The 57,671-nt window shown below is 59.4% G+C and carries 46 protein-coding genes and 2 pseudogenes (1 of these 48 cut by a window edge); 16 read left to right on the top strand and 32 right to left on the bottom strand.

Annotation, left to right across the window (positions count from 1 at the left end; genetic code table 11):
* Window positions 1–95: 95 nt before the first annotated feature.
* Window positions 96–2,198: a methyl-accepting chemotaxis protein gene (locus BN1117_RS06630; RefSeq protein ID WP_040095887.1), complete on the bottom strand. Its 2,103-nt coding sequence runs from the start codon at window positions 2,196–2,198 to the stop codon at window positions 96–98.
* Between the two features lie 276 nt (window positions 2,199–2,474).
* Between BN1117_RS06630 and gltX the strand changes: the two genes are divergently transcribed.
* The 3 genes and pseudogenes from gltX to BN1117_RS20020 form a co-directional block, all read left to right on the top strand.
* Window positions 2,475–3,890, top strand: coding sequence for a glutamate--tRNA ligase (gene gltX / locus BN1117_RS06625; protein WP_040095885.1), 1,416 nt, complete (start codon window positions 2,475–2,477; stop codon window positions 3,888–3,890).
* A 14-nt stretch (window positions 3,891–3,904) separates the two neighbouring features.
* Window positions 3,905–4,035 (top strand): annotated as a pseudogene (locus BN1117_RS20050) (glutamyl-tRNA synthetase); the annotation flags it as partial.
* Window positions 4,036–4,176: 141 nt separating this feature from the next.
* Window positions 4,177–4,325 (top strand): annotated as a pseudogene (locus BN1117_RS20020) (glutamate--tRNA ligase); the annotation flags it as partial.
* Window positions 4,326–4,494: 169 nt separating this feature from the next.
* Here BN1117_RS20020 and BN1117_RS06605 read toward each other — a convergent pair.
* The 5 genes from BN1117_RS06605 to BN1117_RS06585 all read right to left on the bottom strand — a co-directional run bounded on the left by BN1117_RS06605 (window position 4,495) and on the right by BN1117_RS06585 (window position 9,665).
* On the bottom strand, window positions 4,495–5,832 hold the full coding sequence (locus BN1117_RS06605; protein WP_040095881.1) for an NCS2 family permease: 1,338 nt from the start codon (window positions 5,830–5,832) through the stop codon (window positions 4,495–4,497).
* Between the two features lie 263 nt (window positions 5,833–6,095).
* Window positions 6,096–6,425 (bottom strand): hypothetical protein, encoded by a 330-nt coding sequence (locus BN1117_RS06600; protein WP_040095879.1) that lies wholly within the window; start codon window positions 6,423–6,425, stop codon window positions 6,096–6,098.
* A 159-nt stretch (window positions 6,426–6,584) separates the two neighbouring features.
* Window positions 6,585–8,252, bottom strand: coding sequence for an energy-dependent translational throttle protein EttA (ettA, locus tag BN1117_RS06595; RefSeq protein WP_040095878.1), 1,668 nt, complete (start codon window positions 8,250–8,252; stop codon window positions 6,585–6,587).
* A 420-nt stretch (window positions 8,253–8,672) separates the two neighbouring features.
* Window positions 8,673–8,861, bottom strand: coding sequence for a hypothetical protein (locus BN1117_RS06590; protein WP_040095876.1), 189 nt, complete (start codon window positions 8,859–8,861; stop codon window positions 8,673–8,675).
* A 204-nt stretch (window positions 8,862–9,065) separates the two neighbouring features.
* Complete coding sequence (locus tag BN1117_RS06585; RefSeq protein WP_040095874.1) at window positions 9,066–9,665, bottom strand: DUF2076 domain-containing protein; 600 nt, start codon at window positions 9,663–9,665, stop codon at window positions 9,066–9,068.
* Window positions 9,666–10,092: 427 nt separating this feature from the next.
* On the opposite strand from BN1117_RS06585, the gene BN1117_RS06580 reads away from it, so the two are divergent.
* Complete coding sequence (locus BN1117_RS06580) at window positions 10,093–10,704, top strand: DUF6198 family protein (protein WP_040095872.1); 612 nt, start codon at window positions 10,093–10,095, stop codon at window positions 10,702–10,704.
* A gap of 101 nt (window positions 10,705–10,805) precedes the next feature.
* Here BN1117_RS06580 and BN1117_RS06575 read toward each other — a convergent pair whose 3' ends face one another.
* The 5 genes from BN1117_RS06575 to BN1117_RS06555 form a co-directional block, all read right to left on the bottom strand.
* The gene (locus tag BN1117_RS06575; RefSeq protein WP_040095870.1) at window positions 10,806–11,837 is read right to left on the bottom strand and encodes an ABC transporter ATP-binding protein; all 1,032 of its coding nucleotides are present in this window, start codon (window positions 11,835–11,837) and stop codon (window positions 10,806–10,808) included.
* Window positions 11,834–12,955: an ABC transporter ATP-binding protein gene (locus BN1117_RS06570; RefSeq protein WP_040095869.1), complete on the bottom strand. Its 1,122-nt coding sequence runs from the start codon at window positions 12,953–12,955 to the stop codon at window positions 11,834–11,836. The genes BN1117_RS06575 and BN1117_RS06570 overlap by 4 nt, the downstream gene beginning before the upstream one ends.
* 31 nt (window positions 12,956–12,986) lie before the next feature.
* On the bottom strand, window positions 12,987–14,804 hold the full coding sequence (locus BN1117_RS06565; RefSeq protein WP_040095867.1) for an extracellular solute-binding protein: 1,818 nt from the start codon (window positions 14,802–14,804) through the stop codon (window positions 12,987–12,989).
* Window positions 14,805–14,952: 148 nt separating this feature from the next.
* The gene (locus BN1117_RS06560) at window positions 14,953–15,996 is read right to left on the bottom strand and encodes an ABC transporter permease (RefSeq protein WP_209435231.1); all 1,044 of its coding nucleotides are present in this window, start codon (window positions 15,994–15,996) and stop codon (window positions 14,953–14,955) included.
* A 115-nt stretch (window positions 15,997–16,111) separates the two neighbouring features.
* Complete coding sequence (locus BN1117_RS06555) at window positions 16,112–17,137, bottom strand: ABC transporter permease subunit (protein ID WP_040095864.1); 1,026 nt, start codon at window positions 17,135–17,137, stop codon at window positions 16,112–16,114.
* Between the two features lie 739 nt (window positions 17,138–17,876).
* Between BN1117_RS06555 and BN1117_RS06550 the strand changes: the two genes are divergently transcribed.
* The 8 genes from BN1117_RS06550 to BN1117_RS06515 all read left to right on the top strand — a co-directional run bounded on the left by BN1117_RS06550 (window position 17,877) and on the right by BN1117_RS06515 (window position 26,819).
* A complete protein-coding gene (locus tag BN1117_RS06550) occupies window positions 17,877–20,402 on the top strand; it encodes a TonB-dependent receptor plug domain-containing protein (protein ID WP_040095862.1) in 2,526 nt (841 codons plus the stop codon).
* Between the two features lie 108 nt (window positions 20,403–20,510).
* Window positions 20,511–21,275 (top strand): DUF3450 domain-containing protein, encoded by a 765-nt coding sequence (locus tag BN1117_RS06545; RefSeq protein WP_040095860.1) that lies wholly within the window; start codon window positions 20,511–20,513, stop codon window positions 21,273–21,275.
* Entirely contained in the window at window positions 21,272–22,645 is a 1,374-nt protein-coding gene (locus BN1117_RS06540) for a MotA/TolQ/ExbB proton channel family protein (protein ID WP_040095858.1), read from the top strand. Before BN1117_RS06545 ends, BN1117_RS06540 begins: the two co-directional genes overlap by 4 nt.
* 10 nt (window positions 22,646–22,655) lie before the next feature.
* Entirely contained in the window at window positions 22,656–23,183 is a 528-nt protein-coding gene (locus BN1117_RS06535; RefSeq protein ID WP_040095856.1) for a MotA/TolQ/ExbB proton channel family protein, read from the top strand.
* A gap of 62 nt (window positions 23,184–23,245) precedes the next feature.
* The gene (locus BN1117_RS06530; protein WP_040095854.1) at window positions 23,246–23,653 is read left to right on the top strand and encodes an ExbD/TolR family protein; all 408 of its coding nucleotides are present in this window, start codon (window positions 23,246–23,248) and stop codon (window positions 23,651–23,653) included.
* A 15-nt stretch (window positions 23,654–23,668) separates the two neighbouring features.
* Entirely contained in the window at window positions 23,669–24,304 is a 636-nt protein-coding gene (locus BN1117_RS06525; RefSeq protein ID WP_040095852.1) for an energy transducer TonB, read from the top strand.
* An 11-nt stretch (window positions 24,305–24,315) separates the two neighbouring features.
* Window positions 24,316–25,557, top strand: a complete 1,242-nt coding sequence (locus BN1117_RS06520; protein WP_040095850.1) for a tetratricopeptide repeat protein — start codon at window positions 24,316–24,318, stop codon at window positions 25,555–25,557.
* A gap of 341 nt (window positions 25,558–25,898) precedes the next feature.
* Complete coding sequence (locus tag BN1117_RS06515) at window positions 25,899–26,819, top strand: L,D-transpeptidase family protein (protein ID WP_040095848.1); 921 nt, start codon at window positions 25,899–25,901, stop codon at window positions 26,817–26,819.
* Between the two features lie 92 nt (window positions 26,820–26,911).
* Here BN1117_RS06515 and sppA read toward each other — a convergent pair whose 3' ends face one another.
* On the bottom strand, window positions 26,912–28,756 hold the full coding sequence (gene sppA, locus BN1117_RS06510; protein ID WP_040095846.1) for a signal peptide peptidase SppA: 1,845 nt from the start codon (window positions 28,754–28,756) through the stop codon (window positions 26,912–26,914).
* 318 nt (window positions 28,757–29,074) lie between these two features.
* On the opposite strand from sppA, the gene BN1117_RS06505 reads away from it, so the two are divergent.
* Together BN1117_RS06505 and BN1117_RS06500 are read left to right on the top strand one after the other, a co-directional pair.
* Window positions 29,075–31,102 carry an NADPH-dependent 2,4-dienoyl-CoA reductase gene (locus tag BN1117_RS06505; protein WP_040095845.1) on the top strand — a complete coding sequence of 676 codons (2,028 nt, stop codon included), beginning with the start codon at window positions 29,075–29,077 and terminating at the stop codon, window positions 31,100–31,102.
* 114 nt (window positions 31,103–31,216) lie between these two features.
* Entirely contained in the window at window positions 31,217–31,765 is a 549-nt protein-coding gene (locus BN1117_RS06500) for an NAD(P)H nitroreductase (RefSeq protein WP_040095843.1), read from the top strand.
* A gap of 382 nt (window positions 31,766–32,147) precedes the next feature.
* Here BN1117_RS06500 and BN1117_RS06495 read toward each other — a convergent pair whose 3' ends face one another.
* The 18 genes from BN1117_RS06495 to torC form a co-directional block, all read right to left on the bottom strand.
* Window positions 32,148–32,702 (bottom strand): sugar O-acetyltransferase, encoded by a 555-nt coding sequence (locus BN1117_RS06495; protein WP_040095841.1) that lies wholly within the window; start codon window positions 32,700–32,702, stop codon window positions 32,148–32,150.
* A 66-nt stretch (window positions 32,703–32,768) separates the two neighbouring features.
* Entirely contained in the window at window positions 32,769–33,746 is a 978-nt protein-coding gene (locus tag BN1117_RS06490; RefSeq protein WP_040095840.1) for a D-2-hydroxyacid dehydrogenase family protein, read from the bottom strand.
* Window positions 33,747–33,904: 158 nt separating this feature from the next.
* Window positions 33,905–34,741: an ethanolamine ammonia-lyase subunit EutC gene (gene eutC, locus BN1117_RS06485; RefSeq protein WP_244463520.1), complete on the bottom strand. Its 837-nt coding sequence runs from the start codon at window positions 34,739–34,741 to the stop codon at window positions 33,905–33,907.
* A gap of 17 nt (window positions 34,742–34,758) precedes the next feature.
* The gene (locus tag BN1117_RS06480; protein ID WP_040095837.1) at window positions 34,759–36,153 is read right to left on the bottom strand and encodes an ethanolamine ammonia-lyase subunit EutB; all 1,395 of its coding nucleotides are present in this window, start codon (window positions 36,151–36,153) and stop codon (window positions 34,759–34,761) included.
* Window positions 36,154–36,231: 78 nt separating this feature from the next.
* A complete protein-coding gene (eat, locus tag BN1117_RS06475; protein ID WP_040095835.1) occupies window positions 36,232–37,617 on the bottom strand; it encodes an ethanolamine permease in 1,386 nt (461 codons plus the stop codon).
* 291 nt (window positions 37,618–37,908) lie between these two features.
* Window positions 37,909–38,787, bottom strand: coding sequence for a 50S ribosomal protein L11 methyltransferase (gene prmA / locus BN1117_RS06470; RefSeq protein ID WP_040095833.1), 879 nt, complete (start codon window positions 38,785–38,787; stop codon window positions 37,909–37,911).
* A 509-nt stretch (window positions 38,788–39,296) separates the two neighbouring features.
* Window positions 39,297–39,437 (bottom strand): hypothetical protein, encoded by a 141-nt coding sequence (locus tag BN1117_RS19385; protein WP_156129893.1) that lies wholly within the window; start codon window positions 39,435–39,437, stop codon window positions 39,297–39,299.
* 59 nt (window positions 39,438–39,496) lie between these two features.
* Entirely contained in the window at window positions 39,497–40,924 is a 1,428-nt protein-coding gene (locus BN1117_RS06465; RefSeq protein ID WP_040095831.1) for a PTS transporter subunit EIIC, read from the bottom strand.
* Between the two features lie 89 nt (window positions 40,925–41,013).
* Window positions 41,014–42,471: a sodium/pantothenate symporter gene (gene panF / locus BN1117_RS06460; RefSeq protein ID WP_040095830.1), complete on the bottom strand. Its 1,458-nt coding sequence runs from the start codon at window positions 42,469–42,471 to the stop codon at window positions 41,014–41,016.
* On the bottom strand, window positions 42,461–42,724 hold the full coding sequence (locus tag BN1117_RS06455) for a YhdT family protein (RefSeq protein ID WP_040095828.1): 264 nt from the start codon (window positions 42,722–42,724) through the stop codon (window positions 42,461–42,463). The genes panF and BN1117_RS06455 overlap by 11 nt, the downstream gene beginning before the upstream one ends.
* A 243-nt stretch (window positions 42,725–42,967) precedes the next feature.
* Complete coding sequence (accC, locus tag BN1117_RS06450) at window positions 42,968–44,308, bottom strand: acetyl-CoA carboxylase biotin carboxylase subunit (RefSeq protein ID WP_040095826.1); 1,341 nt, start codon at window positions 44,306–44,308, stop codon at window positions 42,968–42,970.
* 15 nt (window positions 44,309–44,323) lie between these two features.
* Window positions 44,324–44,779, bottom strand: coding sequence for an acetyl-CoA carboxylase biotin carboxyl carrier protein (gene accB, locus BN1117_RS06445; protein ID WP_040095825.1), 456 nt, complete (start codon window positions 44,777–44,779; stop codon window positions 44,324–44,326).
* A 36-nt stretch (window positions 44,780–44,815) separates the two neighbouring features.
* Window positions 44,816–45,265 (bottom strand): type II 3-dehydroquinate dehydratase, encoded by a 450-nt coding sequence (aroQ, locus tag BN1117_RS06440; RefSeq protein WP_040095823.1) that lies wholly within the window; start codon window positions 45,263–45,265, stop codon window positions 44,816–44,818.
* 288 nt (window positions 45,266–45,553) lie between these two features.
* Window positions 45,554–47,500 (bottom strand): acetate--CoA ligase, encoded by a 1,947-nt coding sequence (gene acs / locus BN1117_RS06435; protein WP_040095822.1) that lies wholly within the window; start codon window positions 47,498–47,500, stop codon window positions 45,554–45,556.
* 237 nt (window positions 47,501–47,737) lie between these two features.
* Window positions 47,738–48,106, bottom strand: a complete 369-nt coding sequence (locus tag BN1117_RS06430; protein WP_040095821.1) for a hypothetical protein — start codon at window positions 48,104–48,106, stop codon at window positions 47,738–47,740.
* Window positions 48,107–48,113: 7 nt separating this feature from the next.
* Complete coding sequence (gene torD / locus BN1117_RS06425) at window positions 48,114–48,782, bottom strand: molecular chaperone TorD (protein WP_040095819.1); 669 nt, start codon at window positions 48,780–48,782, stop codon at window positions 48,114–48,116.
* Between the two features lie 99 nt (window positions 48,783–48,881).
* Window positions 48,882–51,374, bottom strand: a complete 2,493-nt coding sequence (torA, locus tag BN1117_RS06420) for a trimethylamine-N-oxide reductase TorA (protein WP_040095817.1) — start codon at window positions 51,372–51,374, stop codon at window positions 48,882–48,884.
* A 40-nt stretch (window positions 51,375–51,414) separates the two neighbouring features.
* Window positions 51,415–52,581 (bottom strand): pentaheme c-type cytochrome TorC, encoded by a 1,167-nt coding sequence (torC, locus tag BN1117_RS06415; protein ID WP_080771394.1) that lies wholly within the window; start codon window positions 52,579–52,581, stop codon window positions 51,415–51,417.
* Window positions 52,582–52,726: 145 nt separating this feature from the next.
* Between torC and torR the strand changes: the two genes are divergently transcribed.
* Window positions 52,727–53,440, top strand: a complete 714-nt coding sequence (torR, locus tag BN1117_RS06410; protein ID WP_040095813.1) for a two-component system response regulator TorR — start codon at window positions 52,727–52,729, stop codon at window positions 53,438–53,440.
* A 36-nt stretch (window positions 53,441–53,476) separates the two neighbouring features.
* Here the strand turns inward: torR and BN1117_RS06405 are convergent, their stop codons facing one another.
* Entirely contained in the window at window positions 53,477–53,881 is a 405-nt protein-coding gene (locus tag BN1117_RS06405; protein ID WP_040095811.1) for a GFA family protein, read from the bottom strand.
* 37 nt (window positions 53,882–53,918) lie between these two features.
* Complete coding sequence (gene torT / locus BN1117_RS06400; protein WP_040095810.1) at window positions 53,919–54,965, bottom strand: TMAO reductase system periplasmic protein TorT; 1,047 nt, start codon at window positions 54,963–54,965, stop codon at window positions 53,919–53,921.
* Window positions 54,966–55,035: 70 nt separating this feature from the next.
* Here torT and torS point away from each other — a divergent pair, with 70 nt between their 5' ends.
* Window positions 55,036–57,671, top strand: the 5' portion of a protein-coding gene (gene torS, locus BN1117_RS06395) for a TMAO reductase system sensor histidine kinase/response regulator TorS (protein WP_040095808.1). It continues 187 nt past the right edge of the window; the window shows 2,636 of its 2,823 coding nt (coding positions 1–2,636); it begins with the start codon at window positions 55,036–55,038; its stop codon lies beyond the right edge, outside the window.

The following is a 57,671-nucleotide window of genomic DNA, read 5'->3' as shown; positions in this document are numbered from 1 at the left end:
TTTACCTCTCACTACATTGCCTGCCATCAGGCAAATTCGTCTCCTATGGTAAACGGACTCGCCCCCGAGGGGGAGAGTCCTGATGCGGAAAATTATCAGCGGAGACGGAATTGACCCAATAATTGCTGCAATTTGTCAGCAGCCTGACGCAATGCCTGACTGGCGTTGGCCGTTTCGGTCGCATCCTGAGCAATGTCGTTGGCCAGTGTATTGGTTTTTGACAGATTGCCGGAGACGGTTTCGGAGACCGAGCTCTGCTCTTCGGCGGCGGAGGCGATCTGGTAGGTCATGTCATTGATGGTGGAGATAGCCTGATAGATGCTACCAAGCGCCTCTTCCGCCAAGTCGGCTTCGCCTACCGCCTGATGGGTCAACTGCTGGCTCTGGGTGATGGCATTGACCGCATTGGTCGAGCTCAGGCGGATCTTCTCGATCAGCTCCTGGGTGTTCTGTACCGCCTGTTGGGTATTGCCCGCCAGTTTGCGCACCTCATCGGCCACCACCGCAAAGCCACGTCCCTGCTCACCGGCCCGTGCTGCCTCGATGGCGGCGTTGAGGGCCAGCAGGTTGGTCTGATCGGCAATGCCCTGGATCACGGTGAGAATGCTGGTGATCTGCTCGCTGTCATGGGCCAGCCCTTCGACCACTTCGGCCCCTTTACCGGCTTCAGCTGCCACCTTGTGCATCGACTGGATCACTCGCTGGAAGCGCTCCTTGCCCTGGTCTGCGGCGCTCTGCGCCTGCTTGGCCGAGTCGGCGGTGTTGTTGGCATGGGTGGCGACCTCCTGGCTGACGTAGGACATCTCCTGTACTGCGGTCAGCATCTGTTCCATCTCCGCCTGATGGTGCTGCAGGTTGTTGTCGGTCTGGCCGGCGATGCGGTCGGTATCCCCCGCGTGGCGGTTCACCTCGCTGGCTGTTTTCAACACATCCCCGAGCAAGCCCTGCAGTTTGTCGATAAAGCGGTTGATCCCCTTGGCCAGATCCCCCAGTTCATCCACCGAGCGGGTATTGAGGCGTTTGGTGAGATCCCCTTCGCCATCGGCGATGTCATCCACCAGGCTGACCATCTGACGGATCGGGCCTGTGATGCTGCGGGCAATCACCAGCATGGTCGCCAGCGCCAGCACCAGCACGATAAAGGCACCGACCAGCTGTTGGGTCACCGCGGCCCGGTTCATCTCATTGAGCTGGCTTTCCAGCTGATCAGCCCCCGCCAGTACCACCTTGTAGGGCAGGGTGACGATGATGGCCCAGTTGCGGCTCATTCCCGGCACTATGATAGGGACGGAAATACGGAACGATTCGTCAAGTTCCTGACGTTGAACTTCCGGTTTCAGGTACTGTTGCCACTGGTTACCCAGCACCTTCACCGCGCTGCTGCCAAGCAGGCTGGCATCCCCACTGGTGCCGGTGATGACGCCGGCAGCGCTGACGATCAGGGTCTCCCCCTGGCCATCATAGATATTGCTGTTGAGGCTCTTGGCCTGACGACTGATGGAGTCCACTGCCAGATCGAGTGCTGCAATTCCCCGAAACTGGCCATTAACCATGATGGGGGTGGTGATAGTGCTGACCAGTACCTGCTGGCCGTTGATATCCACCTTGAAGGGGTCGATGAGACAAGAGCGACCTTCCTGTTTCGGGCAGGCGTAGTAGTCGTTGGCGGGATTACCGAATTCATCCGGGTTGGTTTTCTCGATGGAGAGCAGCAGGTCGGTGCCGATCTGATCCTGGTCGCGATAAAAATAGGGGACGAAGCGCCCTTGATCGTCACTGCCCAGCGCACTTTGGCCAGCGAAAGTGGCATCCTCACCGTCGAAACCGTTGGGCTCGAAGCCAGCGAAGGCGCCATAGAGCTGGGATTCCAGCGCGAGCTGTGCCTTGAGCAGGTCGGTCGCCTGTTGGCGATCCAACGGCAGCTTACCCTGTTGCTGTTGAGCAAACATACTGGCCATCTGCTGGGTGTAGGAGAGCCCCTTTTGCAGCAGCTGGGTGATGGTGGCCGCTTCGGCGCGGGCGTTGGCACTGACCTTCTGCCATGCCTCCTGCTGCAGGGCGGCGCGGCTGGAGCTGATGGTCAGCTTCTGGGTCTGTTGACCCGAGTATTGGTTGAGCAGGATCAGGATAACCAGGGCTGTCGTCATGGCGATCCCGGCCATGACCAGTATTCGGGTCTGGATTGAACGGAACTGCATCGTCTCTTCCTTGTTCTTGTTGCGTGGAGCGTTGAGAGTTGTTTGGATATCGGCAGGAGGAGGCAGCTCTCCAGCGCTGTGCATAGCAAATCGGAAATGCGATAACGGTTTTGCGATCCTCTTCAAATATCGGGTGGCAAGTCGTTTTGCTCTGAATTTAATCCCCGACTTTAGCCCGCAATGACGTCATGGTTTTCCCATCCGTGAGAGTCGGTGCTAAAATGCGTCGGTTTTTTAACGTATTGGCCCAAGGCCCTCTCTACACAAGGCTTAAAGATGAAAGTCAAAACCCGTTTTGCTCCCAGCCCGACCGGCTTTTTGCATGTCGGCGGTGCCCGTACCGCACTCTATTCCTGGTTGTTTGCAAAGAACCAGGGCGGTGAGTTCGTGCTGCGTATCGAGGATACCGATCTGGAACGTTCCACCCAGGAGGCCATCGATGCCATCATTGAGGGCATGGAATGGCTGGAGCTTAATTGGGATGAGGGCCCCTACTACCAGACCAAGCGCTTCGATCGCTACAACGGGCTGATCGACGAGATGCTGGCCGATGGCCGTGCCTACAAGTGCTACTGCTCCAAGGAGCGTCTGGAAGCGCTGCGTGAAGGTCAGATGGCCAATGGCGAGAAGCCCCGTTATGACGGCAAGTGCCGCGACCACGCCCACGATCACCCGGCCGATGCGCCGCACGTGATTCGCTTCCGCAACCCGACCGAAGGTTCTGTGGTGTTCGATGACCACGTTCGTGGCCGCATCGAGTTCGCCAACACTGAGCTCGACGATCTGATTATCCGCCGTACCGACGGCGCGCCGACCTACAACTTCTGCGTCGTGGTCGATGACTGGGATATGGAGATCACCCATGTGGTGCGTGGTGAAGACCACATCAACAACACCCCGCGCCAGATCAACATCTACAAGGCGCTGAACGCGCCGGTGCCGGAGTTTGCCCACGTCTCCATGATCCTGGGTGACGACGGCGCCAAGCTCTCCAAGCGCCACGGTGCCGTTTCCGTGATGCAGTACCGCGACGACGGCTACCTGCCGGAAGCGCTGCTGAACTATCTGGTACGTCTGGGCTGGTCCCACGGCGATCAGGAGATCTTCACCCTGGACGAGATGATCAAGCTGTTCAGTCTGGATGCCATCTCCAAGTCTGCCTCTGCCTTCAACACCGACAAGCTGCTGTGGCTGAACAACCACTATATGCGCAGCCTGGATCCGACTTACGTTGCCAAGCATCTGGCATGGCACATGGAAAACCAGCAGATCGACACCAGCAAGGGTCCGGCCCTGGCCGACGTGGTCACCCTGCTGGCCGAGCGCTGCAACACCCTGGTCGAGATGGCTGCCCAGAGCCGCTACCTGTTCGAAGAGTACGAAGCGATTGACGAGGCGGCCGCCAAGAAGCACCTGCGTGGCGTCGCTGCCGAGCCGCTGGCTCTGGCCAAAACCAAGCTGGCAGCCCTGGATAGCTGGACCACTGAAGCGTTGCACGAGCTGATTGAAGCCACTGCCGCCGAGCTGGGCCAGGGCATGGGCAAGGTGGGTATGCCGCTTCGCGTAGCCGTGACAGGTCTGGGTCAGTCCCCTGCCATCGACGCCGTGATGGCATTGGTGGGCAAGGAGCGGGTACTGGCCCGTATCGACCGCGCACTGGCTTATATCGAAGCCCGTATGGCTGCCGAGTAAGCCTGACGTTGTCGGTCGTCATCACCGCTCTGGGTTAATCCCCCCTGCCATTGACGCCGTGATGGCATTGGTGGGCAAGGAGCGGGTACTGGCCCGTATTGACCGCGCACTGGCTTATATCGAAGCCCGTATGGCTGCGGAGTAAGCCTGACGTTGTCGGTCGTCATCACCGCTCTGGGTTAATCCCCCCTGCCATTGACGCCGTGATGGCATTGGTGGGCAAAGAGCGTGTACTGGCGCGTATCGACCGCGCACTGGCTTATATCGAAGCCCGCATGGCTGCGGAGTAAGTCTGACGTTGTCGGTCGTCATCACCGCTCTGGGTTAATCCCCCCTGCCATTGACGCCGTGATGGCATTGGTGGGCAAGGAGCGGGTACTGGTGCGTATCGACCGCGCACTGGCTTATATCGAAGCCCACATGGCTGCCGAGTAAGTTCTGCCGATGAGGCAGGCGAGGGGATAACCCTGCTCTGCCACATGCTTAATAGAAAAAATCCGAAACCACTGGTTTCGGATTTTTTATGGCCAGCGCACAGGCCGAAAAACTTTGGATAAAAAAATGCCAGTCAGTTGACTGGCATTTTTGTTGGCAAAAGTCGGAGTTAGTGGCTATCGACCCAGACGAACTTGAGCATAAACAGCAGGGCCACCACCAGTACGCAGGGGTTGATTTCACGCCAGCGGCCGGTGCCCGCCTTCATCACGCAGTAGGAGATAAAGCCCACGGCGATCCCTTCGGTGATGGAGAAACTGAACGGCATCATCACCGCGGTCATAAAGGCCGGAACCGCTTCGCTCAGGTCTTCCCACTTCACCCGGGTCAGCTCGGAGCACATCAGCACGCCCACATAGATAAGGGCGCCAGCAGCGGCATAGGCCGGTACCATGGCGGCCACCGGGGAGAAGAAGATCGCCAGCAGGAACAGCAGGCCGACCACGATGGCGGTCAGGCCGGTACGGCCGCCAACGGCGACGCCTGAGCTGCTTTCGATATAAGCCGTCACGGACGAGGTCCCCATAAAGGCACCGCCGACCGAGCTGACGCTGTCAACCACCAGGGCCTGCTTCATGCGGGGGAAGTGGCCGCGATCATCGGCCAGTTTGGCGCGGTTGGTGACGCCAATCAGGGTGCCGGAAGAGTCGAACAGGTTGACCAGCATAAAGGAGAAGATGATCCCGGCCAGGCTGATATCGAGCGATCCCATCAGATCCAGCTGGCCAAACACCGGCTCGATGCTGGGGGGCATCGAGACGAAGCCCTTGAAGGTGACATCGCCAAACAGCCAGCCCAGCGTGGTAGTGACCACGATGGCGATCAGCACGGCGGAGTGGACGCCGCGGGCAGAGAAGATGCAGATCAGGAAGAAGCCGAGCAGCCCCAGCAGGCAGGGCAGGGAGGTGAGGTTGCCCACGGTCACCATAGTCGCAGGGCTGGCCACCACGATGCCGGCGTTGTGCAGACCCAGCAGGGCGATCAGCAGGCCGATACCGGCAGTGATCCCAACCCGCAGGGTGAGCGGAATGTTGGCGATGAGCCAGTAGCGCACTCGCAGCAGGGTGAGGATTAACAGACCCATGGCGCCCCAGAAGATGGTGCCCATGCCCACTTGCCAGGAGTAACCCATGCCCGCGACGACCACGAAGGCGAAGAAGGCGTTGAGGCCCATGGCGGGGGCCAGGGCGATCGGCAGGTTGGCCAACAGGCCCATCAGGATGCTGCCGATACCGGCAATGAGGCAGGTGGTGACGAACACGGCCTGGGTGTCCATACCGGCCGCAGAGAGGATCTGCGGGTTGACGAACACGATATAGACCATGGTCAGGAAGGTGGTGATGCCGGCGATCACTTCGGTGCGGGCATTGGTGCCATGGTCTTGCAGGGCAAACAGGCGCTCAAGCAATCCCTGCCCGGCGGCCGATGCCTGGTGTGGTTGATTCATGTTGGATTCCAATAGGTGACGTGAAATAGGCAGCAGGGGAGAAGGTGACTCCATCCATGCAGAGGCTGCGCCCTGTTTTTGATGGTTAAGTGACCAGCTCCTCCCCGATACCGTGACAGCGCGCACATTTTTACACAGGCGGCGCCGTTTACAAACCCCGGATCTGCGAAGCAGATCAATCAATAGAGTAAAAATTCAAACGTTTGCTTTTTGAGCGCAAAAAAAGGTTCTCAGCAGAGAACCGTTTATCGAAAATTGGGGGCTTACAGGGTTTTGAAATAGCGCTCGACCAGCTGGGCCAGCACCGAATCGAGCCGGTCTTGCACTTCACCCAGCTCGTGGCCGAAGCGGCGCAGAAACAGGCTGGCCTGCTCTTCGGTCAGTTTGCGTCCCTCGATAAAGAACTCCTGCTCCGGCAACTGTTTGTCGTAGCGGGGGATCAGCACCCAGCTCACCAGCTCGGGCTCTACGGCGGCAAACATTTTGGCGGCGGCGGCACAGAAGGTCTCTATGTGCTCCTTGCCATCCGGCCCAAGGCAACCCGGTTCCACCCGGACTTGAAAGGTGAGTTTTTTCTCTATTGGGGTCGTCATCGTGCTACATCCATGCAAAGGGATCTGTCTTGAATTGTAAGCCCAAAGGCAAGAGAAAGGGGAGCAGAAGCTCCCCTCGATATGCAGTCGGCCTTATTTGGCGATGCGCTTATATTTGGCGTGGTGCGGTTGGATGGCCACTCGCCCCGAACTAACAAGTTATTTGGTGATGCGCTTGTACTTGGCACGATGGGGCTGGATAGCCTCGGCGCCGTAGGTCTTCTTCTTCCACTCTTCGTACTCGGTAAAGTTACCCTCGAAGAACTCGATCTTGCCCTCGTCCTGATAGTCCAGGATGTGAGTGGCGATACGGTCGAGGAACCAGCGGTCGTGGGAGATGACCATAGCACAACCCGGGAACTCCAGCAGGGCGTTTTCGAGGGCGCGCAGGGTTTCGATATCCAGATCGTTGGTCGGTTCATCCAGCAGCAGCACGTTGCCGCCGGTCTGCAGCAGCTTGGCCAGGTGCAGACGACCACGCTCACCACCGGAGAGTTCGCCAACCCGCTTCTGCTGGTCGGAACCCTTGAAGTTGAAGCGGCCGATATAGGCGCGGCTCGGGAACTCGTAGTTACCGATGCGCAGGATATCCTGACCGTCAGCGACTTCCTCGAATACCGTCTTCTTGTCATCCATGCTGTCGCGGAACTGATCGACAGAGGCCAGCACCACGGTTTCACCGAGCGTGATGGCACCGGAATCCGGCTGCTCCTGACCCGACATCATGCGGAACAGGGTCGATTTACCGGCACCGTTCGGGCCGATGATGCCGACGATAGCCCCCTTCGGAATGGCAAACGACAGATCGTCGATCAGCACCCGATCACCGTAGGATTTGCGCAGGTTGGCCACTTCCACCACCTTGTCGCCGAGGCGCGGTCCGGGCGGAATGAACAGCTCGTTGGTCTCGTTGCGCTTCTGGTAGTCGTTGGTATTGAGCTCTTCGAAGCGAGCCATACGGGCCTTTGACTTGGCCTGACGGCCTTTCGGGTTTTGGCGAACCCACTCCAGCTCTTTCTCGATGGACTTGCGACGGGCCGCTTCGGAACTGGCTTCCTGGGCCAGACGGGCGTCCTTCTGCTCCAGCCAGGAGGAGTAGTTGCCTTCCCATGGGATACCTTCGCCGCGGTCCAGCTCCAGGATCCAACCTGCCACGTTGTCGAGGAAGTAACGGTCGTGGGTGATGGCCACAACAGTGCCTTCGTAGTCGTGCAGGAAGCGCTCCAGCCAGGCCACGGATTCTGCATCCAGGTGGTTGGTCGGTTCGTCCAGCAGCAGCATGTCCGGCTTTTCCAGCAGCAGACGGCAGAGCGCCACGCGGCGGCGCTCACCACCGGAGAGGTGCTTGATCTTGGCATCCCAGGCCGGCAGGCGCAGGGCATCGGCCGCGCGCTCCAGCTGGTTTTCCATGTTGTGGCCGCCCTGGGCCTGGATGATGGCTTCCAGCTCACCCTGTTCGCGGGCCAGCTTGTCAAAGTCGGCATCCGGGTCGGCGTAGGCCGCATAGACCTCGTCCAGACGGGCCATGGCGCGCTTCACCTCGCCAACGGCCTCTTCGACCGCTTCGCGTACGGTCTGCTCCGGATCCAGCTTCGGCTCCTGGGGCAGGTAGCCGATCTTGATGCCGGGCTGCGGACGGGCTTCCCCTTCGATCTCGGTATCTAGCCCAGCCATGATGCGCAGCAGGGTCGATTTACCGGCGCCGTTCAGACCCAGCACGCCGATCTTGGCGCCCGGGAAGAAGGAGAGGGAGATGTTCTTGAGAATATGACGCTTGGGCGGCACAACCTTGCCGACCCGGTTCATGGTGTAAATAAATTGAGCCATTGGCTAATTCTCTTCCTTTTCAGCAGGTTAATGTCATTGCATTAACAAACTGAGGCCGTGGTGGGGCCGGGTTGAGATAGCTCAACCCGGTTCCAAAAAAACGTTCCGATTGTAAACCAATGGGTAGGGGGGGGCAAAGGCGCGACTGCCTTCCCAGTTACGTCTGTTGACCCGCGGTATTTATCCGTTGCTGCCGTTGCTGCCGTTGCCGCCGTTGCCATCGTTGCTACCCAGAACAGAGACAGGTTGGTTGTTACTAAGTGTTGAGCAGTCATCCCCAGTTGGGCATGGGGATTGTGCCCACAGCGAGGCGCTTTGCAGGCAAGCAAGCAGTATCAGGTTTGAACCAAAAGGGGGAGTGGAGTGCATGATATCGACCTTGTGAGATGAAGAAGCGTTGGCATAAGGATCTTTAAACACTCAGACATCCAAGTGGTAGGTAGATTTGTCTGGTTGGGCGGCTGGTAACTGGCGATATATAAGTCCAATTTCGCTGACAACCCAGAGCGAAAGCAGGGCCAGCAGGCTGAGCAGGGGCAGCAGAGAGTGGCTCTGGGTCAGGGCATAGGCCGCGATGGCGGCGCCAATCAGGAGAAGGGTTCGGATCATGAGGTGGCTCCTTGTCGTCATGGGGGTGTTGCGTGGCCACGGACAGAGCGCCTGGGGTCGGGAGTTGTTCCCGGGTGGCACGAAGCGAGGTGAGTATATCCCGTCATGCCGCTGCCGATCCCTGGTGTCATCACACTTTCCATAGTCATGTGGTTCGTATCGAGTTGGGCCCCGCCAGGTGCGGGGCCAGTAATGGTTTGACGGTCAGAAGAAACCGCCGTTGTTATCGTCACTGTCGGTCCAGCTACCACTCTGGCTATCATCGTCGAGAAAACTGCCGCCATCATCGGGGGGCGAATCCCAATCGTTCCAGCGCACCGGTTCCGCATCGACCGGATTGGCAATGGCCGCTGGCTCTATGATGTCGATGATCTCCTCGGACCGGTTGTTGTGAAACAGCCCGCCGATTATATCGGCCAGCATGACGCCACCGGCCACCCCGGCGGCGGTTTGCAGGGCGCCGCCCAAAAAGGAGCTGGTACGGGATGCTGGCTGGGCAGGAGTAGTTGCCGGTGGCGGCGTAAGGCGCGGGCTGCTTTCGCTACCAAACAGGCCGGAGAGAAAACTGCCGCCACTTGGGACGCTCTGGTTGGCTTCCAGCTCCTTGACCCGTTCATTGAGGCGTGTAAGGGCAGCCTGCTGGATCAGCAGCGCCTGGATCATGTAGTAGGGGGCATCGGGCTGCTGTGCCAGATGTTGCCGGATCAGTTGATCCGCTTGTTGGTCTCGCTGGTTATCTCTGGCTTGCGCTTGCTTGAGGCGGTCGAACAGCCCATCGATCAGACCCTGTTCCTGTGGTTGCATCTCAAATCCTCGCTATGGTGCGCAGACAGTGCGTTCAGCCATCCTAAAACCCATAGCAAGCCAGTGGTACCTGATTAACTCATCGGTGACCGAGGCATGACCTTTAACCCTTTCCTCTGGTTTGCGCCTGGCACCGGGATGGCGCTAGACCAACTCGAGGCGACGCAGCTATCTGATTATTATCAGGTCGCCAGATGCGGTAATGGCGGCTATTGAGGCGCGCGGAATGACCGTATGCCGCATCTTGGTGCAGCGAGTGTCAATGCAAGATGACAGGCACCAGAATGGGGCGTTCAGCCGGGCTGTTGTGATCCTTTTCACAAAAAATAGACTGGGCCCCATAACGAAGCCCTGTAGACAGGGCTCGCAGCCCGCCCGTAACGGCGGGCGACAGACACTCTCTCTTTACTTCGCTTGGATACAGGTTATGGACAACACCTCGATTCGCACTGCCCATCCTATTTATGAGGATGTGCTGGCCCTGCTGACGGCGGCCGGCTTTGTTTCCCTCGGCATCTTTCTGTTTCATCAGGTTGGCCTGCTCACCGGCGGTACCGCCGGGCTGGCGCTGCTGCTGCAACAGCTGACCGGCATCAGCTTCGGCCTGCTGTTTTTCGGCATCAATCTGCCTTTCTATGCGTTGGCATGGCTGCGGATGGGGCCACGTTTTACCTTCAACACCTTTGTCTCGGTGGCAGCGGTCTCCTACATGACCGATCACCTCAACGGGGTGTTGCAGATCGGCAAGATAGAGCCCCTCTATGCGGCGCTGATCGGCGGTACCCTGATTGGTATGGGCCTGCTCATTATGTTTCGCCACAAGTCGAGTCTGGGGGGCTTCAACATTCTGGCGCTCTTTATTCAGGATCGCTTTGGCATCCGGGCGGGCAAGCTGCAGATGGGGCTCGATTGCGCCATTGTTGTCGCCTCGTTTTTCGTGGTGCAGCCCTGGATCCTGGCGCTCTCCATCGTGGCGGCGGTTATCTGTAATCTGGTGTTGACACTCAACCACAAGCCGGGCCGCTACCAGATTGCCTGACGAGCGGCAACCGTGACACGATAAGACAAGCGTGACCCGATAGCACGAGGCGGCCTGATGGCCGCCTCGTCTGTTTTTATCCTGATGCTTGAACGCTTCGCCTAGCTCGCCTGCTCCAGCCTGCTGTCGCCGCTTATAGGGTTGCCGCTGATAGCGTGACCACCGACGGCGAGCGGAGTGTGGCAGGCCACCTGATGCTGGGCCCCATCGCACGCCTCAAGCCTTGGCGCCTTGCTTTTGCACAACTCGGTCGCATGGGGGCAGCGCTGGTGGAAGTGGCAGCCGCTTGGCGGCGAGATGGGGGAGGGCACATCGCCGGTCAGCAAAATGCGCTGGCTGCGCCTGCGCGGGTCCGGCACCGGAATGGCGGAGATCAGCGCCTGGGTGTAAGGGTGGCGCGGCGCCAGATAGAGCGACTGGGCATCCGCCAGTTCGACGATCCGTCCCAGATACATCACCGCAATGCGATCCGAGATGTGTTTGACCACCGACAGATCGTGGGCGATGAAGATGATGGAGAGGTTCATCTCTCGCTGCAGGCTGAGCAGCAGGTTGACGATCTGCGACTGCACCGAGACATCGAGGGCCGAGACCGCCTCGTCGCACACCAGCAGCTTGGGCTTGAGGGCGATGGCGCGGGCGATGCCGATGCGCTGGCGCTGACCGCCGGAAAACTCGTGGGGGTAGCGATCCACCGCGCTGCCCGGCAGGCCCACTTTTGCCAGCAACTCCTGCACCCAGCCGCGCCGCTGCTCAGTGTTGCCTTTACCGTGGATGATAAAGGGCTCCTCCAAAATCTGGCCCACGGTGTGGCGGCTGTTGAGGGATTCTGCAGGGTCCTGAAACACCATCTGCATCTCCTGGCGCAGGGATCGCATCTCCTTCGGGCTGAGGGCGGTGATATCGCGCCCCTCGAAGGTGATGGTGCCCGCGGTCGGCTCGAACAGCTTGAGCAGACTGCGCCCAAGGGTGGACTTGCCACAGCCCGACTCACCCACCAGCCCCAGCGTCTCCCCCTGTTTCAGGTCGAAGCTGATGCCATCCACCGCGTGAACCGTATATTTTTTGCGCAATAACCCGCCTCCCAGCCGGAAGTGCTGTTTCAGATCCCTGACCGATAACAGAGTGCTCATGGGGTCAACTCCTTCCAGTAGTGACAGGCGACATGGTGGCGCGAGTTTAGTGGCTCCACCGCCGGAATGGCGCTGACACAGAGATCGGTCGCGTGGGGGCAGCGGTTGGAGAAGCGGCAGCCAGCGGGCATCTCGTGCAGGGCTGGCACCTGTCCCTTGATGGTCTTGAGCAGGCTCTTGGGCTCATCCTCCAGGCGCGGGATCGAGCTCATCAAGCCGTGGGTATAGGGGTGACGGGGGTGGTCAAACAGCTCGAACACATCGGCCTGCTCTACCGCCCGCCCGGCATACATTACCACCACTTCGTCGCACAGCTCAGCCACGACCCCGAGATCGTGGGTGATAAAGATGATGGCCATGCCGGTCTGGGCCTGCAGCTCTTTCATCAGTTCGAGGATCTGGGCCTGAATGGTGACATCCAGCGCCGTGGTCGGCTCGTCGCAGATGAGCAGGTCTGGCTCGCAGGAGAGGGCCATGGCGATCATCACCCGCTGGCGCATGCCGCCGGAGAGGTTGTGGGGATAGACCGCAAAGCGCTGGGCCGGTTCCGGGATACCCACCTTCTGCAGCATGGCGATGGCCGCGGCTTTACGCTGGGCCTTGTCATACTCGGGGCGATGGAGGCGAAACACCTCCATCAGCTGCTCCCCCACCGTCTGCACCGGGTTGAGGGCCGTCATCGGCTCCTGAAAGATCATCGAGATGCGGTTGCCGCGCACCTTGTACATCTGATCCGGCGCAAGCGACAACAGCTCCTCCCCCTGAAAGCGGATGGAACCGGCGACTACCTGACCATGGGGCTTGGGCAATAGCCCCATGATGGCGAGCGAGGTAACGCTCTTGCCACAGCCGGACTCGCCGACGATCCCCAGCGTCTGGCCCGGGGCCACCTTGAAGCTGACCCCGTCGAGCACCTTGATCTTGCCGTCATCGACGGCGAACTCCACCTCAAGATCGCGCACTTCGAGGATTGGTGCTGGATGCTGGCCGTTATCAACGGCGAACTCCACTCCGTTATCCGCTACGTCGAGGATCGAGGCTGGGTGCTGGCCGTTATCAGCGGCGAACTCCACTCCGTTATCCGCTACGTCAAGAATGGGGGCCTGAGTGTTGGGCATAACGGCTGCTCCCTTCGCAATGGCCTGAATATCAATGACGTGCATAGGTCTTGTCGAGCAGGTTGATGGGCGCCAGCGCCTCCCCTGCCTCCTTGGCGTTGCGGGTCTCTTCCTTCACCTTGGGATCGAGCCAGAGCAGACCGCCGCTACTGTGAGGATAACCGTCCATCGGCCAGTAGAGCAGATCCGGCGTGTTCTTGGTGGCGGGTACGTCCGGCAGCATCACATAACGCCAGCCGCTGGCCCGCACATAGTTGAGCTGCACCCCGGGCACGAAGATGGCGAGGTCATAGATGCGCTGCTGGATCTGCTGGGAGAGCTTGGCCCGTTTGGCCATGTCGAATTCGACGTTGTAGGCGTCGATCAGCGCGTCCAGCTCCTTGTCAGCCACGTTGAACAGGTTGTTGGTCTGCGGTTTGTTGGCGTTGGCGGAGTGGAAAAACTCCCAATATTGCGGATAGAGACCGCCGCCGCCCCAACCGAGCCAGGCCGCCTCGTGTTTCTTCTCCAGCATCACCTTGAAGCCGGTGGCGCCATCCACCAGATTGAGCTCCAGATCCAGACCCGCTTTCTTGGCCTCTTCTTTCAGCACGGTCAGTCGCTTGGAGTGCTCCTGACTGGTGTAGGTGAGCGCCAGCGTCAGCCGCTCACCCTTCTCATTTTGCAGGATGCCGTCCGGCCCCGGCTTGTTATAGCCACCCTTGGCAAAGTACTCCCGCGCCTTGCCAATGTCATAAGCCCGCTCCGGCAGCGTGATGTCAGTGAACTCGCCAAAGCCCGAGTCAAAGGTGGTGGCTCTGTCATAGTCGCCGCGCAGCACGGTCTCGATCATCTTGTCGATGTTGAAGGCGTGCTGGATGCCGAGGCGCACGTTTACGTCCGCCAGCTTGGGGTTGGCCACATTGAGGTGCACCCCCTGACCGCCCTGTTTGGTGTCGGTCATGGCCATCACCTTCTGCACGTACCCCTTCTTGTACTCCGGGGTGACCGCTTTTTCATGCCACCAGTTGGGCAGGATCATCTCGAAGGTATCGATCTCCCCTTTCAGGAAGTGGCGGAAGGCGATGTTGTGGTCGCGGATCACCTGCACCTTGATGGTGTCGATGTTGAATCTGTGCTGGTTGTAGCGATCGTCTTTTGCCCACCAATCCTTCTGCTTGCTGAAGGTGACCGACTTGCCCTTCTTGACGTCGCTGATCACGTAGGGACCTGTGGTGGGCACCACGGCCCAGTTGTACTGCTTCACCCAGTTAGGGGTCAGCTTATAGTAGTGCTTGGGCTGGGGCCACAGCTCGGTGGTGTTGAGCAGGTCCATCTTGGCCTTGCGGTTGCCCGCTTTGACCATAATGGTGTGATCATCGATCTTCTCTACCGCTACCACTTCAGTGGTGTAGTAGTTGTTGAACCAGGGCCCCTTGATGTGTTTGGAGCGCATCATCTCGTAGCCGAAGGTGTAGTCATCGGCATTGACCGGCTTGCCATCCGACCATTTGGCTCGCGGATCCAGCTTGAAGTAGACGGTCTGGCTGTCTGGCGCGATGGCCCAGTGGGTAGCCAGCGAGGGGATGGGGTTGCCGGTATTGGGGTGGAAGCTGATGAGTCGCAACTGGTTATCGAGAATAAAGGAGCGGAACGATCCGTTGGAGTCAGGCCCCACGGTGCGAAACGTCAGCGGAAAGCTCTCCACAAACATATTGAGGCTGCCGCCCGACAGCGCCTTGGGGGAGGCGAACACAGGATCCGTGTCGTTGGTCTCCCATTTGAGATCCGCGGGCAGGCTGGCCGCCCAGACCCAGGATCCGTTTACCAGCACAAAGAGAGCACCTATCCATTTGATTTTATTTTTCATGTTTGACTTCCAAGTCTGGCCCCTGCACTGGGGGTCTTGATTGATAACGGGATTATCCCTTGCTCCCGGGACCGCCGATGGCGGCGGCCCGTCCTCATTAATTACTGTTCGTTACCCGGCGCCTGCCGATGCGCTGTCATCGGCTGGCTTATTGGTAACGGGTAAATTTGCGCGGATCGAATGCCTCGCGGATCGCCTCACCGATAAAGGAGACCATGATCAGCACCAGACTCACCGCTGCCACCACCGAGCTGACGATCCAGATGGCATCCAGATTGTTGATGCCCTGGGAGAGCAGCTCCCCCCAGCTCGGGGTCGGCGGTGCCAGCCCGAAGCCCAGATAGTCGAGTGCCGTCAGGGTCGAGATATTGCCCACCACGGCGAATGGCGCCAGGGTGACGATCATCATCAGGGTGTTGGGCAGGATGTGGTTGAAGATGATCCGCCCGGTGGTCGCCCCTTGTGCCCGCGCCGCCATCACATAGTCCCGCGCCCGCTCCTTGTAGGTGAGGGTGCGCATATACCAGGTGATCCCCATCCAGCCGAACAACACGTTGATGGCGACAAACAGGCCAAAGTTGGGCTTGGCCAGCGACACCAGGATCATGATGACGTAGAGAAACGGCACCTGAGACCAGATCTCGATAAAGCGTTGCAAGATGAGATCAAAGCGGCCGCCGAGAAAGCCCATCATGCAGCCAACGGTGACCCCGATGGCGTAACTGGCCGCCAGCGCGATAAAGGCAAAGCCGATGGCGATGCGAAAGCCGTAGACCAGCCTGGCCAGCACGTCACGACCACTGATGTCGGTACCGAGGAAGTGGCGTTCAGCCACGCTGGGGGCGTAAGGGGGGTAGGCATCCTCCTTGAAATCCTGCTCATAGGGGTTCCAGGGCACCAGCGGCAGCAGCACCCAGTCGCCCTGGCCTTCTGTGGCAAACTTGGCCTTGAGCTGGCGGTAGTTGGTCTCGTACTCGTAATCGAGCCCGAACTGCTGACCGGGGATCACATCACCATAGGTGGGAAAGTAGAGTTGGCCCTGGTAGCTCACCATCAGCGCCCGGCTGTTGACCAGGAGCTCCGCCAGCAGAGAGAGCACAACCAGGGAGGTGAAAATAACAAAGGAGTAGTAGCCACGCTTGATCGACTTGAAGCGCTTGAGTTTTTTCAGCGTTACCGGATTCAGGTTCAGGTTCATACTCACTCTCCAAACCGCACGCGGGGATCAACAGAGGGTGCAACGCAGATATCGGAGACGATATGGCGTGATATCAGCATCGGCATGGCAATAGAGGTCTGGTTCATGGTCACTCTCCAAACCGTACGCGCGGGTCAACGAGGGCAACGCAGATATCGGAGACGATATTGCCAATCAGCATCAACATGGAGGTGATGGCCAGAATGCCCATGACGGTGGGGTAATCCCGCTCGACGATCGCCTCGTAACCGAGCAGGCCGATGCCGTCGATGTTGAAGATGGTCTCGATGAGAAAGGAGCCGCCAAAGAAGACGGTGAGCACAGACCCCAAGTGACTGGCGATGGGGATCAGGCTGTTGCGCATGGCGTGGTCGGTGACTGCCTTGCGAAACGGCAGCCCCTTGGCCACGGCGGTACGCACATAATCGGCCGACAGGTTCTCCATCAGGCTGTTTTTCATGGTCATGGTGAGGATGGCGAAATCACCGATGGCGTAGGCGATAAGCGGCAGCAGGGCGTGGGCAAAGACAGTGCGGATCTGCTCCCAGCGGTTCTCCATGTACTCAAAATCATCCCCCGGAAAACCGCCCATTGGCAGCCACTCCAGATGGAAGGCAAAGACGGTGATGAGGAAGATCCCCACCACATAGGCCGGCAGGGCGTAGGCCATGTAGATGGCCATGGAACTCAACGAATCGAAACGGCTGTTGTGCTTGAGCGCCTTGGCCACCCCGAGCGGGATGGAGACCAGATAGCTTAGCACAAAGGTGGCTAGCCCGAAAAAGGCAGTGACGGGCAGCTTGTCTTTGATCAGCTCCCACACCGGTTCGTAGTAGCGGGTCGACTCGCCCAGATCCAGTACCACCAATTTTTGCAACCACTCCCAATAGGCGACCAGCATCGGCTTGTCGAGGCCATAGAAGGCCTTGAGCTCCTCGATCTGTTCATCGGAGAGGGCCTGCGCCCCCTTGCTGCCGCTGGAGCGGCCAGCGTCATTCTGGGACACCTGGGCCTGCAGTAGCATGCGTTCGACCGGTCCACCCGGTACAAAACGGGTGATGGTGAAGACGAGCAGGGTGATACCGAGAAACGTCGGGATGATCAGAAGCATCCGGCGTAGGAAATACGACAGCATGGTGGAACCTCGTCCTTGTTGTTCTTTTTTGCGGCCAGTCAAATCCGATGACGGGCCTATCCTTCCTGGCATTACGCGCTGGATTGGTTGCTAAACAGCAGACAATTCGCTTGGCCACTGTAAAAGCTCTGCAACAAAAATCAAGTACAAGGAGATGGAAAACTGGGATAAATGACCCACTGAGATAAAAAGCATCCCAAAATGATGTTTTTTATCTGAAAAGTGAAAATCAAAACAAAATGCCGCCACTCAACATAATTTTATAAAATATAAAAATCAGTTTTTTAAAAACCCGGCAAGCTCGTATGTTGTTGAGTTTTATGGTTTTTTATTGCACTCCCTAACGATAGGAAAACGATATCACCTCGACGGCGCTATCTATGAAACCGAACAGTTAGGTCAGGGGTAACCCCCATTATTTTAGTATTTTATTCTTTTTGGAGAGGGTAGGTTGAAATAATATATAGTCAGACAGCGCGCTGGCTAATAAGTTCATTAAATTTCAATTCAGCGCTCATTACAGTGCTTAACAAAATATTTACATGGAGTTGTCGGGTTTTTGTAGAACTATTCACTAAATCTTCCGCTGTAAATCAATACACTCCGCTTATTCTTCGTCCGACCTTGCCACAGCCCTGCGCCATTGACGCCACTAGCAAAAGATTGATAAGCCTTACACATCGCTCCAAAGTGGGCGGTATCAGGAAGCAAACAATAAACAACCAGGAAGGAATAAGCGATGCTTAGGAAGAGCAGAATTTCTGCTGCGATTGCGTTCGCCTTGGCGAGCCTTGCAGTGGCCCCATCCGTATCTGCCGAAGAAGGGCAGAATGTCGAAAAACTGCAGAAAATCAAGGTAACTGGTTCCCGCATCTCCCGTGTTGACGTGGAGGGGGCTACCCCGGTTGTCTCCATCAGCAAAGCCCAGATTGAACAGTCTGGTCAGCAGACTGTGGCGGATTATCTGAAACAGGCCTCTTATAACTCCTTTGGTGGTTTCTCCCCATCTTCCGGCAGTTCAGCACAATCGCAGGCTACCGTCGGTCTGCGTGGTTTGGGCTCTGCTCGAACACTGGTGCTGCTCAATGGCAAGCGCATTGCAGGCTCTCCCTCGATGGGCGGGACTTCCATCAACCTCAACACCATCCCTATGGCGGCCGTTGAGCGAGTAGAGGTGAACCTGGACGGTGGTTCTGCGCTTTATGGTTCTGATGCCATTGGCGGTGTTATCAACGTGGTCCTCAAAGAGGGTTTCGAAGGGCTGACATTCCAGGGCCGTATGGGCTCACCAACCGAAGAGGGCGGTGATGAGAAGAGCGGCTCTGTGGTTGCGGGTGTCAACGGGGAGAAAGGCTCCCTGATGATGGTTTACGAGCACGATAAGAAGGACGTGATCTATTATCGTGACCGTGACTATCTGGCTCTGCAAGGGGCAAAATCCCCCAGTCTGGCCGGGCGCAATATTATGGACCTGAGCACTGGTGAGCTTAAGCAGCTCGCTGGTATTAATTGCGCCGATGTCGGGACCGGCTTTGTCGAACAGGATGGCTTGTGCAACTTTGACTTTGCCAAGGTCGCCGCTAAAACAGCCTCTCGCGCTCGCGATACCGTCTATGTGAATGGCCGCTATCACATCAATGACAATGTTGATTTTGTGCCGCAAATGATTGGTTCTCGGGTGACCAGTTTTGGCCGTTTTGCCCCAGCGGCGGGTTCGTTTGTCAGTGATGACCCTGCGTTGTTGGCCGCTAATGGCATAACCGGCGGTCAGGCTGCCATCTTCTATCGATTCAATAATATTGGCCCCCGCGATAATGATGTAACCGACTTTACCGGTAGCATGAACCTGGGCTTTGACGGGGTACTTCCTACTGAAGCCGTTGGGGATGTGGAGTGGAACGCCGGTTACATGTACTCCAAGACTGAAAATACCAGTGATGGTAGCGGTTATATCCTCAAAAGTGCTGCCCGTAATGCTATCAAAGATGGCAAGTTCACTAATGGTGAGTTTGATAAGTCAGTAAATGATTTGCTCTCTTATGATACTGGCCGTACTTCCAAAATGGACTTTTTCCAGTGGTATGGCGGCTTGGGCTGGGAAATGGGCGAACTGCCAGCAGGTCCAATTGGTTGGTACTGGGGGGCCGAGTATAACGACTGGACTTACTCCGATAAGTATGACAGTCAATCTGAAGCGGGTAACGTCATAGGTTCATCCGGCAACTCTGGTGGTGGTGTGCGCGATGTGTTTGCCACCTATATCGAGAGCCTGATCCCCATCACCGAGCAGGTTGAGCTGAACCTGGCCGGTCGGTACGACAAGTACAGCGATTTTGGCAATGCCTTCTCGCCCAAAGCGAGCCTGCGTTACCAGCCGCTGGATAACCTGATGTTCCGTACCTCCTGGTCCCAGTCGTTCCGGGCGCCGGGGCTGGATGATCTCTATGCCGCAGACTCGTTCTCCGCAGATTTTGCCAAGGATTATGTACGCTGTAATGCCACTGGGACTGCCAACTGTCCCGAGAGGCAGTATGACGTTACCCGCCAGTCCAATAAAAATCTGAAAGAGGAGACAGCAGATACCTTTACCATAGGTACTGCCTACACTCCGCTGGACAACCTGAACCTGTCGCTTGATTACTACAACATCAAGATTGATGACGTGATCCAGTTGGCCACAGCGCAGACTCAGATTTATCAAGAGCTGAATAACGGCAGCAACCCGAACGTGATCCGCCTGCCCAACGGCACTATCAAGGAGATCAAGGCTGGCATGGTCAACTTGGGGCAACTCAAGACGAGTGGTATCGACTTCAAGGCGGACTACAAGTATGACTTCAACACCTTCACCCTGCGTTATGACTTCGGTGGTACTTACATCCTGAAGTATGAAGAGGGGCTGTTTGCCGGCGGTCCGATGATCGACAAGAAGGGCTGGAACGGAAGACCCGACTTGCGCCTCAACTCCGGTATCGGTGCCAACTTCCCGCAACTGTGGAATCTGGATACCTACCTGAGCACCAACTACATCGACTCCCAGAGCCAGGATTACGTGAATAACGCAGAGGTAGGCCATATCTCTTCGAGCACAGTCTGGAACCTGAACGTGGCAGTCGACACCAGTTGGAATGGCAAGATCCAGACCGGCGTGAAGAACATGTTCAACCGTGGGCCTTCCCTGTCAAACGATGGCTTCACCTACGATGAAGACCTCTACAGCATCGACGGTCGCGTCTACTACATCGACTACACCCAGAAGTTCTAATCAACCCTGTTGATAAACAACCTCAGCCGGCCCGGTCGGGCCGGCTGTGCCCAACGTCCAAGGAAGTTACGGAGATAGGGTAATCCTATGAAGACAAGGACCATTACAATGAAGAAAGCGCTCCTTGGCAGCCTGGTTTCGGCCGCCTTGTTGACCAGCTTCAATCTCAGTGCAGCCACTGCCGGTCAGGCCGTGGACGCACAAGCCGCCACCGACAACGCATCCAAAGTTTCCCAGCAGAAGATCGACAGCTATGCCGAATCTGCCGAGTCCGCCCTGGCCCAATACAAGGCTGCCCTGCGTCAGGTCGACAGTCTGCGCACCTACAACGAGCAGGTGAGCAAGATGGTCGAGTCCCAGAGCAGCGAACTGGCCTCGATGCAAAAGCAGATCGCCCAGATTGACCAGACCAGCACCGAAGTGGTGCCCCTGATGCTCAAGATGATCGATTCTCTTGAACAGTTTGTGTCACTGGATCTGCCGTTCCAGAAGGTCGAACGGGAGGACCGCGTAGCAGCCCTGACCGACCTGATGAACCGGGCCGATGTCACCATCTCCGAGAAGTACCGCAAGATCCTGGAGGCTTACCAGATCGAGGAGGGCTTCAGCCGCACCATCGAGGCCTACAAGGCGAGCCTGGACAAGGATGGCAGCGAAAAAACCTATGAATTCCTGCGTGTGGGTCGCATCGCCCTGCTCTACCAGTCTCCGGACGGCATGGAAACAGGGGTATGGAACAAACAGACTCGTCAGTGGGAAGTGTTGCCACAAGAGTATCGCAGTGCGGTTGAACAGGGCCTTCGTATCGCCAAGAAGCAGGCACCGCCTGCGCTGATCAAGCTGCCGGTTCAAACTGCGGAGAAAGCATCATGAAAGGAATCAAACTTGCTATTGCTTCCCTGATTGCGGGAGCAACCCTGGTCACCCTGCCGGTGACCGCCGCCGAAAAACCGGTGGATCTCAATGCGCTGCTCAACCAGGTCAAGGCCTCCAGCCTGAGCGAATCCCAACTCAACAAGGAGCGGGAAGCCCGCTTCCTGGCTGACAAGAACGAGCAAGGGGCATTGCTGGCCAAGGCCAAGGCCGATCTGGCTGCCGAAACCGCCAAGGGGGAACGGCTCAAGGCCACCTTCGATGCCAATGACAAGCAGCTGACCGAGCTGACCGAAGTGCTGCGCCAGCGTTCCGGCAACATGGGCGAAATGTTTGGCGTCGTGCGTCAGTTTGCCGGTGAATTCAAGGGGGTGTTCAATGCTTCTCCGATGCGGATACAGCACCCGGAGCAAGCCGGGCTGCTGACCAAGCTGGCAGAGAGCAAGGAGTTGCCCTCCAGTGACGAGTTGGAGGCATTCTGGGCGGCCACCCTCAGCCGCATGGTTGATGGCGGCAAGGTGAGCCAGATCCCGGCGACCGTGGTTTATGGGGAGGGCAATCAGGCCGAGAAGATCGTCACCCAGATCGGCGAGTTCAACACTGTCCTGGATGGGAAATACCTGAACTTTGTGCCAGAAACCGGCAAGTTCGAGCAGCTCTCCCGTCAACCGGACCGCAAGGTCATGGCCCCCATCGCCGACTTTGAGCAAGGGGGTGACAGCCTCAAGCCCATTTATGTCGACCCGTCACGGGGTGTCATCCTCTCGCTGCTGGTGCAGTCGCCCACTCTCAAAGAGCGGATCGATCAGGGGGGCGCCGTGGGTTATGTGATCCTGGCACTCGGGGTGATTGGTGTGTTGATTGCTCTGTTCTGTGGGGTGCGTCTCTCCTTGATTGGCGGCGCCATGCGCAAGCAGCTCAAATCCGACAAGGTGATCAAGGGTAATCCGCTGGCCGACATGCTGGTTGCCTATCAGAGTCACAAAGGCGACAACATCGAGGATCTGGCCTCCAAGCTGGATGAAATCATCCTGCGCAACGTACCTCGCCTCGAGAAAGGGGTCGGCATTATCAAGCTGATCGCGTCGGTCGCACCACTGCTGGGTCTGCTCGGTACCGTGGTCGGCATGATCGCCACCTTCCAGGCCATCACCCTGTTCGGTACCGGGGATCCCAAGCTGATGGCAGGCGGCATCTCCGAGGCGCTGGTGACCACCATGCAAGGTCTGGTTGTCGCGGTGCCCATGCTGTTCCTCTATACCCTGGTACAGACCCAGAGCCGCCGTCTGATCCAGGTACTGGAAGAGCAGAGTGCCGGTTTTGTGGCCCGTTACCAGGAAAGCCTGCACGCCACCAAAGCGGCAGCGTAAGGAGTCTCCCATGTGGTTCTGGTTGATTGAAGAAGCGGAGTCCATTCGCCGCTTCCTGGGAATGGGGGGAGATGTGCTGGTCGCCATCTTCTTCCTCACTCTACTGATGTGGGCCCTGCTGCTGGAACGTTGGATCTATTTCCTGACCATCTATCCGCAACAGGCGAAAGGCACCCAACAGACATGGCTTGCTCGCCAGGATCACCTCTCCTGGTCTGCCAAGCAGATCCGGCGCGAGCTGGTTTCCCGGGTGGCCCTGGCTGTGAACAAGGGGATGCCGATCATCAAGGTGCTGATTGCCCTCTGCCCCTTGATGGGGCTGCTGGGTACCGTGGTCGGCATGGTACAGGTGTTCGATACCCTGGCCATTACCGGCACCGGCTCCCCCAGAGCGATGGCATCCGGTATCTCCAAGGCCACCATTCCCACCATGGCTGGCATGGTGGCCTCCCTGTCAGGTCTGTTTTTTGCCAGCCGTCTTGAACACAAGGGGCGACTGGCGGTCGACAAGCTGGAAGACAGCCTGAAACACGGATAACTCAGGGATAGATAGCTGGCGGGGAGCCTCTCCCCGCCCGATATAAGCAAGGAGTATTTGCTATGAGAAAGCGTTACAGCGCAAGCAGCGCAGACGAGGCGGCGATCGATATGACCCCCATGCTGGACATAGTGTTCATCATGCTGATCTTCTTCATCGTTACCACCTCGTTTGTCAAGGAAGCAGGGGTAGAGATCAACCGCCCGAGTGCCAATACCGCCGAGACGGTCAAAAAAGGCAACATTATGGTCGCGGTGCGTGAGAACGGACAGGTCTGGATCGACAAGCGCATGGTCGAAGTGGGAGCGGTTCGTGCCAATATCGAGCGGCTGCGGGCCGAGAACCCGGAGGGGGCCGTGGTGATCCAGGCCGACATCGAATCCCGCTCCGGCGTGGTGGTACAGGTCATGGATCAAATTCGCATGGCCGGTGTCCAGAACATCTCTATCGCCGCCAATAATGATGGCTGATGCCAGGGGGCACCAATGAGATACCTGATATCTTTCGCCGCCGCATTTCTGGTGGTGTTTGGTCTCTTCTGGGGCATGAACAAGCTGGTCAACCAGGAGAGGCGTGAGTTGCAGGAAAAAGACGAGGTCAGCATGGTCGATTTTATTCGCCTCAAACCTCAGGAAACCCTGCAAGAGAAGCAGCGAGAGCTGCCCAAACCACCGCCGCCCAAGCGTCCGCCACCCCCTCCCGAGATGGAGGTGGCGACTACAGATCGGCCGAGGATGGAGAGCGCCCCGATGGATATGCCCAAGCTCGACATTCCGGTCAACATCGCAGGTGGCAATGCTCTTGGCGCCTATAGCACCGGTAGCGGTGGCGGCGGTGCTGGTGGCAACAACGGCGCCATTCCACTGGCGACCTTCGAGCCCATGATGCCGCGCAAGGCGGCGTTGGCTGGTCTTGCCTCAGGCAAGGTGTTGTTGGAGTTCACGGTGACCGAGCGCGGCACTGTCAGCGATGTGCGGATCGTCAAGGAGGAGCCGCGCAGCTATGACCTTGGCAAGGAGGCGCGCAAAACCATCGCCAAATGGACCTTTAAGCCGGCCATGATAGATGGCAAGGCGCAAGCCAGCCGGATGCAGCAAGAAATCGAGTTCGCGGTCAACTAAGGAGGGTGGCGATGAACAAGTTACAGAAGATGATCCTCGCCCCGGTCGCCATGGCGGTGCTGCTTAGCACCGCCAGCTGGGCCGCCGAGCAGCCGACTCTGTCGGATCGGGCCTATCGGGCGGTTAACAAGGCGCAGGAGCTGATTGCCGGACAGAAATATGGTGAGGCCAACGCCAGACTGCAGGAGGCGCTGGCCAGCGCGGGTGAGCGGGTCTACGACAAGGGCGTCATTTTGCAGACTCTGGGGTTCGTGGCCGCCCAGCAGGAGAAGTACGGCCAGGCGACCAAATACTTTGCTGATGCCATTGCCACCGGTGGTTTGCCGCCACCGGTAGCGCAGCAGGTGCGCTACAACCTGGCCCAGCTCTATATGGCGGAGGGTAACTTTCAGGGCTCGATCAAGACCATGAAGGAGTGGTTTGCCAACCAGGGCAAGGATGACAAGCCCAACTCCCATGCCTATATCACGCTAGCCAACGCCCACGTGCAGCTTAAACAGTACCGTGACGCGATTCCGGCGGTGGATCAGGCGATCAAGCTCTCGGCGGGCAAGGCACCGGAGTCCTGGTATCTGCTGAAGATGGGGGCGCATTACGAGTTGAAGCAGTACAAACCGGCGACCGAGGTACTGACCTCGCTGCTTAACATGTACCCCGAGAAGAAGAAGTACTGGACTCAGCTCTCCGCCATGCATATGCAGGCGGGCAATGATGCCAAGGCGTTGGCGGCATTGGAAGCGGCCTACAACCTCGGCATGTTGACCGAGAGTGCAGAGTTGCAGCGGCTCGCCAACTACCTCGCTTTTACCGGCATTCCCCACCGTGCCGCACGGGTGATGGAGAAGGGGATGAAGGACGGGGTGATTGAGCAGAGTGCCAGCAATTACAAGACCCTGGCCAACTACTGGCATCAGGCCAAGGAGCTGGACCCGGCCATCGACACCCTGGCCAAATCCTATCAGCTGGCCCCGAATGCCGAGTTACAGCTGAAAATGGCGCGGATGATGATCCAGAGCAAGCGTTACCAGGATCTGGTGGCGCTGGCCGCCAAGCCGGCCGCCAATGCCAATGGCGAACAGCGGGCAGATCTCAAGTTCCTGACCGGGGTCGCCTATTTTGAGCAGCAAAAGCCGAAGGAGGCGCTGAACGCCTTCACCCAGGCGGCTCAGAATGGCAGCGTCAGCGGTCGGGCATCCCCCTGGATCAGCTTCCTCAAGGAGCAGAGCGGTGCAGGGGAGGCAGCCGTCCAGTAATTCCAATGACAACTACCTGTAGTCCCTTTTATGGTTGCCTGGTGGCTCCATTAACCGCTCTTCGGAGCGGTTTTTTTATGGGGGTAATAGACTTGTCAGAGATGGCTTTTTTTTGTTCAACTCAGGGAAGGGGCGGCCACCTTGCCATGCTGGATGTCAGCAATGGTTAAAACGGTCTAATTTAACCAGAAAAGCGATATATCGAAGTTGAAATTTTGGCCGACTCGGGAAAGAATGCGCGCTCGGTTATTGGTGCAGTGGAGCAGGTTGCCCCGCCACCGGCAGACCGAGGATGAAACGGCCCCCGGCCCATTTGGTACAGGAAACCACACAGGAATTTTATGAATCTCCTTCGCACTGCCGCTTCGGCCCTTTTATGCACATTTGCGCTGGTCAGCCAGCAGGCTGCCGCCGTTGAATACCGTCTGCCTGCGGCCAACAGCCGTTTGGTCGGCGAGAATCTGGAATATGTGGTGCCCGCGGACAACCGTCCGCTGGAGCAGATCGCTGCTGACTTCCAGCTGGGTCTGACCAACATCATGGAAGCCAACCCGGGGGTTGATCCCTATCTGCCGAAGGCAGGTAGCACCCTGATTATCCCCCACCAGCTGATCCTGCCCGATGCGCCCCGGGAAGGGATTGTCATCAACGTTGCCGAGATGCGCCTTTACTACTACCCGAAGGGCAAGAATGTGGTGCAGGTACTGCCCATCGGTATCGGCCAACTGGGTGCCGACACGCCGGAAAACTGGGTCACCAAGGTAGAGCGCAAGCGTGCCAACCCGACCTGGACGCCGACCGAGAACATTCGTCGCCGCTATGCTGCCCAGGGCAAGACCCTGCCTGCGGTATGGCCAGCGGGCCCGGATAATCCCATGGGGCTGCATGCCATCTATATCGGCAACCTCTATGCCATCCACGGTACCAACGCCACCTTTGGTATCGGTCTGCGGGTGAGCAGCGGTTGCGTGCGTCTGCGTGCTGACGATATCAAGTATCTGTTCGACAATGTACCTATCGGGACTCGTGTTCAGTTCGTCAACCAGCCGGTCAAGACCACAGTCGAGCCGGATGGCGGTCGCTATATGGAAGTGCACGAGCCACTGTCACGCACCGAGGAGGAGTTCAACTCCACCGCCTCCGTGCCACTCCCGCTGACTCCGGCCACAACCCGCTTCATCGCCCACGCCGACTCTGACTCCCAAGTGGTCAAGCAGGTGCTGGAACAGCGTACCGGTATACCGACCCGTCTCAATCCCTGATTGGGCAAGTTGGCGGTGCGGCAGGCATCGGCCGAATAAAAGAAAACGGCGACCAGATGGTCGCCGTTTTTTATGGGGTATTCGCCCCTTGCTTACTGCACGCAAACCGGGCAGAAGGCGTAGGAGCCTTGCGGGTCGTTGAAGCGGGTGAGCGGGTCGAGACTGCGGTTTACTTCCGCTAGCGCCTTGCCAAAGCCGGCCGGTAGCCAGCTCTGCAGCTGCGGGGCGAGCACTTGGGCACTGCTGTCAAACAGCTGGCGCAGGAATTTGTCCCTGGCAGACTCTTTCTGCTCGATGCGAGTCACCTGCCACGTCTGGAGGTTGGCCAGTTCTGCGGCGGCCTTGATGGCGTCATCCAGATTGCCGAACTCATCGATCAGACCGAGCTCTTTGGCATCGACCCCGGTCCAGACCCGGCCTTCGGCCGCTTTTTCCGCCTCTTGCGGGCTCAGGCCACGTCCTTTGCTGACCAGGCTGATGAAGCGCCGGTAGGTATCCTCGACATTTAGCTGGATAGCCTGACTAACATGCTTTGGCAGCGCTCTGGCTGGCCCGACTCCCACATAATCTGTTGTGCCGACACCATCGGTATGCACACCAAACTGGGCGAGCGCCTTGTCCAGGGTAGCGAACATGCCAAACACGCCGATGGAGCCGGTAAGGGTATTGGGAGAGGCGAAGATCTTGTCCGCATCAGCAGAGATCCAGTAACCCCCCGAGGCGGCATAGCTGCCCATGGAGACCACCACCGGTTTGCCAGCCTGTTTCAGGGCCAGCAGCTCGGCACGGATCTGCTCGGCGGCAAAAGCACTACCGCCAGGGCTGTCGACCCGCAACACCACCGCTTTGACCTTGTCATCGTGGCGAGCATCGGCCAGCAGATCGGAGAGGGTATCGCCGCCTATGGTACCGGCAGGCTGTACGCCATTCATGATGGCGCCACTGGCCACCACCAGACCCACCCTATTTTGGCCACGTTTAGGATACTGCTTGGGAATGGCTGTCAGATATGTTTTCAGGTCAACTCCTTTCCAGCCGTGATCGTCCGCTTCACCGACCTCTTTAATGACCGCCTGGGTCATCTCGTCGCGGGTCGCCAGCTGGTCTACCAGACCGTTGTCGAGGGCGTAGTTGGCGGCATTACCACCAGCCTTGTGTAACAGCTCAAGGAAACGTTCCTTGCCTGGTGCGACAGCATCGGGTTCGATCTCCCGCTGCTCGGCCACATCCATTACATAAGATTGCCACAGCTGATCCAGCCAGCGTTGGTTCGCCTCCTTACTTTCAGGGGACATGTCATCGCGGGTATAGGGCTCGACGAAGGATTTATAGGTGCCGACCTTGAAGACATGCGGGGTGATATTGAACTTCTCCAGCGCCGACTTGAAGTAGGTCTGATAGACGCCAAGCCCCTCGATCACCACGGCTCCGCTCTGGTTGAGCAGTACATGATCGGCATGGGCTGCCAGCAGGTATTGGCCTTGAGTGTAGAAGTCCGCCATGGCGATCACCGGTTTGCCACTCTCCTTGAACTGGTCGATGGCACTCGCCACCTCTTGCAGTTTGGACAGGTTGGTGCCTTGCAGTCCTTGCGGTTTGAGCACCAGCGCCTTGATGCGCTCGTCATCCTTGGCGTTCTTGATGGCCCACAGCAGGTCGGAGAGGACGATCTCGCTAGGCTGCTCGTCACTGCTGTCCATTTGGCGTAGCAGCTGAACGGCGGGATCGGTTTGTGAACGCTGTTCAACCAGCACGCCATTGAGAGAGAGGGTCAGTGCGCCCTCTATCGGTGCCTTCGGCGTCTCTTTCTGGTTGATACTGACGACGATGGCCAGCACTACGATGAGAAACAGCAGATTGACCAGCATCAGACGGGTGAAATTGAGCAGGCGCCACAGGCTGCGGAACAACCAGCCGAGGCCTTTGAAAATAGACATAGTCGCGTTATCGCCCTGTTAATGGGTTGAGAGGGGTCATTATTAACCAGTTGCGGGCGTAATTGCCATTTTCCGCTAATGAATCCCGTCCATCTTGGTTCAGGATACGGCTGTTCGCTGAAAATTTGTCCAAACATTTGTTTGAAAAAGAATTTTTGATTCTTTACTCTAGCTTCAGTTTGATAACAAAAAATTAACTGGAGGCATCGTGAGCCGCTATCCGACCCTGCTAACCCCGCTCGACCTTGGCTTTACCCAACTGCGCAACCGCGTGTTGGGCGTTGTTCCATGCATCCTGGCCTTAAAGAGGAAGGCATCATGAGTCGCTATCCCCATCTGCTGAAGCCCCTTGACCTCGGTTTTACCCAGCTGCGCAACCGCGTGTTGATGGGCTCCATGCATACCGGCCTCGAAGAGGAGAAGGGCGGTTTTGACAAGCTGGCCGCTTTTTATGCCGAGCGCGCCCGTGGTGGTGTTGGCCTTATCGTCACCGGCGGCATTGCCCCCAACCTGCGTGGGAGGCTGGTTCCTCACGGCTCCCAGTTGAGTTTCCCCTGGCAGGTTGGCAAGCATAAGAAGGTCACCCGAGCGGTGCACCAGGAGGGGGGCAAGATAGCGCTGCAGATCCTCCATGCCGGTCGTTATGCCTATCATCCCTTCAGTCTGGCGCCGAGCCCCCTGAAAGCCCCCATCTCTCCGTTCAAACCGCGCGCCATGAGCGAGCGGCAGATCCGCGGCACCATCCGCGACTTCGCTGCCACCGCAGCACTGGCCAAGGCGGCCGGTTATGACGGCGTCGAGGTGATGGGCTCGGAAGGCTATCTCATCAACCAGTTCATCTGCGAGCGTACCAACAAACGTACCGATGGCTGGGGTGGCAGCAGCGAAAAGCGGATGCGCTTTCCGGTGGAGATTGTCCGCGCCATCCGCGAGCGGGTCGGCACCGACTTCATCATTATCTTCCGCCTCTCCATGCTGGATCTGGTGGAGCAGGGCTCGACCCTGGAAGAGGTGATCGCCCTTGGCAAAGCGCTGGAAGCGGTGGGGGTGACCCTCATCAACACCGGCATCGGCTGGCACGAGGCGCGCATTCCCACCATCGCCACCAGCGTGCCGCGCGGCGCCTTCAGCTGGGTGACCGCCGAGCTGAAAAAGCATCTCAAGGTGCCGCTTATCACTACCAACCGTATCAACACCCCCGAGGTGGCCGAGCGGATTCTGGCGGGGGGCGAGGCGGATATGGTCTCCATGGCGCGCCCCTTCCTGGCGGATCCCGAGTTTGTCATCAAGGCGGCCGAGAACCGTGCGGACGAGATCAACACCTGCATCGCCTGCAATCAGGCTTGCCTCGACCATGTGTTCAAGCAGAAGCGCGCCTCCTGTCTGGTCAATCCCCGCGCCTGCTTCGAGACCGAGCTGACTTTTGGCCGCGTGCCCCAGCCCAAGAAGCTGGCGGTGGTGGGGGCGGGCCCGGCCGGGCTGGCGTTTGCCTGCTACGCTGCCGAGCGCGGTCATCAGGTGAGCCTGTTCGATCAGGCCAGCGAAATCGGCGGCCAGTTCAACTTCGCCAAGCAGATCCCGGGCAAGGAGGAGTTTCACGAAACCCTGCGCTATTTCGCCAAACGGCTGGAGAAGTGCGGTGTCGAGCTTTACCTTGGTCAGCGCCAGAGTGCCGAGAGCCTGCTCAGCGGCGGTTTTGACGAGGTGATCCTCGCCACCGGTATCCGTCCGCGCACCCCCAATATCCCGGGGATCGAGCATCCCAAGGTATTGAACTACCTCGATGTATTGCGGGATCACAAGCCGGTCGGCCAGAAGGTGGCGGTGATCGGTGCCGGCGGCATCGGTTTCGATGTGGCTGAGTATCTGGTAGAGAAGAAGGTGGAGATGGATGCCGATGGGCACCGTGATCACTGGCTCAAGGAGTGGGGCATCGACAAACAGCTTGGCGAGCGCGGTGGCCTCACGGCTCCTGAAATCGACGCCCCCGAGCGCCAGATCTGGCTGCTCCAGCGCAAGGAGAGCAAGGTGGGTGACGGCCTTGGCAAGACCACCGGCTGGATCCACCGTACCGTGCTGAAGAACCGCAAGGTGCAGATGCTCTCCGGGGTGCAATATCTGGGGATCGATGACCAGGGCTTGCACATTCAGGTGGGCGAGACCAAACAGTGTCTGCCGGTGGATCAGGTGATAGTCTGCGCCGGGCAAGAGCCCCTCAAGGAGCTGCAGGCCGGGTTGCTGGCGGCAGGCAAGCCGGTGCACATCATCGGCGGAGCCGACGTGGCGGCCGAGCTGGATGCCAAGCGTGCCATCCGGCAAGGGGCCGAGTTGGCCGCGGTCATCTAGCCAGCGCTCTCCTCTTGCCCTCTATCTTGCGATAAACCCCTGAGCCTCAGGGGTTTTCTTCATTCGGTGCTGTGCTAAGGTAGCGCCATCATTGCCCCAGAGAAGGAATTGCCCATGGATGCCCTCACCCTGTTGCTCAATCGCCACTCCTGTGGCCGTCTCGCCGATCCCGCCCCGAGCGGTGAGGTGCTCGACAATATCCTCAAGGCGGGCCTGCGCGCGCCGGATCACGGCACCCTGACCCCCTGGCAGTTCATTCTGTTTGAAGGGGAGGGTCGTGGGCGGTTGGGCAAGCTGCTGGCCGAGGCGGCCCGTGCCCGTGGTGAGGATGACGATAGCGTCAAGAAGTGCAGCGAAGCGCCGCTGCGTGCTCCCTTGGTCGTCGCCGTGGCAACCCGCTACCAGGATCACCCCAAGGTGCCGAAGCTGGAGCAGGAGCTTTCCGCCGGCTGCGCCCTGATGGCGATGCAGATGGCGGCGCAGGCGCAGGGCTTCAACGGTATCTGGCGCTCCGGCTGGTTTATCTTCGATGAGCAGGTCAATAAGGGACTGGGATTGGCGGCAGAGGATCAGCTGGTGGGTTTTCTCTATCTCGGCACCCCCATGCTGGAAGCACGCAAACTGCGCGAGCTGCCGCTGGATGAGTTTGTCCGCCGTTTCTGACTCCTTGGCCATGTTACGGTTGAGAACAGCAAAGCCTCGAGCAATCGGGGCTTTTCTGTTTAACCATGAATAGTAACCAGAGTGATTGGGGAAAAGAAATGGGTCAAAGAGGCCTCGCGCACCATGGCAGCTAATTATTTAAATAGTGCGAAGTGCCTCGCAATCCTGTGTTATTTCACTATGTAAAACGTTTGCGCGTTCGCTAATATCTCCCTGCCAGTTTAGAAGGTTGTCCCTTCTAATTTTTCTGCGATGAGAGTCGCAATTCCGTAGCACCTTTTAACAGCCCAACGTCTGCGTGACATTGGGCTTTATTTTTTTATGGCGTGTCGGGGTCGCTGTGAGCTGATGGTGGCATCATCATGCAGCCCGGTTGGCAGCCTTATGCCCGGTTTTTGGCTGGCAGGATCCGGGCCGGGTTGCCGACTACCCGAGCACCGGCCGGTACATCTTTGGTGACTACGGCACCCGCGCCGACGATCGCCTCCCGCCCTATGGTTATGCCGGGCAGCAAGATGGCGCCGCCCCCAATCCAGACCTTCTCTTCAATGGTGACCGGCAGCGCCGTCTCCGCTCCCTGAATTCGTTCGTCGGCCTCCAGCGCATGGGCGGCGGTATAGATCTGCACATTTGGCCCAATCATCACATGGGCGCCGATGCGAATGGGGGCATTGTCCAGCAGGGTCGCCCCCATATTGATATAGGAGTCCTGGCCAAGCTGGATGTGGCGGCCATAGGTGCAGTAGAGGGGCCGGCAGATAAAGGCGTTCTCCGCCAGTTCGCCAATCAGATCCGCCAGCAGCGCCCGTTGCTCTGCTTCCTCTTCCGCCTGATTGAAACGGCGATAGCGCCGGGCCGCCTCCCGGCGCAACTGCACCAACTCGGATGCCATGCAGTTGTAAGGCTGGCTGCTGATCATCTTCTGGTATTCGCTCATGAAGGTTGCTTTCCTTTATCTGCCAGGGATTTGGATATTGGCGCCAATACGGCAGAAATAACGTGATCATCCACCCGATACGGGCAGAACCAGGTTGGCAGGTCTGCCTTCGGCAAAGGCCAGCACATTCTCGAACGCCACGCGAAAGTAGAGTTCGTAGCTGTTTTGCTCCACATAGCCCAGATGAGGCGTCGCCAAAACATTGGGCAGGCGCAGCAGGGGCTCGTTTTGTAGCGTCGCCGGCTCGATGTCAAATACATCGAGCGCTGCCCGTTTTCCAGGATGGGTAGTTAGCTCTACATAGAGGGCACCCGGCTCGATAAGCTCGGCACGACTGGTATTGACCAGTAGAGAGTCAACTTTCATGCGGGCCAGATCTGCGCGGGTAACAGCGCAGCGGGTTGCCTCGCTCAGGCGCAGATGCAGCGTGAGGATATCGGCTTGACTGAAGAGCGCCTCCTTGCTGGAGGCGCAGGCATAGCCATCCAGCTCGGCCTGCCTGCGCGAAGCCTCACTGCCCCATATCAGTACCGACATGCCAAATGCCTTGCCATAGCGGGCGATCCGCTGGCCTATCTTGCCGTAGCCCCAGATGCCGAGCGTCAGCCCATGAAGCGTGCGACCCAAACCGAGGTCGCCAGATTGCTGCCATTGGCCTTGGCTTAACGCTTGGCTGTAAGCAGGTATATGGTGGGAAGCTGCCATGATGAGCGCCCAGCAGAGCTCGGCGGGAGCGATAGGGCTGCCGATCCCTTCTGCCACGGCAACGCCGTACTGCTGGCACAGTACCGGGTCGATATGCTGGCTGACTTTGCCGGTCTGGCTGATGAGTTTAAGGGTGGGAAGCTGTATCAGCAGCTGTTCGTCGATGCGGATACGCTCGCGGATCAGCACCAGTGCTTCTATACCTTCCAGCATGGCGGCGAGGCGCGTTGTATCGGGTTCGCTCTGGTTGAGGATGGTGACGTCATGACCCGCCAGCACGGCAAAGCAGGGCAGGTGGCGCACCTGATCCTGATAGTCATCCAGAATGGCAATTTTCATCCGTTCCTCTTGTGTATCAAGCAATTGTCCTGAGGGGTAGAGGCGCGTCCCTTGGCTTCTTGGCGGGGGCAGGCGAGACGATGCCCAGTTTTCATTGCAGATTCAAGTGGTTCAGTTTGGAATTGGTGATGGGGCGGACTAGGCTGGCCGCCCCGTTGTCATGTTGGACGGCAAGGGGGAAGCGGGGCGTCGTGTTCGATCAGGCTGGCCAGCTCGCCGCTCTCATCCTTGAGGGCAACCCCGGTCAAGCGGCGGTTGAAGGCCTGCTCCAGCAACCAGGCCAGCTTGTGAGCCGCCTGGGGGAAATCGAGCCCGGCGGGACGTACGTTGGAGATGCAGTTGCGCTGTGAATCCATGCACCCGACTCTGGGTTGCCAGGTCAGGTAGAGCCCCAGACTGTCGGGGGAGGAGAGGCCGGGGCGCTCGCCAATCATCACCAGTACGGCCCGGGCCCTTAGCAGCTCCCCTACCTCATCTCCCAGTGCCACTCTGGCCTGGCTGGCGATCACCAGAGGGGCACAGGCCAACCCAAGGCGCCTGAGATGGGGTTGCAGTGCCTCGATAAAGGGCAGGGCATTCTGATGCAGGGCGGTGGAGGAGAGTCCATCACCCAGCATGATGACGAGATCGGCTTCAGCCTGCCGGGTCTGATACTCCAGGGGGGCGAGCTCGGCCTCTGCTTGCGGGATCTGGCTCAGCAGGAGGCGGCTGGCATCGTTCAGCCGTCGGCCCAGATCCGGGCGACGCAAATACTCTTCCCGGCTGTTGGCGGCGCTGTGCACCGTCAGAACTTTGTGTCCTGTGGCGTGCAGTGCTTTGGTCAGGGCGGCCACTTCCAGGGGCTGGTGCACAGCATCTCTAGCCTGTGCATGGGCCAGACCAAACGCCAGCAGTGCCTCTGTGGGCAGGCTGACCCCGGTGCGCCCCAGCGCTATGCGGGCCGAGGTGTAGCGTTTGAGTTCCAGCCAGGGATTGAGGTGAACTATGTCACTCATGTCATGGGGATCCTTGCTCATCGGGCCACCTTGCCGCTTTGGCCAAAAGCCGTTAACAGAGGGTGGCGCAGGCTGGCATCGAGCAGTTGGCCACCAGGGTTGGTGAGTTGCATCCGCACCAGCCAGTCTGCAAATTCCGGTGCGTGCTTGAGGCCGAGCAGCTCGCGAATATAGAGAGCGTCATGAAACGAGGTGCTCTGGTAGTTGAGCATGATGTCGTCCGCCCCGGGAACGCCGATGAGGAAGGTGAGGCCAGCGTTGCCAAGCAGGGTGAGCAGGGTGTCCATGTCGTCCTGATCCGCTTCGGCGTGGTTGGTGTAGCAGACGTCACAGCCGAGCGGCACCCCCAGCAGTTTGCCGCAGAAGTGATCTTCCAGTCCGGCGCGGATAATCTGCTTGCCGTCATAGAGGTATTCCGGTCCGATGAAACCGACCACGGTATTGCACAGCAACGGCTTGAAGTGGCGAGCTACCCCGTAGGCTCTGGCCTCGCAGGTCTGCTGATCCAGTCCGTGGTGGGCATTGGCCGAGAGGCAACTGCCCTGGCCAGTCTCGAAATACATGACGTTGTTGCCAAGGGTGCCGCGCCCCAGGCTGAGGGCGGCGTCATATGCCTCTTGCAATAGGGCCAGATCGATACCAAATCCTCGGTTGGCAGCCTCTGTACCTGCGATGGACTGGAACACCAAGTCTACCGGCACATTGCGCTCTATGAGCTGCAAGGTGTTGGTGACATGGGTCAGGATGCAGGACTGGGTCGGAATGGCGAAACGCTGGATCACTTCGTCGAGCATCTGGTTCAGGTTGGCCAGTACGGGCAAGTTGTCACTGGCGGGATTGATGCCGACCACCGCATCCCCCGCGCCGTACAGCAGACCGTCCAGCATGGCTGCCGCTATCCCTTGAGGATCGTCGGTGGGATGGTTGGGTTGCAGCCGCACGCTGAGGTGGCCGGGCAACCCTATGGTGTTGCGAAAGGCAGTGACGACCCGGCACTTCTTGGCGGCCAGGATCAGATCCTGATTGCGCATCAGCTTGCTGACCGCGGCTGCCATCTCGGGTGTGATGCCGGGGGCTATGCGTGCCAGGGTCTGGCTGTTGGCCGTCTCAGACAGCAGCCAGTTGCGAAAATCCCCTACCGTCAGGTGGCTGATGGGGGCGAAGGCCGCGTGATCGTGGTTGTCCATGATGAGGCGGGTTACCTCATCCTGCTCGTAAGGGATCAGCGCCTCATTGAGGAAGGTTTTGAGCGGAAGGTCTGCAAGCGCCATCCTGGCCGCCATGCGTTCCTCGGCGCTGTGGGCGGCCACGCCAGCCAGATAGTCACCGGAGCGGGCAGGGGTCGCCTTGGCCATCAGGGTGCGAAGGTCGGGAAACTGATAGCCGTGGTGTGACAGTTGGGTACGATACATGGGGTTCTCTCGTCGATGCAGGGCGGGGAAACAAGGCCAGCGCATGGCCTTGCTCCTGATGGGCACAGAGGATCTGGTTCAGCTTCCCTTGACCAGCTCACCGTCACTGGCGGCAATCCCTTCATCATGGGTCAGACGGAAGTAGGCATAGCCCGCCAGCATCAGGGCGCCAAAGATCAGCGCCAGCAAACCGTTGTAATAGACCATAGCGACCAGACAGAGTACTGCCAGTCCCAAGGCGAGAGCCGGAGCAAAAGGATAGAGAGGGGCTCTGAATGGACGCTCCAGTGCCGGTTCGCTGCGGCGCAGCTTGAACAGGGCCGCCATCGAGATGATGTACATCACAATGGCGCCAAACACCGCCATTGTGACTATGTTGGCGGTGAGGGATAGCCCGCCTATGACGATCAGCGAGTCGGAGAAGATCGCCAGGATCCCCACAACGCCACCGGCCAGAATGGCCCAGTGGGGGGTCTGGAAGCGGCGGTTGACCGAGGCCAGGGCTCCGGGCAGATAACCGGCCCGGGCCAGGGCAAAGATCTGGCGTGAGTAGCCCATTATGATGCCGTGGAAGGAGGCGATCAGGCCGAACAGCCCCAGCCAGACCAGCATGTGCAGCCAGCCGCTGCTCTCGCCCACTATCATCTTCATCGCCTGGGGCAGGGGATCATTGATGTTGGCAAGCTGGCGCCAGTCTCCGACTCCGCCTGCGAACACCATGACCCCCATGGCCAGCATGACCAGGGTCAGGATGCCACCGATGAAGGCTTTCGGAATTGTCTTCTTAGGCTCCTTGGCCTCTTCGGCCGCCATGGCGGCGCCTTCAATGGCGAGGAAGAACCAGATGGCGAACGGGATGGCGGCAAAGATACCGGGGAGAGCGCCGAGGCTGAATTCCTGCTGGCCTGCCCAGCCGTTGAGCATGAAGTTGCTGGCGCTGAAACCCGGGCTTACTACTCCCATGAAGACCAGCAGCTCGAAAATGGCGAGCAGGGTGACCAGCAACTCGAAGGTAGCGGCGATACCGACTCCGATCAGATTGAGGGTCATGAAGATGAGATAGGCGCTCACCGCCACCCACTTGGGGTCTATGGCCGGAAACTGGACGTTGAGGTAGGCCCCGATCGCCATGGCGATGGCGGGCGGCGCGAACACAAATTCCACCAGGGTGGCAAAGCCTGCGATATATCCTCCGACCGGACCAAAGGCACGGTAGGCATAGGCAAAGGGGCCTCCTGCATGGGGAATTGAGGTGGTCAGCTCGGTAAAACTGAAGATAAAGGCGGTGTACATGCAAGCCACCAGCAGGGAGGTGACCAGAAAGCCCATGGTACCTGCTTGCGCCCAGCCGTAGCTCCAGCCAAAGTATTCCCCCGAAATGACCAGTCCCACGGCGATCCCCCACAGGTGAAAAGCCCCCAGGGTTCGTTTCAGTTCCGGTTTCGCACAATCCTGTTGCTGCATACGCTTCTCCAATATGACGTTCAATGGTGAAAGTCTCTGAAGAGGCAAATTGCAAGGGATATGCCATCCAGTTATATGGCTATTTAGTCATTTTTATTCATATGGTTACAGCTGTTTTATGGTCTGAGGCCAAGGTGTGCCCGCTGCGTTGTTGTGGTGCAGCAGCACCAGATTGTTCGGCCGAAGTCCGGGCCTTTGCTTGTATGTGGGGCAGTGAGCAGGGGAGACACGAGAGGATGGCGGAAACAACAAGGGCACCATCGGTGCCCTTGTTGTATTAGGTGGTTGCCATCAGCGGTGTTTGCGGCCGGAGAGGCGGCACCACTCCTCCTTGACGGCGGTCTGGTCCATCTCGAACCACTGGCCGTAGATGGTTTCCAGCTCCGCGGCCTGGCTCTCCAGCACGCCAGAGAGGGCCATCAGGCTGCCCGGTTTGCCGTGGCCAGCGATAAGCGGTGCCAGTTCGCGCAGCGGGCCGGCCAGGATGTTGGCGACCACTACGTCTGCTTCGACATCTTGCGGCTGGTCGGTTGGCAGATAGAGCTCAATCTGGTCGGCGACGCCGTTGCGCGCGGCGTTGTCGCGGCTGGCCTGAATGGCCTGCGGGTCGATGTCGATGCCGATGACGCGGGCGGCACCCAGTTTCAGGGCGGCGATGCCGAGAATGCCGGAGCCACAGCCAAAGTCGACCACGGTTTTACCGGCCAGATCCAGCCCGTCCAGCCACTGCAGGCAAAGTGCGGTGGTGGGGTGGGTACCGGTACCGAAGGCCAGACCCGGATCCAGCATGACGTTGACCGCATCAGGGTTCGGCACATCGCGCCAGCTCGGGCAGATCCAGAGGCGCTCGCCAAACTGCATCGGGTGGAAGTGATCCATCCACTCGCGCACCCAGTCCTTGTCTTCCAGCTGTTCGACCTTGTAGCCGACATTTTCGCCGAAGATCTGCTGGAAGAAGGCGATGGTGGGGGCCGGGTCGGTTTCGGCATCGAACAGCCCCATCACTTCGGTCTCGCCCCAGAGCGGGGTTTCACCGGGCATGGGTTCATAGACGGGCACATCCTTGGCATCCATAAAGGTCACCGCCTGGGCACCACGCCCCAGCAGCATGTTGCTCACCTTGTCTGCGGTCTTGGCAGTGGCGTTGATTCGAATTTGTATCCAGGGCATGGCGTTGACTCTTCATAAATGTGAAACCGCGAGATTCTACCATCATGGGCCTGTGCTGTCGTGGTTTGCCCATGACGTGGAGGGATACGGGGGCTTTTGCCGGATTGGCACGGTTCCTGTATTGCACTATGCAGGCGAAAACGAGCGGTTTTCGCTGAACGCTTTGCTCAAGTTCCGTCATCTTTCACTGCCACCCTAGGGTGGCATTTTTTATCTGCACTTCTTTGCTTGGTAAAAAGTCTGCCAGACAAAAAAAGAGCAAGGTCGGCACCTTGCTCAAGGATGGGCTGGCGCCGTTTTAGCGCATTCATGCTGCTGTTGGCACGCCGGATGCAAAGACTAATGTGTCCTGCATAAGGATATGTGTGTGATTGTTACCCCAATGTTCAGGTATTCAGGCCATTTCTCGCGAAATGGCCTCTTTTTTGGCTGATTGCCGGACCTTGGCCCGCAGCTGGTTGACATGAGTGCTGCAGGTTGTGTCCGTTTGGGGCATCTTCTTGGTGAACTTATCCCATCATGGTGCGTTTGAGGGCTTGGTTGGCGAAGTCGCTCATGTCGATCAGCTGTTTACTTACCATGCGGCCCACCTCCACCTCGGTATGGGCCTGTGCCTGTGAAACTGCCAGGGGGAAGGGTGTTGTTTTCATCGGACTTTTTAGCCTGTCCCGATGGTTTATTGTGGCCGAGCGGTTGCCGTTCGCCTGAGTTACCAGCTGCTCTGGCTGGCCGACTCCTGATTGGGTTTGAGGCCGAGGGGGACCGACTGGCGCTCAGCCAGCATGCGGATCTGCCCTTCAATCAGGCTGGCGCTGGGGCCCAGTACCAGTACCAGCTGGTGGTCGTTGAGCTGGATCCAGGAGAGGCAGCCCAGCCCCAGCAGGCGGGATTGATCCACCAGTGAAATGTCGCGCACCCGCAGGCTGAGTCGGGTAAGGCAGACGCTTATCGCCAGCAGGTTATCCATTCCCCCCAGCACCTTGAGATACTGGATCGCCAGCATTTGCGGATCGGAGGGGGCGACGCTGGCAAGGCGCTGATGCTCCTCTGCGATGGGCTTGCTCGGCATACTGAGGGGGGCGCGCTCCAGCAGCTGATAGAACAGCAGGGTGTAGGCGACGAAAAACAGGATCCCGACCGGAATAAGCCAGAAGCTGTGCTCACCGGATTGATAGCTCAATACCAGATCCAGCAGACCGGCGGAGAAGTAACTGCCCACCTTGATCCCCAGCCCGCTACAGACAGCGAGCGATAGCCCGGTCAGCAGGGCGTGAGCGAGAAACAGCCAGGGGGCGGTAAAGGCAAACAGAAACTCGATAGGCTCGGTGATGCCCACCAGTGCCGAGGTGAGCGCCAGGGTGAGCAGCAGCCCCCCCTGCGGCAGTCGCTGCATCCGCTGGCGGTGCAGCCAGATAGCAAAACAGGCGCCCGGCAGGCCGAACATGATGATGGGGTAGAGACCGGCTACATACCCTTCATGAAGGGGTTGGGCGGTGGCCAGCGCCAGCAGGTTGCTCTCGCCAAGGCCGATGACGCTACCCAATACCTGATGCAGTCCGAGCGGGATCAACAGCCGGTTGAGGGTGCCATAGCAGAAGGCGCCAAACGGCGTGGTGAGCAGCTCGGAGGTGAGCAGGGTCAGCCCGCGCTCCAACGGCGGCCACAGCAGCGAGAGAGGGATGGCGATCAGCAGGCAGGCCAAGGCCGACACCAGCAGGCTGGGAAACTCCCCCTTGGCGATCTGTAGCCAGCGGGGCCGTGTTTGCTGGTGTACCCAGGGGTAGATGATGGCGGTGGTGAGCCCCGCCAGCAGACCGCAGATCATGTCGGCGTGCAGGTTGGGGGCCAGCGTATTGAAGGCGCTGCTGAGCAGCAGGAAGTTGACCGCCCCTGCCAGCGTTTGTCCACCCAGCTCTTGCCGACTCAGGCCAAAGGCGATCGCCACCGCATAGATAAGCGGCATCTGGCTGAAGATCGCCTGACCGGTGAGGGAGAGCACGGCCAAATCGAGCACATCGGGTTGCCCAAGCCGGTAGATCAAGGCCGCCATCGGCAGGATGGAGACGGGCAGTAGCAGGGCATAACCGAGCCGCTGCAGGGCTTGAGTAACGACTTGTCGAGTGACTTTAACGGGCATACAGCGGCTACTTTCTGTGACTTGGCGCACAGTTTAACCGGAAAACACCTATTTGGGGATAGTATCGGAACCCTTTATTTATCTTTTTGTTATTTCTGCTCGAAAAGCTCGCGTACTTCCCGTGAGGGGGGCGTCGTCAGCAGGCTCACCGTGATAAAGACCACCAGCGCCAGCGTGAGGCTAGGCACGATGGCGTGCAGGCCAGCCAGCTTGATCCCCCACTGACTGAGTACCCCATAGCTGACGATGCCGCTGACCATGCTGGCCAGCGCGCCCGGGCCGTTGGCCCGCGACCAGTAGAGACCGAGCACCAGCGGCCAGAGGAATACCGCCTGCAGACCGCCAAAGGCGAGCAGGTTGAGCCAGATGATCATCTCGGGCGGTTGCAACGCCGCCAGCAGCACCAGGGTGCCGAGGATCAGGGTACAGAGCAGGGAGAGGCGGGGAATGCGCACTTCCAGCTTCTCCTGCTTTGGGCTCAGATAGTTGAGGTAGAGATCCTTCACCAGGGTGGCGGAAGCCTGGATCAGCTGGGAGTCGATGGTGGACATGATGGCCGCCATCGGCGCCGCCAGAAAGACCCCGGCCAGCCAGGGGGGCAGCACTTCCATCATCAGGGAGGGCATGATCTTGTCCGGGCTCTCCATGCCCGGCAGGATGGCGCGGCCGAGGGCGCCCGCCAGATGCATGCCGAACATCAGCAGGGCACTGACCAGGGTGCCGATCAGAATACCGCGATGGAGCGCCTTGCTGTCGCGATAGCCAAAACAGCGCAGCGCCGAGTGGGGCAGCCCCACCACCCCGACACAGACCAGGATCCAGAAGCTCAGCATAAAGGGCTGGGTCAGCATGTCATCAGCCCCTTGCGGGCTCACCAGCTTGGGATCGATCTCTCTGAGCTGGTGGATAAGGTTCGGCAGGCCGTCACCGGCAATCAGAATCCCCGCCAGCAAGGCACCGGTGCCGATCAGCATGATGATCCCCTGCAGGGCGTCGGTCATCACCACGGCACGGAAGCCGCCGATGATGGTGTAGAGCAGCACGCAGCTGGCAAACAGCATCAGCCCCTGCTGGTAGGAGAGGCCGGTGGCGGTCTCCAGCAGGCGAGCGCCACCGATAAACTGCACCACCATGGTGGCGATAAAGGCGAGGATGATAGTCACGGATCCGAGGATCACCACCGCCTTGCTCTGGTAGCGGGCCCACAGCATGTCGTTGATGGTCACCGCATTGACCCGACGGGCGATGATGGCGAACTTCTTGCCAAGCACCCCCAGAGTGAGCCAGACGGTAGGCAGCTGGATCATTGCCAGCAACACCCAGCCCAGACCGATCTTGTAGGCGGCGCCCGGCCCGCCGATAAAAGAGGAAGCCGAGGTGTAGGTGGCCACTAGGGTCATCGCCAGCACCAGTCCGCCCATGCTGCGGTTGCCGATGAAGTACTCCTGCACGAAGTTGCCAGCTGCACGATGGCGGTTGGCCCAAAAACCGACCCCCAGTACCAGCACCAGATAGATGACAAGCGGCACCATCAACTCAAGATTCATGGGGACGATCCTCTTGTTGGTTGGTGTGGGGATCGAGCGGAATATCCACAAAGAGGCGATTGACCATCAGGGCGCAGAGGATGATGAAGAACAGTGGCATGACCATGCAACTGAGCAAAAACCAGAGCGGGATACCCCACAGCTCAAGCTGAACGGGGGTGAAATAGGCGGTGCCATACCAGGCAAAGAAGTAGAGCAGGGTAAGCAGCAGACAAAAAGCGGCTTCCCGGCGGGCGAGAGCAAAACGGTTCACCTTGGCCTCCGACAAATTTGGGGGGCGCAAGGATAACAAAAAAGGGCCATGTCGCCATGGCCCTTTTTTAGCAGCGGCTTCTTGCGAAGCCGCCTCTTGGCTGGATAGCAGTTGAACAGCTGGCTGCTATCTGGCCGGAAGTGATTGTTCTGCCTGCGAGATCTTACAGACCCAACTTCTTGTGCAGATAGTGGGCGTTGGTACTGCCACCGTGCAATGTCATCGGGTCTCTATCAGCGATCCTTACAGACCCAACTTCTTGTGCAGATAGTGGATATTGGTGCCACCGTGCTGGAAGTTTTCGTCTTTCATGATCTCTTTTTGCAGTGGTACGTTGGTCTTGATCCCTTCTACTACCAGCTCGTCCAGCGCATGACGCATACGGGCGATGGCGATATCACGATTCTCGCCGTAGCAGATCAGCTTGCCGATCATTGAATCGTAGTAGGGGGGAACTTTGTAACCCGCATAGATGTGGGAGTCCCAACGAACGCCCAGGCCACCCGGCACATGGAAGCTCTTGATCAGCCCGGGTGAGGGCATGAAGGTGGCCGGATCTTCGGCGTTGATGCGGCACTCGATGGCATGACCATGAATGCGGACATCCTGCTGGGTGATCGACAGGGGCTGACCGGCGGCGATGCGCAGTTGTTCTTTGATCAAGTCGATACCCGTCACCATCTCGGTGACCGGGTGCTCTACCTGGATACGGGTGTTCATCTCGATAAAGTAGAACTCGCCGTTTTCGTAGAGGAACTCGAAGGTGCCCGCACCACGGTAGCCGATCTCGATACAGGCGCGCACACAGCGCTCGCCGATAAACTTGCGCATCTCGGCAGTGATGCCGGGTGCCGGAGCCTCTTCCACCACTTTCTGGTGGCGACGCTGCATGGAGCAGTCGCGCTCACCCAGATAGAGAGCATTGCCCTGGCCATCAGCCAACACCTGAATTTCGATGTGGCGCGGGTTCTCCAGGTACTTCTCCATGTAGACCATGTCGTTCTTGAAGAACTGGCCCGCTTCGGATTTGGTCAGGGCGATGGCAGAGGCCAGCTCTGCTTCGCTGCGTACCACCCGCATGCCGCGACCACCACCGCCACCGGCGGCCTTGATGATCACCGGATAACCGATGCGCTTGGCAATGGCGGCATTGCGCTTGGCGTCATTGTCAACGGGGCCGTCAGAGCCCGGTACGCACGGTACGCCTGCCTTCTTCATCGCCTCGATAGCGGAGACCTTGTCACCCATCAGGCGAATGGTCTCGGCACGGGGACCGATAAAGACGAAGCCTGACTGCTCAACCATCTCGGCGAAGTCGGCGTTTTCGGAGAGGAAGCCGTAACCTGGGTGGATGGCCACGGCTCCTGTTACCTCGGCAGCGGCGATGATGGCCGGTACGTTGAGGTAGGACTCGGCACTGGCAGGCTTGCCGATACAGATGGATTCATCGGCCAGCAGCACATGGATGAGCTCCCGGTCGGCGGTAGAGTGAACGGCCACTGTCTTGATCCCGAGCTCTTTACAGGCGCGCAGGATCCGCAGGGCAATTTCACCGCGGTTGGCGATGACTACTTTGTCCAACATGGGTGGCGATTTCCCTTATTCGATGATGAACAGCGGCTCGTCGAATTCAACGGCCTGACCATTTTCAACCAGGATCGCTTTGATCACACCGGCTTTGTCGGATTCAATCTGGTTCATCATTTTCATGGCTTCAACGATGCACAGGGTATCGCCGACATTGACTTGCTGACCCACTTCCACAAATGGCTTGGCTTCCGGGCTGGAAGAGCGGTAGAAGGAGCCAACCATCGGGGAGCGCATCAGGTGACCACTCGGGGCGGCATCGGCGGCCGGGGCGGCGGAAACTGGTGCGGTGGCAGGCGCGGCAACCGGCGCCGCGGCTTGCTGCATGATCATCTGCGGTGCGGCAGTGACCTGGCCTGCGAAATTGCGGCTGATGCGAACTGACTCTTCACCTTCGGAGATTTCCAGTTCGGCGATGCCGGACTCTTCAACCAGTTCAATCAGCTTCTTGATTTTGCGGATATCCATTAGCATTCTCTTTCTTCTTTATCTGATCAGTGATTATCAAGCCGCGCGCAGATGGCGCACGGCCGCGGTTAAAGCGAATTGGTAGCCATCAGCCCCCAGACCACAAATGACCCCTTTGGCGACATCAGACAGGTAGGAGTGATGACGGAACGGCTCCCTGGCATGAACGTTTGACAGATGAACTTCGATAAAGGGGATGGCGACACCCAGCAGTGCATCGCGGATGGCGACACTGGTGTGGGTGAAGGCGGCCGGATTGATGATGATGAAATCAACCTGGCCCATGGCCTGATGGATGCAGCTAATCAACTCGTGTTCGGCGTTGGATTGCAGATGCTCCAGAGTGACACCGAGTTCGCTGGCGTTAAGCTTCAGATCGGCGACGATCTCATCAAGCGTCTTGCTGCCGTAGATACCAGGTTCGCGCTTGCCCAGCAGATTCAGGTTAGGTCCGTTGAGCAGGAGAATTCGGTGATGTTGCGACATATTGAGTACATCCTCGATGATAATGCTGCTATCTGTCAGCTATCTTGTGGACTACCAGAAATCTAGCCATTTTCTGCGCAAATCGGTGTGCCCTGGCACACAGATTTGGCAATTATATTGATTTCGTGAAAATTAGCAGCATTTTACTGGTCTAATCTCTACATCTGGCTATTTATTGCGCGCCTTGGTCTGCGAGACTTCGCCGTTGCCACCTTGCTGTTTGCTAGTGAATAAGAAATGACAAAGCCGGCGCAGGGCCGGCTTTATTGAGCAACAAACGACGCGGGATCAGGCCGCTTCCGATTTCTCGCGAATGAGTTTGTCTACTACGCCCGGGTCCGCCAGGGTGGAGATATCCCCCAGACTGTCGGTCTCGCCGGTGGCGATCTTGCGCAAGATGCGACGCATGATCTTGCCGGAGCGGGTCTTGGGTAGCCCTTCCGCCCAGTGGATCACGTCCGGTGAGGCGATGGCGCCGATCTCCTTGCGGACCCACTCCTTCACCTCTTTGTGCAACTCGCGGCTTGGCTCTTCCCCGGCGATCAGGGTGACATAGGCATAGATACCCTGACCCTTGATCTCGTGAGGAACCCCCACCACCGCCGCTTCGGCGATCTTGGGATGGGCCACCAGCGCCGATTCAATTTCGGCGGTACCCATGCGGTGGCCAGAGACGTTCAGTACATCATCCACCCGACCGGTGATCCAGTAGTAGCCATCCTCGTCGCGACGGGCACCGTCGCCAGTGAAGTAACGTCCGGGGAAGGTGGAGAAGTAGGTCTGCTCGAAGCGCTCGTGATCGCCGAATACGGTGCGCATCTGACCCGGCCAGGAGTCGGTGATCACCAGATTGCCCTCGGTGGCACCGTCCAGCGGCTCGCCCATGTTGTCCACCAGTGCCGGTTGTACCCCGAAGAAGGGTTTGGTGGCAGAGCCGGGTTTCAAATCGGTAACGCCGGGCAGCGGGCTGATCAGGATGCCGCCGGTCTCGGTCTGCCACCAGGTATCGACAATGGGGCAGCGCTCGTCGCCAATGGTGCGGTAGTACCACTCCCAGGCTTCCGGATTGATGGGTTCACCCACCGAACCCATGATGCGCAGGCTCGAACGGGAGGTGCCGGTGATCGCTTCGTTGCCCTTGGCCATCAGCGCGCGGATGGCGGTGGGGGCGGTGTAGAGGATGGTGACCTGGTGTTTGTCCACCACCTGACTCATGCGGTTGGTGGCCGGGTAGTTGGGCACCCCTTCGAACATGATGGTGGCGGCGCCGTTGGCAAGCGGCCCGTAGACCAGATAGGAGTGACCGGTGACCCAACCCACATCGGCGGTACACCAGTAGATATCCTCTTCGTGGTAGTCGAACACATATTTGAAGGTGAGGGTGGCATACACCAGATAGCCACCGGTGGTGTGTAGCACCCCCTTGGGTTTGCCGGTGGAGCCGGAGGTATAAAGGATAAAGAGCGGATCTTCGGCGTTCATCGCCTCGGGTGGACAGTCGCTGCTGACAGCTGCGGTCGCTTCATGCCACCAGATGTCGCGGTGGTTGTGCCAGGCGACATTGCCGCCGGTGCGCTTGAGCACGATCACCTTGTTGACCTTAGTCTCCGGGTTGGTGAGCGCCTCATCCACATTCTTCTTGAGCGGCACCGGGCGGCCACCGCGCACTCCTTCGTCGGCGGTGATAACGATGGAGGAGCCGGAGTCGATGATGCGGCCGGCCAGGGCTTCCGGCGAGAAGCCGCCGAATACAATGCTGTGTACTGCGCCGATGCGGGTACAGGCCAGCATGGCGATGGCGGCCTCGGGCACCATGGGCATATAGAGGCAGACCACGTCGCCGCGGTGAACCCCTTGTGCTTTCAATACGTTGGCAAACTTGCACACTTCGCTGTGCAGTTCGCGGTAGGTGAGTTTGCGATCTTCGGCCGGGTTGTCCCCTTCCCAGATGATGGCGACCTTGTCACCCCGTTCGGCGAGATGGCGATCGAGACAGTTGGCCGAGACGTTGAGCTGGCCATCTTCAAACCATTTGATGGAGACATGGCCCGGATCGTAGGAGCTGTTTTTGACCTTGCTATAGGGTTTTATCCAGTCGAGGATTTTTCCCTGTTCGCCCCAGAAGGCCTCTGGATTGTCGATGGAGGCCTGATACATAGCCTCGTACCCGGCCTTGTCCAGCAGGGCGCTGTCGCTGATATGGGATTTGACCGGGTAGACCTTGCTCTCGCTCATCTGTCACTCCTGTGAATAGATCTTTTAATGGTTTCTTAACAACTTATACCTTTGGTGGCGGGGGGCAATTAGACTTTTGGATAGATGACCACTCCCCCTGAGTCTGTGCGGTTGCACAGGGATTCTGACTGAGAACTGGAGGGCTGGGTGTTTCGAGAGGTGTCCCGGGGTGAGGCGAATGATGTTGTTTGAATGACGGTGAGAAAACAGGATGGCCAAAGCTGGCGCTGATGGCGGCTACCCCTTCTGACGACCAAACGCCTGAATACCGCGTACAAATACCAGCCCGCCGATCAGATGGAAGGGTAGGGCAAGCAGGTAGAGCAGCAGGAAGTGCGACTCGCAGCCACTGCTGTTGATGAAGCCGATCCAGGCGGCCAGCAACGCCAGCATGCCGGCGATTTGAAAACGACGGCGCAACACCACCTCGACGCCGAGATTGGCAAGGTAGAGGGTGAGCAGGATGCCGGCAAAGCCGGTGAGCTGGGCGGTGCCGTAAAGCTCGCGATCAGGGTTGAACAGCAGCGCGATCAGGGGAGTAATGCCCTGATCCAGCGGGATCAGGGCCAGCAGCCAGCATGCAATCAGAAGCAGGGCTGTCTTCATCGCGGGCTCAGTCGGCGGACGGTGCCGGTTTGACCAGAGAGAGGTAGTTGGCATCCATCTTGAGGAAGACCCCCAGCAGACGGGCACTGGCGCCGTAAAAGCCAAACCGGTCGGCGGCGCGACAAGCGCTTTCGAACTTGTCGAACCAGCCCAGCAGATGCCCGTGCAGCAGCGCTTCCTGCTCGTCGAGCCAGCGTTCCCGCTCGGCTGCGCTCTTGGCTTCCGCCGCGCGGATGATGAGATTGCCCATTAGATCCAGCTCGATCGCCAGATGGTCGGCAGGCTCTTTGTATTTATCGCTGACATTGATGCCGAGGCGATCGAGGCGGGCCTGCATCTCGGCCATCGGGGCCTGCATCAGTAGCTTGGCATCGCCACGATAGAGCGATTCGTAGGGCAGGGCGCCCTGTTTGGGATCCACCAGAAACAGGCCAGCGAAGTCGGCGGCGAGTTCCAGCTGGCGATCGGTGCGCACCAGCAGGCGGGCGATGGCATCGTTGAGTTCGGCCACGGCTTCGCGCATCGGATCCAGGGTGGAGAGGCTTTTCAGGAAGCTTCGCACATCATAGGTGTCATATTCGGCGATCTGCTCATCACTGAGTTCGGCGGCGAACAGGGTGGAGAACCACCAGTAGAGTTCGGCCCGGCGTTCGCTGGTAGCCATAAAGTCCTGCATTTTTCCTCCGTGGATGGCAATCGGGAGCCTTGATGGCTCCCGATTCTAACGACTTTAAAAATAAAGGAAACTCAAGGGGGCGCTTTCATCCCCCCGGGGTCAGAGTGCCGGGAACATGGGGTCGATGCCCTTGGCCGATTCCGGTGCGCCGAAGGCAGTGACTGCCGGTGCCTGCCCGCGGAACTTCTCGATCTCCACCAGCGCGGTATGGGCCGTGGTGGCCTGCGCCAGGCTGGAGGAGCCGATGTCGGCGGTCAGCACGTTGGGATCGCCATAGGTACAGAGCGTCCCTACCTTGCCACCCTCTTGCGGGCCATACCAGGCTCCTTCCTGAATGCGCACCACCCCGGGGGCGTAATCATCGCTCACCACCAGACCAGCCAATACCTGACCGCGGCCGTTGAACACCCGCACCAGATCGCCGTCTTTGAGGCCGCGGGATTTGGCATCCTGCGGATTCATATAGACAGGCTCGCGACCTTGCACCGTGTAGGTGGCGCGGTAGTTGTCGGAGGAGCAGAGCTGGCTGTGCAGCCGCTTGTCCGGGTGGCAGGATTGCAGGTGCAGCGGGTACTGTTTGCTGCCCGGCCCGCCGTGGGAGCGCTCGTAGGGCTCGATCCAGACCGGGTGACCCGGGCAATCCCCATAGCCGTAGTCGGCGATGGTCTTGGAGTAGATCTCGATAAGGCCAGATGGGGTGCCTAGTGGCTCCAGATCCGGCTCCTGACGGAACGACTCGTGGCGTACCCAGGGCTGGCCCGCCGGGAAGGTGACGAAGCCTTCGCCGTGCCAGAACTGGCTGAAACGGGGCAGACGAATGCCGATGCCGCGGCCCTGCAGGCGGGCGTCGTCATAGATGCTCTGGATCCACTCCAGCTTGCTCTTGCCACCGGTGAACTCGGCCTCGCGACCGAAGCGACGGCAGAGATCGGCGAAGATGTCGTAGTCATCGCGCGCCTCGAACAGCGGCTCCACCACCTTGTACATGGCCAGAATGCCCGCGTTGGAGTGGGAGCCCCACTGCTCGATGTCATCCCGCTCATAGGTGGTGGTGGCGGGCAGCACGATATCGGCGAAACGGCAGCTGGCCGTCCACTGGTGATCGATGCTGACCACGGTTTCCAGCTTGCGCCAGGCGGCGACCATCTTGTTGCGATCCTGCTGGTGGTGGAACGGGTTGTTGCCACAGAACACCGCCATCTTCATGTGGGGGTAGGTGATGGTCTGGCCGTTGAAGGCGATCTGTTTGCCCGGATTGAGAATGCAGTCGACGAAGCGGGCCACCGGAATGTATTTGGAGTAGCCCTTCCAGTCGCCGTCATGGAGTGGTTTAACGCCGGGAATGACCGAGCTGAAACCTGACATGATGGGGCCGCTGGAGGTGATGGTACCCGCCCCGTTGTAGTGCCAGCCAAAGCCGTAACCACCCCCCGGCAGGCCGATCTGGCCAATCATCGAGGCCAGAACCACCAGCATCCAGGCGTACTGTTCGCCGTGGTGCATGCGCTGCACACACCAGCCGCCGATAAGCTGGGTGCGGCCGCTGCTCATGGTACGGGCCAGTTCGCGGATGGTCTCTGCTGGTACGCCACAGATGGCGGCGGCCCACTCGGCGTCCTTCACCTGACCATCGCTGGTGCCCAGCAGGTAGGGCAGGAACTTGTCAAAACCGGTGGTGTAGTCTTTCAGGAACTTCTCGTCGTGGCGCTTCTCGCTGTAGAGGGTGTGGGCGATGCCCAGCATCAGCGGCACGTCGGTCTGCGGATTCAGGGTTACCTGATCGCAATTGAGGTACTTCTGAGTCTTGGATTTGACCGGATCGACACTGATCACCCGGATCTCGCCCTTGGCTACCTTCTCTTTCAGTTGCGCCCAGTAGTCGTAGACGCTGTGATCCGGCACCAGCCAGCCCACCTGCAGGTTCTTGATGGGATCTGAGCCCCAGATAACGATGGTTTTGCTGTGCTCCAGCACCAGCGGCCAGGAGGTTTGCTGCTCATACACCTCCATGGCGCCCGCCACGTGGGGCAGGATCACCTGGGCGGCCCCGGTGGAGTAGTCGCCGGCCTTGGCCAGATAGGTGCCGTGCAGGTTCATGGCGCGTCCCAGCATGGCGCCAGCGGAGTGCAGCTTGCCCACCGACTGCCAGCCGGAGTGACCGGCATAGAGGGCGCTCGGGCCATAGGTTTTCTGCACCCGTTCCAGCTCGTGGTAGAAGAAGTCCAGCGCCTGGGACCAGGTGACCCGCACGAAGCGGTTCTGGCCCCGTTCGTTGGTGTCGGACTGGTGGCCCTTGCGCAGCCAGTCCAGTCGCACCATGGGGTAGCGGATGCGGGAGGGGTTATAGACCACCTCACTCAAGGCCTTGAGCATCTCGGTGGGGTGCTTGTCGTGCTCGAACGGCAGGGTCTCGACCCAGCGGCCATCGACCACCCGGGCACGGAAGGCGCCCCAGTGGGAGCCGGACTGCACCAGCTTGTCGCCGGACTCGGCGGCCATCACGGCGCGACCGAGCAGGGAGGGGCCGATCAGGGCAGAGGCACCGCTGGCCAGCAAGCCACCCAGAAAACCACGACGGGAAATATTGATCATCTTGTTATTCCTCTCTCGGATCCGGAACTCGAATCCGGAATTAGTGGCTGCCCTGACCACCGGTATCGGCGGCATGGTTCTGCAGGTATTTGAGCAGGGTGCGCTCCTCTTCCTTACTCAGGCGGTAGTAGGCAGACATCGCCTTGAGTCCCGAAATCCAGCCGTTGGCAGTGAAGTGAGCGGGATCCGGCGCGCCGTGGCAGGAGTTGCAGGTGGATTTGTACATCTCGCCGGCGTAATCCCAGATCGGCTTGAGCGAGGACTCAAAGCCCTTGCCATCGACCCAGGCCTGCACCTGAACCTGCTCCCACTTGATATGGGTGGCGCTGTCTGTCTCCTGCTTGAGCACTTTCTCGCTCGCTTTCAGTTCGTCACGGATGGTAGCGACGAAGACCCGCTTGCCCATGTATTCGCTCAGCACCCGGCCCTTGCCATCGCTCTCGCGCCACCCTTCGATGGTCACCTTGAGGCGATCGCCGCTGCGGTCCACCACGTCGATACGGGAGGCGGGCAGCAGTTTGCCGACCGGGTCGCTGCTCTGTTCGCTGGCATAGAGATCTTTTTCACCCAGGTTGTAGAGGGTCTCGGCGGCTGGCGCCTCTTGCGCGTCGTTGACCAGGGTGGCGTAAGTGGCCCGGAAGCCCCCCGCCATGTTGGGCAGTTCGTGGGCGATGCCCTTGTGGCACTCGATGCAGTTCATGTTCTTCGCCGCCGCATCTTTCATCGCCAGCGCTGCCGCCGGGGACTGCTTGGCGTGATCCATGTTGTCGTAGCTGTGGCAGGACTTGCAGGTCTTGGAGTTCTGGCTGCTCATCCGTGCCCACACCTTCTCGGCCAGATGCAGGCGCCGGTCCTCGAACTTCTCCTGGGTGTCGATGCTGTGACCTATGTACTCCTGATAGAGGTCGTTGGCTGCCTCCATCTTGCGGGCCACTTTGCCGACGAAATCCTTCGGCTGGTGACAGTCGGTACAGACCGCCTGTACCCCTGAGGCATTCTTGAAGTGGATGGACTCCTTGTACTCCGGATAGACGGTGTCTTTCATGGAGTGACAGGAGATACAGAATTCGAGGCTGCTGGTTTTCTCAAAGCCATAGTGCAGGCCGACGGTGCCCGCGAGGGTGACGCCGACGCCCACCAGAAGCAGCGCCAGTACCGACCAGCGACGGCTGGGGGTGCGCAGGAAGTGCCACAGTTTTTTCATCATGCTCTCTCACATCACTTTTTTGATGGGAGCCATGATAGGGAGGCGTTGTGAACAGGGCTGCCGCCACAAATTAATGAAATAGGGGTATTTATGACAAAATGTGAATAGAATAATCCTCCCTTGTCGACCATCGTGAACCCTGCCCATGAGCTACCACATTCTGGTTGTTGAAGATGATGCGGTTACCCGCGAGAAGCTGACCGGCTATTTCGAGCGGGAGGGCTATCGGGTGACGGCGGTCGAAAACGGCCAGCAGATGCGCGCCGTGCTGGCGGAGCAGACGGTCGATCTGGTGATGCTGGATATCAACCTGCCGGGAGAAGATGGTCTGCTGTTGACCCGTGAACTGCGGGCGCGCAGCACGGTGGGGATCATTCTGGTCACCGGCCGCAGCGATGCGGTGGACCGGATTGTCGGCCTCGAGATGGGGGCCGACGACTATGTCACCAAGCCGTTCGAGCTCAGGGAGCTGCTGGTGCGGGTCAAGAATCTGCTGTGGCGGATCTCGCTGGCGGCCGCCGCGCCGAGCGAGCCTGCGGTGGCTGACGATGCGGTGCGCTTTGGCCCCTGGCGTTTTGACATTTCCCGCCGCCAGCTCAGCAAGGACGGAGTGCCGGTGCGTCTGACCAAGGCGGAATATGAAGTGCTGGTGGCCTTTGTCGCCCATGCCGGGCGGGTGCTCAGTCGGGAGCGGATCCTGACCCTTATCAGCCATCGCGGCGATGGCCCGAGCGATCGCACCATAGACGTGTTGATCCGGCGGCTGCGCGGCAAGATGGAAGCGGATCCGCGGGATCCCCAGCTGTTTGTCACCGTCCATGGTGAAGGCTATCTGTTTGCTGGCGAGATAGCCTCCTGACCCCGTTGCGGCGGCCTTGAGCTGTTTGACCGGGTATCAGACCGGCGGGCGGGTATCAAATTGCGGGCAGTCGTCGCCAATCTGGTGCCAGGGCGCCTTGGAGCCGACAAAGATGTGAAACGCGGGGCGCTGGCTCGGCACATCGTCCAGTACCCCGAGGCGCAGGTTGATCTTGCCGCTGCTGCTCTTCTGGCTGAACAGGCTGGAGCCGCAGTGACGACAGAATGCCAGGGTGGTCTCTGCCGATTTCCGGTAGCGGCCGATGGCCTCTTCCCCCTTCACTATGGTGACCTTGTTGCCATCCAGTCCGCCGACCGAGGCGTAATCTCCCCCTGAAAACTTGCGGCATTCGCTGCAGTGGCAGTTCCCCATATAGTCGAACTGATCCGGCAGGGTCAGGGCGATGGCGCCGCACAGGCAGCTGGCATGTAACTCTTTCATCTCTTCTCCTTGAGTGTGCTGATCGGATTTGGAACGGCTATTCGACCCGATAGACGGGGCGAAAAGCGCCATCCGAGAGGGAATCGGCGGGGTCGGCCAGTGGCGCAGATAGCGTCAGAATGGGTGGCCCCATCACCCGTGGGCACTGCTCGGCACTGGCATCAGGGTGTTGCAGCAGGCAGACCGCCTGAGCGACAGCAAGGCGCCCCTGCAGCCGCATCTGATCGCTGTTGGCGGCCAGGATCTTGCCCCGTCGCAGTCCCCGCTGTACCCCGTGGCTGAAGTAGGTGCTCAGCACCCGGGGCCTGTCGAGATGGCGCTGCGCCAGCTCGTTGACCGCCACTTCGGCGGCGATGGCGCCCCCCACCAGATAGTCGAGGTCGGGATAGCGGGCCAGGGTCTGCTGTACCAGTGTGCGCTGGATTTCCCGGCTGTTGTCGCCGCGCTCGGTGGTGACCAGCTTGATGGCGCTCCCCTTGATGGCATCGGCAAAGCCCGGCTCGACGAAGTTGTTGCCACCACTGGCCTGCGGGCCGGGGAAGAGGGCGACCGAGACCGGCTTGCTGCCGGCGGGGTGGCGCTGCGCCAGCCAGTGGCCGATTTGCCAGCCCATCTGGTACCAGGAGACCCCCACCTTGGCCTGCACCAGACCGCTGGGCAGATCGTTGACCAACCCAAAGAGCGGCAGCGGCGTGGCCTTGATGGCCTCGCGCAAGCCCTGATAGCTCACTGCGCCGAGCAAGATGGCGTCGCTCCCTTCCTGCACGCAGCGCTGCAACTGCTGACGCTGCTCGGCGAGGGCGCCATAGCCCCCCGCTTCGTGGATCTGCAACTTGACTCCCAGCCGCTTCGCCTCGTCCACCATGCCCTGATTGACCGAGAGCCAGTAGGCGTCGCGCAGATGGGGGTAGAGGGCACAGAGGGTCAGCGGTTTGGTTGCGGCGGTGGGGGCTGGCCACTGCTGGCGCACCGGCTGGCCGCTGAATTCGCCGCCGGGCCAGATATCGACCGCAAAGGCGAGGGCGGCGCGGGGAAGCATTAGCAACCAGATCAGCAACAAGGGGGAGAGATAGACGCTTCGCATGGCCAGGGGTTTTGTTAAAGTGTTGGGCCATATTATCCGGTCAAAGCCGACCACAACCAAGGGACTTCCCGTGAGAATCTTTTCCGGCCTGGGTGGCAAGTTGCTGCTGGCCTTCTCCCTGATGGCGTTGTTGACCCTGAGTGCCTCCCTGCTGGGCTGGGTGGGGCTTAGCCATCTGCGCCAGCTGGAGCAAGGGGTGCAGCAGACGTTGGCCGATCAGGAGCTGGCCCGCACGCTCTCTCGCCTCAGCGGCGAGATCCAGAGCGCGTCACGGCTGCTGGCCACCGCAACCAGCGAGCAGGAGCGGGAGCATCAGGGGCGCTTGCTCACTCTGCAGGGGCAACAGCTACAACAGGTGCTGGCGCAACTCGACCGTGGGCAGGGTTCAACAAGCCTCGATCAGCTCAGTCAGAGCATCATCGGCAATCTGGGTCAGCAGGGCTGGCTGGTGGGGGAGCGGTTGACCCTGATGGCGCAGGGGGAGGCGCAGCGGGCCCGTCTGGTGGCGGCGGCCGGACAGATCGCCGAGCTGGCGCGCAGCCAGATGGAGAATGCCGAAACCGTGATGGTGGCGGGGCTGGGTTCCCTCTACCAACAACAAGGTGCGCAGGCGACCCGGACGCTGGATCGCTTGCTGGAGCAAGATCTCGACTGGCTGGAGCAGATGACCGAGCTGCGTCATCGCACCCTGATGCAGCAGCAGCGTATCGAGGAGATGTGGCGCAGCGAACGGCAGGAACAGTTGCAAACGCTATTGCAAGAGGGGCGGCGGGAGCTGGCTATCTTGCAACTGCGGGCCGGGGCGGTGACCGATCCGGCCCGCCGGCAGGCGGTGGAGCAGGCGCTGACTGTGCTGGCGCAGAGCGACAAGCTGGTGCAACTGCGCAGCGACTGGCTCGGCAAGGGGGAGGCGCTACGGGTGCTGGCCAATGCCAACGAAGCCTTGATGAGCAGCCTCAACCAGCAGGTCGGAGAGCTGGTCAGCCGTGCCCGCGATTCGCTGGGGCAGAGCCAGCAGGCGCTAAGTCAGCGCCTAAGGCTGCTGGAGCAGGCGCTGATGGCCATTGGCCTGCTCACCCTGCTACTGCTGATGCTGCTGATGTGGCGCATGGTCTACGGCCGGATCGTCTGGCCGCTGCAACGGGCGGTGGCGGGGATGAGCCGGTTGGCGCGCGGGGATCTGGCCCCCCTTGAGCCGATCGCCAGTACCGGGCGCGATGAGCTGGCGGAGCTGGGCCGGGCCCTGCAGGTGTTTCGTGACAATGCGGTTGAGCTGGGCCGTTATCAGCGCGAGCTGGAGTCGCGGGTCGAGGAGCGCACTGGCCAGCTCAGCCACGCCAACGAGCGGCTCAATGAGGAGGTGGAGAAGCAGCGGCAGGCCCGCGCCGAGGCCGAACAGGCAAACCGGGCCAAGTCGGTGTTTCTCGCCACCATGAGCCACGAGATCCGCACCCCCATGAACGGCATTCTGGGGGGGCTGACACTGCTGGAAGATACCCATCTCAACGATACCCAGCAGCGCTATCTGGCCGCCATCGAGCACAGTGGCGAATCCCTGCTGGAGATCCTCAACGACATTCTCGACTACTCCAAGATAGAGGCGGGCCATGTGGAGGCGCGCCGCGAACCCTTCCCCCTGTTCCAGCTGGTGGATGAGCTCTGCGCGTTGTTTCGACCAAAGGCGGCGGCCAAGGGGGTCACCCTGGCGCTGGAGTATGCGCCCGGACTGGCGCCTGTGGTCGAGGGGGATCTGGGCAAGCTGCGCCAGGTGCTCGGCAACTTGCTCGGCAATGCGGTCAAGTTTACCGCCCGTGGCCAGATTACCCTGACGGTGGCGCCCCTTGTCTGTCAGGGCCCTTGCGCCGAGCCCTGCATCCGGTTTGTGGTGCGCGATACAGGCCCCGGCATTCCGGCCGATGAGCAGGAGGCGGTGTTCGAGGCATTTCGCCAGCGCAAGCGTGATATAGGCCATCAGGGCGGCACCGGGCTGGGACTGGCGATCAGCCGCAAGCTGGTGGCCGCCATGGGGGGGGAGCTTATCCTTGTCAGCGAACCGGGCAAGGGGTGTGAATTCAGCTTCAGTTTGCCGTTGCAGCGCTCGAGCGCCCAGCTGCCTGCCGAGGCGCAACCGCTGCACCTTGGCCAGTCCCGTGACATCCTGCTGGTGGAGGATAACGAGATCAACCGGCTGGTGGCGCACGGCATGCTGACCCGGCTCGGTCATCGCGTCACCCTGGCGGAGGATGGTCGCAGTGCGCTGGCGCTGGTGACCGAGCGTCCCTTCGAGCTGGCGCTGCTTGATATCAATCTGCCCGATATGGACGGCATGACCCTGCGCGAGGATCTGGCCGCCATCAGTGAAGAGATGCATGAGCGGCCGCTGCCTGCCATCGCCATTTCGGCCCAGATGTATCCGGAGGATATCCGCCACTGCCTCGCCGCCGGGTTTGTCGATTTTGTCGGCAAGCCGGTGCGGCTGGCGGTGTTGGCAAACGCCATCGATCAGCTGTTTCGGCAGGCAGGTGCCTCTATCGAGCCTCCTGTGCAACTAGCTGCCGCGCCCTCAACTAACCAGCCCGGGTGGGCCAATCCGGTGCTGGACGCCGATCTGCCCCTGCTCGGCATGGTGCGGATCCGCCAGCTGGTCGCGCTGTTTGAGTCGCAAGGGCGGATGTTGGTGGATAAGTTGGCGCAGGGGGAGGGGAG

It is taken from the genome of Aeromonas australiensis (assembly GCF_000819725.1).
GTDB classification, from domain to species: Bacteria; Pseudomonadota; Gammaproteobacteria; order Enterobacterales; family Aeromonadaceae; genus Aeromonas; species Aeromonas australiensis.
Note: the sequence above shows the minus strand (reverse complement) of the source record. Positions and strands in the feature narration are given on the sequence as shown.

Excerpts from the sequence above, each read along its gene's own strand:
- BN1117_RS06630 (WP_040095887.1), bottom strand. The coding sequence starts at position 2,198 with ATGCAGTTCCGTTCAATCCAGACCCGAATACTGGTCATGGCCGGGATC.
- BN1117_RS06550 (WP_040095862.1), top strand. The coding sequence starts at position 17,877 with ATGCTTAGGAAGAGCAGAATTTCTGCTGCGATTGCGTTCGCCTTGGCG.
- panF (WP_040095830.1), bottom strand. The coding sequence starts at position 42,471 with ATGAATCTTGAGTTGATGGTGCCGCTTGTCATCTATCTGGTGCTGGTA.
- BN1117_RS06540 (WP_040095858.1), top strand. The coding sequence starts at position 21,272 with ATGAAAGGAATCAAACTTGCTATTGCTTCCCTGATTGCGGGAGCAACC.
- BN1117_RS06575 (WP_040095870.1), bottom strand. The coding sequence starts at position 11,837 with ATGAGCACTCTGTTATCGGTCAGGGATCTGAAACAGCACTTCCGGCTG.
- acs (WP_040095822.1), bottom strand. The coding sequence starts at position 47,500 with ATGAGCGAGAGCAAGGTCTACCCGGTCAAATCCCATATCAGCGACAGC.
- torD (WP_040095819.1), bottom strand. The coding sequence starts at position 48,782 with ATGCAGGACTTTATGGCTACCAGCGAACGCCGGGCCGAACTCTACTGG.
- BN1117_RS06585 (WP_040095874.1), bottom strand. The coding sequence starts at position 9,665 with ATGCAACCACAGGAACAGGGTCTGATCGATGGGCTGTTCGACCGCCTC.
- eat (WP_040095835.1), bottom strand. The coding sequence starts at position 37,617 with ATGCAGCAACAGGATTGTGCGAAACCGGAACTGAAACGAACCCTGGGG.
- torA (WP_040095817.1), bottom strand. The coding sequence starts at position 51,374 with ATGATCAATATTTCCCGTCGTGGTTTTCTGGGTGGCTTGCTGGCCAGC.
- BN1117_RS06525 (WP_040095852.1), top strand. The coding sequence starts at position 23,669 with ATGAGATACCTGATATCTTTCGCCGCCGCATTTCTGGTGGTGTTTGGT.
- prmA (WP_040095833.1), bottom strand. The coding sequence starts at position 38,787 with ATGCCCTGGATACAAATTCGAATCAACGCCACTGCCAAGACCGCAGAC.
- BN1117_RS06600 (WP_040095879.1), bottom strand. The coding sequence starts at position 6,425 with ATGACGACCCCAATAGAGAAAAAACTCACCTTTCAAGTCCGGGTGGAA.
- aroQ (WP_040095823.1), bottom strand. The coding sequence starts at position 45,265 with ATGTCGCAACATCACCGAATTCTCCTGCTCAACGGACCTAACCTGAAT.
- BN1117_RS06465 (WP_040095831.1), bottom strand. The coding sequence starts at position 40,924 with ATGCCCGTTAAAGTCACTCGACAAGTCGTTACTCAAGCCCTGCAGCGG.
- BN1117_RS19385 (WP_156129893.1), bottom strand. The coding sequence starts at position 39,437 with ATGAAAACAACACCCTTCCCCCTGGCAGTTTCACAGGCACAGGCCCAT.
- BN1117_RS06480 (WP_040095837.1), bottom strand. The coding sequence starts at position 36,153 with ATGTATCGTACCCAACTGTCACACCACGGCTATCAGTTTCCCGACCTT.
- BN1117_RS06570 (WP_040095869.1), bottom strand. The coding sequence starts at position 12,955 with ATGCCCAACACTCAGGCCCCCATTCTTGACGTAGCGGATAACGGAGTG.
- BN1117_RS06490 (WP_040095840.1), bottom strand. The coding sequence starts at position 33,746 with ATGAAAATTGCCATTCTGGATGACTATCAGGATCAGGTGCGCCACCTG.
- BN1117_RS06605 (WP_040095881.1), bottom strand. The coding sequence starts at position 5,832 with ATGAATCAACCACACCAGGCATCGGCCGCCGGGCAGGGATTGCTTGAG.
- torT (WP_040095810.1), bottom strand. The coding sequence starts at position 54,965 with ATGCGAAGCGTCTATCTCTCCCCCTTGTTGCTGATCTGGTTGCTAATG.
- sppA (WP_040095846.1), bottom strand. The coding sequence starts at position 28,756 with ATGTCTATTTTCAAAGGCCTCGGCTGGTTGTTCCGCAGCCTGTGGCGC.
- BN1117_RS06530 (WP_040095854.1), top strand. The coding sequence starts at position 23,246 with ATGAGAAAGCGTTACAGCGCAAGCAGCGCAGACGAGGCGGCGATCGAT.
- BN1117_RS06565 (WP_040095867.1), bottom strand. The coding sequence starts at position 14,804 with ATGAAAAATAAAATCAAATGGATAGGTGCTCTCTTTGTGCTGGTAAAC.
- BN1117_RS06590 (WP_040095876.1), bottom strand. The coding sequence starts at position 8,861 with ATGATCCGAACCCTTCTCCTGATTGGCGCCGCCATCGCGGCCTATGCC.
- torC (WP_080771394.1), bottom strand. The coding sequence starts at position 52,581 with ATGATGAAAAAACTGTGGCACTTCCTGCGCACCCCCAGCCGTCGCTGG.
- BN1117_RS06505 (WP_040095845.1), top strand. The coding sequence starts at position 29,075 with ATGAGTCGCTATCCCCATCTGCTGAAGCCCCTTGACCTCGGTTTTACC.
- eutC (WP_244463520.1), bottom strand. The coding sequence starts at position 34,741 with ATGAGTGACATAGTTCACCTCAATCCCTGGCTGGAACTCAAACGCTAC.
- BN1117_RS06535 (WP_040095856.1), top strand. The coding sequence starts at position 22,656 with ATGTGGTTCTGGTTGATTGAAGAAGCGGAGTCCATTCGCCGCTTCCTG.
- accB (WP_040095825.1), bottom strand. The coding sequence starts at position 44,779 with ATGGATATCCGCAAAATCAAGAAGCTGATTGAACTGGTTGAAGAGTCC.
- torR (WP_040095813.1), top strand. The coding sequence starts at position 52,727 with ATGAGCTACCACATTCTGGTTGTTGAAGATGATGCGGTTACCCGCGAG.
- BN1117_RS06520 (WP_040095850.1), top strand. The coding sequence starts at position 24,316 with ATGAACAAGTTACAGAAGATGATCCTCGCCCCGGTCGCCATGGCGGTG.
- BN1117_RS06495 (WP_040095841.1), bottom strand. The coding sequence starts at position 32,702 with ATGAGCGAATACCAGAAGATGATCAGCAGCCAGCCTTACAACTGCATG.
- gltX (WP_040095885.1), top strand. The coding sequence starts at position 2,475 with ATGAAAGTCAAAACCCGTTTTGCTCCCAGCCCGACCGGCTTTTTGCAT.
- accC (WP_040095826.1), bottom strand. The coding sequence starts at position 44,308 with ATGTTGGACAAAGTAGTCATCGCCAACCGCGGTGAAATTGCCCTGCGG.
- BN1117_RS06405 (WP_040095811.1), bottom strand. The coding sequence starts at position 53,881 with ATGAAAGAGTTACATGCCAGCTGCCTGTGCGGCGCCATCGCCCTGACC.
- BN1117_RS06515 (WP_040095848.1), top strand. The coding sequence starts at position 25,899 with ATGAATCTCCTTCGCACTGCCGCTTCGGCCCTTTTATGCACATTTGCG.
- BN1117_RS06555 (WP_040095864.1), bottom strand. The coding sequence starts at position 17,137 with ATGCTGTCGTATTTCCTACGCCGGATGCTTCTGATCATCCCGACGTTT.
- BN1117_RS06430 (WP_040095821.1), bottom strand. The coding sequence starts at position 48,106 with ATGAAGACAGCCCTGCTTCTGATTGCATGCTGGCTGCTGGCCCTGATC.
- BN1117_RS06500 (WP_040095843.1), top strand. The coding sequence starts at position 31,217 with ATGGATGCCCTCACCCTGTTGCTCAATCGCCACTCCTGTGGCCGTCTC.
- ettA (WP_040095878.1), bottom strand. The coding sequence starts at position 8,252 with ATGGCTCAATTTATTTACACCATGAACCGGGTCGGCAAGGTTGTGCCG.
- BN1117_RS06545 (WP_040095860.1), top strand. The coding sequence starts at position 20,511 with ATGAAGAAAGCGCTCCTTGGCAGCCTGGTTTCGGCCGCCTTGTTGACC.
- BN1117_RS06580 (WP_040095872.1), top strand. The coding sequence starts at position 10,093 with ATGGACAACACCTCGATTCGCACTGCCCATCCTATTTATGAGGATGTG.